At 64.6% G+C, this 57671-nt stretch carries 52 protein-coding genes (2 of these 52 cut by a window edge); 30 read left to right on the top strand and 22 right to left on the bottom strand.

What is annotated here, in order from left to right:
• The 4 genes from catC to LKE06_RS03145 all read right to left on the bottom strand — a co-directional run.
• Window positions 1-35: the 5' end (the start) of a muconolactone Delta-isomerase gene (catC, locus tag LKE06_RS03130; protein ID WP_227997055.1), read on the bottom strand. The gene continues 286 nt to the left of window position 1, outside the view; only the first 35 of its 321 coding nucleotides appear in the window; the start codon lies at window positions 33-35; its stop codon lies beyond the left edge, outside the window.
• A 17-nt stretch (window positions 36-52) separates the two neighbouring features.
• Window positions 53-1174: a muconate/chloromuconate family cycloisomerase gene (locus LKE06_RS03135; protein WP_227997057.1), complete on the bottom strand. Its 1122-nt coding sequence runs from the start codon at window positions 1172-1174 to the stop codon at window positions 53-55.
• A gap of 132 nt (window positions 1175-1306) precedes the next feature.
• The gene (gene catA, locus LKE06_RS03140) at window positions 1307-2158 is read right to left on the bottom strand and encodes a catechol 1,2-dioxygenase (protein WP_227997059.1); all 852 of its coding nucleotides are present in this window, start codon (window positions 2156-2158) and stop codon (window positions 1307-1309) included.
• Between the two features lie 260 nt (window positions 2159-2418).
• Window positions 2419-3894 carry a PAS domain-containing sensor histidine kinase gene (locus LKE06_RS03145; RefSeq protein ID WP_227999256.1) on the bottom strand — a complete coding sequence of 492 codons (1476 nt, stop codon included), beginning with the start codon at window positions 3892-3894 and terminating at the stop codon, window positions 2419-2421.
• A gap of 190 nt (window positions 3895-4084) precedes the next feature.
• Between LKE06_RS03145 and LKE06_RS03150 the strand changes: the two genes are divergently transcribed.
• From LKE06_RS03150 to LKE06_RS03175, 6 genes are all read left to right on the top strand, one after another.
• Window positions 4085-5257 (top strand): acyl-CoA dehydrogenase family protein, encoded by a 1173-nt coding sequence (locus LKE06_RS03150; RefSeq protein WP_227997061.1) that lies wholly within the window; start codon window positions 4085-4087, stop codon window positions 5255-5257.
• A gap of 49 nt (window positions 5258-5306) precedes the next feature.
• Window positions 5307-5669: a hypothetical protein gene (locus LKE06_RS03155; RefSeq protein WP_227997063.1), complete on the top strand. Its 363-nt coding sequence runs from the start codon at window positions 5307-5309 to the stop codon at window positions 5667-5669.
• Between the two features lie 77 nt (window positions 5670-5746).
• Window positions 5747-7024, top strand: a complete 1278-nt coding sequence (locus LKE06_RS03160) for an aromatic ring-hydroxylating oxygenase subunit alpha (RefSeq protein ID WP_227997065.1) — start codon at window positions 5747-5749, stop codon at window positions 7022-7024.
• Window positions 7017-7511: an aromatic-ring-hydroxylating dioxygenase subunit beta gene (locus tag LKE06_RS03165; protein ID WP_227997067.1), complete on the top strand. Its 495-nt coding sequence runs from the start codon at window positions 7017-7019 to the stop codon at window positions 7509-7511. Before LKE06_RS03160 ends, LKE06_RS03165 begins: the two co-directional genes overlap by 8 nt.
• 12 nt (window positions 7512-7523) lie before the next feature.
• A complete protein-coding gene (locus LKE06_RS03170) occupies window positions 7524-8288 on the top strand; it encodes an SDR family NAD(P)-dependent oxidoreductase (RefSeq protein ID WP_227997069.1) in 765 nt (254 codons plus the stop codon).
• Between the two features lie 33 nt (window positions 8289-8321).
• Window positions 8322-9272, top strand: a complete 951-nt coding sequence (locus tag LKE06_RS03175; RefSeq protein ID WP_227997071.1) for a PDR/VanB family oxidoreductase — start codon at window positions 8322-8324, stop codon at window positions 9270-9272.
• A 74-nt stretch (window positions 9273-9346) separates the two neighbouring features.
• Here LKE06_RS03175 and LKE06_RS03180 read toward each other — a convergent pair whose 3' ends face one another.
• The 3 genes from LKE06_RS03180 to LKE06_RS03190 all read right to left on the bottom strand — a co-directional run bounded on the left by LKE06_RS03180 (window position 9347) and on the right by LKE06_RS03190 (window position 11729).
• Window positions 9347-9997: a response regulator transcription factor gene (locus tag LKE06_RS03180; RefSeq protein ID WP_372477343.1), complete on the bottom strand. Its 651-nt coding sequence runs from the start codon at window positions 9995-9997 to the stop codon at window positions 9347-9349.
• 72 nt (window positions 9998-10069) lie between these two features.
• The gene (locus tag LKE06_RS03185) at window positions 10070-10372 is read right to left on the bottom strand and encodes a hypothetical protein (protein ID WP_227999258.1); all 303 of its coding nucleotides are present in this window, start codon (window positions 10370-10372) and stop codon (window positions 10070-10072) included.
• Between the two features lie 61 nt (window positions 10373-10433).
• The gene (locus LKE06_RS03190; protein WP_227997073.1) at window positions 10434-11729 is read right to left on the bottom strand and encodes an amidase; all 1296 of its coding nucleotides are present in this window, start codon (window positions 11727-11729) and stop codon (window positions 10434-10436) included.
• Between the two features lie 155 nt (window positions 11730-11884).
• Here LKE06_RS03190 and LKE06_RS03195 point away from each other — a divergent pair, with 155 nt between their 5' ends.
• From LKE06_RS03195 to LKE06_RS03205, 3 genes are all read left to right on the top strand, one after another.
• Window positions 11885-13336, top strand: a complete 1452-nt coding sequence (locus LKE06_RS03195; RefSeq protein WP_227997075.1) for an MFS transporter — start codon at window positions 11885-11887, stop codon at window positions 13334-13336.
• Window positions 13337-13390: 54 nt separating this feature from the next.
• Window positions 13391-14566, top strand: coding sequence for a flavin reductase family protein (locus LKE06_RS03200; RefSeq protein ID WP_227997076.1), 1176 nt, complete (start codon window positions 13391-13393; stop codon window positions 14564-14566).
• Between the two features lie 88 nt (window positions 14567-14654).
• Window positions 14655-15218 (top strand): nuclear transport factor 2 family protein, encoded by a 564-nt coding sequence (locus tag LKE06_RS03205; protein WP_227997078.1) that lies wholly within the window; start codon window positions 14655-14657, stop codon window positions 15216-15218.
• Window positions 15219-15329: 111 nt separating this feature from the next.
• Here the strand turns inward: LKE06_RS03205 and LKE06_RS03210 are convergent, their stop codons facing one another.
• Complete coding sequence (locus LKE06_RS03210) at window positions 15330-16328, bottom strand: helix-turn-helix transcriptional regulator (RefSeq protein ID WP_227997080.1); 999 nt, start codon at window positions 16326-16328, stop codon at window positions 15330-15332.
• 78 nt (window positions 16329-16406) lie between these two features.
• On the opposite strand from LKE06_RS03210, the gene LKE06_RS03215 reads away from it, so the two are divergent.
• Window positions 16407-17903 carry an MFS transporter gene (locus LKE06_RS03215; protein WP_227997082.1) on the top strand — a complete coding sequence of 499 codons (1497 nt, stop codon included), beginning with the start codon at window positions 16407-16409 and terminating at the stop codon, window positions 17901-17903.
• Window positions 17904-17939: 36 nt separating this feature from the next.
• Entirely contained in the window at window positions 17940-18344 is a 405-nt protein-coding gene (locus LKE06_RS03220; RefSeq protein WP_227997084.1) for a VOC family protein, read from the top strand.
• Window positions 18345-18407: 63 nt separating this feature from the next.
• On the opposite strand, the gene LKE06_RS03225 is transcribed toward LKE06_RS03220, so the two are convergent.
• Both LKE06_RS03225 and LKE06_RS03230 read right to left on the bottom strand, forming a co-directional pair.
• Window positions 18408-19025 carry a LuxR C-terminal-related transcriptional regulator gene (locus LKE06_RS03225; protein WP_227997086.1) on the bottom strand — a complete coding sequence of 206 codons (618 nt, stop codon included), beginning with the start codon at window positions 19023-19025 and terminating at the stop codon, window positions 18408-18410.
• Window positions 19022-20293: a sensor histidine kinase gene (locus LKE06_RS03230; protein ID WP_227997087.1), complete on the bottom strand. Its 1272-nt coding sequence runs from the start codon at window positions 20291-20293 to the stop codon at window positions 19022-19024. Before LKE06_RS03230 ends, LKE06_RS03225 begins: the two co-directional genes overlap by 4 nt.
• A gap of 130 nt (window positions 20294-20423) precedes the next feature.
• On the opposite strand from LKE06_RS03230, the gene LKE06_RS03235 reads away from it, so the two are divergent.
• Complete coding sequence (locus tag LKE06_RS03235; protein ID WP_227997089.1) at window positions 20424-21491, top strand: ABC transporter permease; 1068 nt, start codon at window positions 20424-20426, stop codon at window positions 21489-21491.
• Between the two features lie 16 nt (window positions 21492-21507).
• Window positions 21508-22242, top strand: a complete 735-nt coding sequence (locus LKE06_RS03240; protein ID WP_227999259.1) for an ABC transporter ATP-binding protein — start codon at window positions 21508-21510, stop codon at window positions 22240-22242.
• Window positions 22243-22257: 15 nt separating this feature from the next.
• On the opposite strand, the gene LKE06_RS03245 is transcribed toward LKE06_RS03240, so the two are convergent.
• Window positions 22258-23181: a LysR family transcriptional regulator gene (locus LKE06_RS03245; protein WP_227997091.1), complete on the bottom strand. Its 924-nt coding sequence runs from the start codon at window positions 23179-23181 to the stop codon at window positions 22258-22260.
• Between the two features lie 140 nt (window positions 23182-23321).
• On the opposite strand from LKE06_RS03245, the gene LKE06_RS03250 reads away from it, so the two are divergent.
• Together LKE06_RS03250 and LKE06_RS03255 are read left to right on the top strand one after the other, a co-directional pair.
• On the top strand, window positions 23322-24731 hold the full coding sequence (locus LKE06_RS03250) for an MFS transporter (protein WP_255648404.1): 1410 nt from the start codon (window positions 23322-23324) through the stop codon (window positions 24729-24731).
• Window positions 24728-25474 carry a 3-hydroxybutyrate dehydrogenase gene (locus LKE06_RS03255; protein ID WP_227997093.1) on the top strand — a complete coding sequence of 249 codons (747 nt, stop codon included), beginning with the start codon at window positions 24728-24730 and terminating at the stop codon, window positions 25472-25474. Before LKE06_RS03250 ends, LKE06_RS03255 begins: the two co-directional genes overlap by 4 nt.
• Window positions 25475-25504: 30 nt before the next feature.
• Here LKE06_RS03255 and LKE06_RS03260 read toward each other — a convergent pair whose 3' ends face one another.
• A complete protein-coding gene (locus LKE06_RS03260; protein WP_227997094.1) occupies window positions 25505-26092 on the bottom strand; it encodes an SACE_7040 family transcriptional regulator in 588 nt (195 codons plus the stop codon).
• Between the two features lie 93 nt (window positions 26093-26185).
• Here LKE06_RS03260 and LKE06_RS03265 point away from each other — a divergent pair, with 93 nt between their 5' ends.
• The 9 genes from LKE06_RS03265 (at window position 26186) to LKE06_RS03305 (ending at window position 36471) form a co-directional block, all read left to right on the top strand.
• On the top strand, window positions 26186-27784 hold the full coding sequence (locus LKE06_RS03265; RefSeq protein WP_227997096.1) for a carboxyl transferase domain-containing protein: 1599 nt from the start codon (window positions 26186-26188) through the stop codon (window positions 27782-27784).
• 5 nt (window positions 27785-27789) lie between these two features.
• Window positions 27790-29880: an acetyl/propionyl/methylcrotonyl-CoA carboxylase subunit alpha gene (locus LKE06_RS03270; protein ID WP_227997098.1), complete on the top strand. Its 2091-nt coding sequence runs from the start codon at window positions 27790-27792 to the stop codon at window positions 29878-29880.
• Window positions 29877-31037, top strand: coding sequence for an acyl-CoA dehydrogenase family protein (locus LKE06_RS03275; protein ID WP_227997100.1), 1161 nt, complete (start codon window positions 29877-29879; stop codon window positions 31035-31037). Before LKE06_RS03270 ends, LKE06_RS03275 begins: the two co-directional genes overlap by 4 nt.
• An 11-nt stretch (window positions 31038-31048) precedes the next feature.
• Window positions 31049-31540 (top strand): MaoC family dehydratase, encoded by a 492-nt coding sequence (locus LKE06_RS03280; protein ID WP_227997102.1) that lies wholly within the window; start codon window positions 31049-31051, stop codon window positions 31538-31540.
• Window positions 31537-32352, top strand: a complete 816-nt coding sequence (locus LKE06_RS03285) for an HpcH/HpaI aldolase/citrate lyase family protein (protein ID WP_227997104.1) — start codon at window positions 31537-31539, stop codon at window positions 32350-32352. The genes LKE06_RS03280 and LKE06_RS03285 overlap by 4 nt, the downstream gene beginning before the upstream one ends.
• Window positions 32353-32382: 30 nt before the next feature.
• Window positions 32383-34332 (top strand): acetoacetate--CoA ligase, encoded by a 1950-nt coding sequence (locus tag LKE06_RS03290; protein WP_227997106.1) that lies wholly within the window; start codon window positions 32383-32385, stop codon window positions 34330-34332.
• A gap of 131 nt (window positions 34333-34463) precedes the next feature.
• A complete protein-coding gene (locus tag LKE06_RS03295; protein WP_227997108.1) occupies window positions 34464-34718 on the top strand; it encodes a type II toxin-antitoxin system Phd/YefM family antitoxin in 255 nt (84 codons plus the stop codon).
• Window positions 34715-35155 (top strand): type II toxin-antitoxin system VapC family toxin, encoded by a 441-nt coding sequence (locus tag LKE06_RS03300; RefSeq protein ID WP_227997109.1) that lies wholly within the window; start codon window positions 34715-34717, stop codon window positions 35153-35155. The genes LKE06_RS03295 and LKE06_RS03300 overlap by 4 nt, the downstream gene beginning before the upstream one ends.
• A 68-nt stretch (window positions 35156-35223) precedes the next feature.
• Complete coding sequence (locus tag LKE06_RS03305; RefSeq protein WP_227997110.1) at window positions 35224-36471, top strand: TetR/AcrR family transcriptional regulator; 1248 nt, start codon at window positions 35224-35226, stop codon at window positions 36469-36471.
• A gap of 599 nt (window positions 36472-37070) precedes the next feature.
• Here the strand turns inward: LKE06_RS03305 and LKE06_RS03310 are convergent.
• On the bottom strand, window positions 37071-37256 hold the full coding sequence (locus LKE06_RS03310) for a hypothetical protein (RefSeq protein ID WP_227997112.1): 186 nt from the start codon (window positions 37254-37256) through the stop codon (window positions 37071-37073).
• Window positions 37257-37460: 204 nt separating this feature from the next.
• On the opposite strand from LKE06_RS03310, the gene LKE06_RS03315 reads away from it, so the two are divergent.
• A complete protein-coding gene (locus tag LKE06_RS03315) occupies window positions 37461-37928 on the top strand; it encodes an NUDIX hydrolase (protein ID WP_227997114.1) in 468 nt (155 codons plus the stop codon).
• Window positions 37929-37953: 25 nt separating this feature from the next.
• Entirely contained in the window at window positions 37954-38376 is a 423-nt protein-coding gene (locus tag LKE06_RS03320) for a hypothetical protein (protein WP_227997116.1), read from the top strand.
• A 27-nt stretch (window positions 38377-38403) separates the two neighbouring features.
• Here LKE06_RS03320 and LKE06_RS03325 read toward each other — a convergent pair whose 3' ends face one another.
• Entirely contained in the window at window positions 38404-39333 is a 930-nt protein-coding gene (locus LKE06_RS03325) for an IS3 family transposase (RefSeq protein WP_227997118.1), read from the bottom strand.
• Entirely contained in the window at window positions 39333-39656 is a 324-nt protein-coding gene (locus tag LKE06_RS03330) for a transposase (protein WP_227997120.1), read from the bottom strand. The genes LKE06_RS03325 and LKE06_RS03330 overlap by 1 nt, the downstream gene beginning before the upstream one ends.
• A gap of 150 nt (window positions 39657-39806) precedes the next feature.
• On the opposite strand from LKE06_RS03330, the gene LKE06_RS33065 reads away from it, so the two are divergent.
• The gene (locus tag LKE06_RS33065; RefSeq protein WP_227999261.1) at window positions 39807-40280 is read left to right on the top strand and encodes a carbohydrate kinase family protein; all 474 of its coding nucleotides are present in this window, start codon (window positions 39807-39809) and stop codon (window positions 40278-40280) included.
• A gap of 178 nt (window positions 40281-40458) precedes the next feature.
• Here LKE06_RS33065 and LKE06_RS03340 read toward each other — a convergent pair whose 3' ends face one another.
• The 3 genes from LKE06_RS03340 to LKE06_RS03350 are packed head-to-tail and all read right to left on the bottom strand — an operon-like array spanning window position 40459 to window position 42938.
• Entirely contained in the window at window positions 40459-41112 is a 654-nt protein-coding gene (locus LKE06_RS03340; RefSeq protein WP_227997122.1) for a hypothetical protein, read from the bottom strand.
• A gap of 6 nt (window positions 41113-41118) precedes the next feature.
• Entirely contained in the window at window positions 41119-42258 is a 1140-nt protein-coding gene (locus LKE06_RS03345) for a radical SAM protein (RefSeq protein ID WP_227997123.1), read from the bottom strand.
• The gene (locus LKE06_RS03350) at window positions 42255-42938 is read right to left on the bottom strand and encodes an adenylate kinase family protein (RefSeq protein WP_227997125.1); all 684 of its coding nucleotides are present in this window, start codon (window positions 42936-42938) and stop codon (window positions 42255-42257) included. The genes LKE06_RS03345 and LKE06_RS03350 overlap by 4 nt, the downstream gene beginning before the upstream one ends.
• A gap of 380 nt (window positions 42939-43318) precedes the next feature.
• On the opposite strand from LKE06_RS03350, the gene LKE06_RS03355 reads away from it, so the two are divergent.
• From LKE06_RS03355 to LKE06_RS03365, 3 genes are all read left to right on the top strand, one after another.
• Window positions 43319-44569 (top strand): helix-turn-helix domain-containing protein, encoded by a 1251-nt coding sequence (locus LKE06_RS03355; protein WP_227997127.1) that lies wholly within the window; start codon window positions 43319-43321, stop codon window positions 44567-44569.
• The gene (locus LKE06_RS03360; RefSeq protein WP_227997129.1) at window positions 44566-45465 is read left to right on the top strand and encodes a phosphotransferase family protein; all 900 of its coding nucleotides are present in this window, start codon (window positions 44566-44568) and stop codon (window positions 45463-45465) included. Before LKE06_RS03355 ends, LKE06_RS03360 begins: the two co-directional genes overlap by 4 nt.
• A gap of 641 nt (window positions 45466-46106) precedes the next feature.
• The gene (locus tag LKE06_RS03365; protein ID WP_227997131.1) at window positions 46107-46850 is read left to right on the top strand and encodes a phosphotransferase family protein; all 744 of its coding nucleotides are present in this window, start codon (window positions 46107-46109) and stop codon (window positions 46848-46850) included.
• A 681-nt stretch (window positions 46851-47531) separates the two neighbouring features.
• On the opposite strand, the gene LKE06_RS03370 is transcribed toward LKE06_RS03365, so the two are convergent.
• The 4 genes from LKE06_RS03370 to LKE06_RS03385 form a co-directional block, all read right to left on the bottom strand.
• The gene (locus LKE06_RS03370) at window positions 47532-48674 is read right to left on the bottom strand and encodes a serine hydrolase domain-containing protein (protein ID WP_227997133.1); all 1143 of its coding nucleotides are present in this window, start codon (window positions 48672-48674) and stop codon (window positions 47532-47534) included.
• Window positions 48675-49383: 709 nt separating this feature from the next.
• A complete protein-coding gene (locus tag LKE06_RS03375) occupies window positions 49384-49713 on the bottom strand; it encodes a hypothetical protein (RefSeq protein WP_227997134.1) in 330 nt (109 codons plus the stop codon).
• Between the two features lie 122 nt (window positions 49714-49835).
• Complete coding sequence (locus tag LKE06_RS03380) at window positions 49836-50054, bottom strand: MbtH family protein (protein WP_227997136.1); 219 nt, start codon at window positions 50052-50054, stop codon at window positions 49836-49838.
• A 37-nt stretch (window positions 50055-50091) separates the two neighbouring features.
• Window positions 50092-57671, bottom strand: the 3' end of a protein-coding gene (locus LKE06_RS03385) for a non-ribosomal peptide synthetase (RefSeq protein WP_227997138.1). It continues 17818 nt past the right edge of the window; the window shows 7580 of its 25398 coding nt (coding positions 17819-25398); its start codon lies beyond the right edge, outside the window; its stop codon occupies window positions 50092-50094.

Below are 57671 nucleotides of genomic sequence, written 5' to 3' on the forward strand. Positions count from 1 at the left end.
ATACGGACGTCCATGCGGACGTGGTAGAGCGCCATGGGTTGTTCGGCTCCTATCAGCTGCGGGTGAATGCCGCGACCGCGGCGGGATCGAGGTCGACACCGAGACCGGGACCGGTGGGCAAGGCGACTCCACCGTCGCCGTAGCGCAGCGGCTCGGCGAGCAGTTCCTCAGCGAAGAGCAACGGTCCGAACAGTTCGGTACCGAAGTTGATTCCGGGCTGGCTGCAGGCGAGGTGGATCGATGCGGCGGTGCCAATCGGGCCCTCGATGGAAGTGGCGCCGTGGCAGGCCAGCCCGGCCGCGTGGGCGACGGCTACTACTTCGCGGCTGCGGGCCAGCCCACCGCATTTGGTTGTCTTGACCGCGATGACGTCGGCGGCCCGCAGCCGGGCGACGGTGAACGCGTCGTGCGGGGTGCGTACGCTCTCATCGGCCATGACCGGGATCGGGAGTGCGGCGTTCAGTTCGGCGAGCACGTCGAGTTGCTCACCGGGGGTGGGCTGTTCGATCAGCTCGATGCCGCCTGCGGCGAGCTTCGGCAGGTAGCGCAGTGCGGTCAACCGATCCCAGCGCGCATTGATGTCGACCCGAACCCCGGCGCGACCGCGTAGCGCTTCGGCGACCGCGATCACGCGGTCGGTGTCCTCGGCGGGGTCCAATGCGCCCATCTTCAGTTTGAAGCTGTGGTGCAGCTTGCGGTCCAGCTTCTCCTCGGCCTCGGCGATAACAGTCTCGACCGGGGCGGAGCCCAGCGCCCAGGTGACCTCGACGCCGTCCCGGTAGGCGCCACCGAGCAGCACATGCACAGGTACTCCGAGGGCCCGCGCCCAGGCGTCGTGCAACGCGACCTCGACACCTGCCTTGGCGAACTGCGCACCGGCGACGACGCGCTCGACCTCGAGCATGATGGCGGTGATCTCGTCGACCCGGCGGCCGAGTATCACCGGAGCGAGATAGCGCTCGATGATCGCCTGCATCGTCTCCACCGCTTCTCCACCCCACCACGGCCCGCCGGGCACCACCCCTTCGCCGTAGCCGATCGCGCCGCCCGCGGTGCGGATCTCGACCAGCAGCAGCGGCTGGGCGTCCATCGACGTGGTGGCGAACTTGTGCGGCCGGACCAGTGGGATGTCGAGGATGGTCGTGGTCAGCGAATCGACGGTGAGATCGTGCACCAGGGTGCCTTTCGGATCGGTCGGAGGGGTCGAGGCCGGGCGCCGCAGTAGCTGTTCGGTTTCTCGATGAACCAGCCGTTGGGGCCGTCGGTGGTGATCGCGAACCGTCCCCTCGGCAGTGTTGCCGGACGGTCAGGCGGCGGGGTCCAGGGCGAAGCTGTAGGACACGCGGTTCTTGCCGTCGTCACCCGGTACCGGGTCGAGGACGAGTTCCGGCTTGACGGCGGTCGCGACGTCGGTGTCCACCCACTCGCCGCCCTTGAAGTAGAGCTGGGTGGTGATCGGCAGCTTCCCCGGAGCCTGGACCATCAGGTGCAGATGCGCGGGACGCCACGGGTGACCACCATAGGATTCGATGAACGATCCGGTAGGGCCGTCGTGCGGAATCTGGTACGGCGCAGGCTGGATCGTCGTGATCTCGTAGCGGCCCTGCTCGTCGCATTCGACGGTGCCGCGCAGGTTCCACTCCGGCAGGCCGGGCGCGAACTGGGAGTAGTAGCCGTCCTCGTCGGCATGCCACAGTTCGATGGTCGCGCCGGCGAGGCCGTTGCCGGCGAGATCGGTGACCTGGCCGGAGAACACCAAGGGGGTGCACGCACGGTCCTTGTCACGCATCGGCATGGTGCACGTCGCGGGCAGTTTCGGCGAGCCGGCGACGTAGTACGGCCCCTCGATGCTGCCCTTGGTTCCAGTGAGCGAGTTGCGGCTGTAGTTGACGTCCTCTATCTCATGCTCGACGAAGACGTCCAGCCACAGCGGCCACTCTCCGTACTCGCCGACATCGATCGTCCACTGTTTGAGAACGCGGTACTCGTCATAGGTGACCTCATGCTTGTGGATGATCTCCTTGAACGCGTCCAGGACGTCCCGGTAGATCGCCGCGGCACGTTCAGGGGAAGTGTCCGCCGAGACCCGCTCGGTCTTGAACTTGCCGGTGGCGGCATTGCCGGACGCATGGGCGGTCGCGGTCTCGGTGATGGTCATGGGCTCTCCTCGTTGAGGCTCGAACACAGGTCGAGAAGTCGGCTATCGGCGTGATAGTTGCGGGCTGAGGTAACCACTGCCGGTCGTCACAGAAAGAAGCCATCGGTTACAGCTGCTGGCCAGCTTCTGCAAACGAGCGATGCTCCCGGAAACTCAGGATAAATTTGCCCGGGCCCCAGGGGAATTCGAGAAACCTTTAGGAGTTGCCGTAGCACCGACGCACCCCACCGAACCCGGCCTCCGTGCGACTACAGGAACCTTTACTCGAAGTCGCGCAACGCCGCGGTGATCGGTGGTCGCTCGGCAAGCGGCAGGACCACCTTGACCGCGGTTCCTCGTGGCTCGTTCTGAAGGTATTCAATGGCGCCACCATGGCGTTCCACAATGTGTTCGGAAATTATGAGCCCGATGCCGGAGCCGTCCTGCTTCGCCGAGAACACACCCGATGCCAGGCGATCGGAAGGCACACCGGTCATCCCTCTGCCCTGGTCGCGAATGCAGATGTACGCGTTGTCGTCGATCTGGCCCGTTTCGACGGCCAACTCCTTGATCTCCGTCGTCGGTCGAACGATCTCGTCGATGGCGTTGACGCACAGATTGATGATGACCTGGCCGATGAGGACACTCTCACCGTGTATGAAGAAGCTTCTCTCAGGTATCGCGGAGTACACCCGGACCCCTTGTTCGGCGGCGCGCAATCGCACGAAGTAGAGGCTTTCCTCCACCGTTTCGTTGAGGTCCATCAGGGCGGTTGTGCTCTCGATCCGGCGAACATAACGTTTGACGGACGTCACGATGTCCACTGCCCGGCGCAGCTGCTTGTCGACCTGGTCGATGCCGTATGCGAGGCCGCGGGCATCAACGGTCTCGGCCGACAGACGTGCCTTGAGACCGCTGAGGTAGTTGGTCGACGCGGCGAGGGGCTGACCCAGCTCGTGAGCGAGGATCATCGCCATATCGCCCATTGCGTGATAGCGACTCAGATACTGCAGGTTGGCTTCCTGGTAGGCGTGCTTGCGTTCCCATTCGACCCGATCTGTGACATCTCGGACCGTCAGGACTCGCGACTGAATCCCGTCGTGAGCGACGATCTCGAGCTCCCCGGCCAGCCAGGCCGTGGTCTCGTCATCCTTGATGACCTCCTGCTGGATACTCACCGAGCCCGACGCGTTGCCAAGGCGCTCGGTGACGTGCTCACTGGTCAGGCGGGGTTCGCAACGGCCCAGATCCTCGAGGTGGACACCAGAGAGCTCGGCGGGAGTGCGCCCGAACAACTGTGCCGCCAGCGGTGAAATGTCGTCGATGTGATTGTCGTTGTCGAGCAGCACGATCCCGGCAGCAGTGTGGGTCATGATCCGCTGCAACGACTCCGAAACCCAGGAAAGCTCCTCCTGCAGTTCGACCTCTTCGGAGATGTTGCGGAACTCGACCATCACCACAGGTCCGTCTTCGCAGCGGACCAACGTGGCGCGCGCATCCGTGAGAAAGTCCGCGCCCTCCTTGGACCGGTACTTCCACTGTTTACGGCTCGAGCCGTGGACCACCGCCGACTGCAACCACGCGACGCCGACTTCGCGGCGGTACTGAACTTCCTGTGAACTCATGTGATGCGCCTTGAGCGGCTTGAGCTCCTCCAGAGTGAAGCCGAACATCCGGCAGGCGGCGGGGTTGGCCCACAGGATGTTCTTCGAACCGGCCTCGTGAATCAGAATCCCGGTACCGGTGTTGAGGATCATTTGTTCGAAATCGCGGCGCTCGGGGAACACCAGCACCACCTCGCATCTCAGAACTGCGGCATCGACGGTTATTCATACCGGAACAAGTAAGGAATTACTTAGCCGCGACGCAGGTAATCCCGATACCACCCGTGGTGGCCGCTACTTAGTCTAGCTATCGGAATGATTCTCGAATCCGAACGGAGCAGCGATGAGCATAGAGAGCATCACCGATCGAACGGCGGCCGAACCGGCCGGGCCGGCGCGCGACGCCGCGTTCGATCATGCGCTCGACGTGCTCCGCGACCGCCGAGACGAGTTCAACGCGCAGCGGTATGTCCCCCGGGACTTCATCACACTGCTGAAGAAGGCCGGACTCTACAGGGCCTCGACGCCGTCCGCATTCGGGGGTGAGCCGCTGGCGCCGTCGGCCTTCATGGCCATGGTCGAGCGGATCTCGTCGGTCGATCCGGCCACCGGATGGGTCTCGAGCTTCGGGTCCTCACTCGTCTATTTCGCGGCGCTGCCGGTCGAAACGCAGCAGAAGATCTACTCGCAAGGCCCTGACATCGCGTACGCCGGTGGGCTGTTTCCCATGCAAGAGGCGGAGAAGGTCGCTGGAGGCTACCTCTGTAGTGGAATGTGGCAGTTCGCCAGCGGCTGCCGCGGTGCCGACATCCTCGGGATCGGCCTGGCGGGTGGCCCGGAGACAGCGGGCAAGCCTCTCACCGCACTGGTCGATCCAGCAGATGTCGAGATTGTGGACAACTGGGAAGTCGCCGGTATGAAAGCCACCGGATCTCACGCGATTCGCGCCGATCGGCTCTTCGTTCCGGAGGACATGACGTTCGTTCGCGGGGGTACTCCCCGGATCGATGAGCCGCTGACACGCTATCCGGCGCTGGCTTACGCGGCCCAGGTGCTCGCGGTGGTAACGCTGGGTGCGGCCCGGGGCGCACTGGACTACGCGCTGGAGGTCGGTTCCGCCCGCACGTCGATCACCGGTGGAGCCGCCAAGGGCAATCGGCCGACCTACAAGTCCGGGCTCGCGCAGGCGGAAGCGGAACTCCGATCTGCCCGGGCGTTCTTCTACGACTCCGCCGACGAGATCTGGGACAAAGCAGTCGACGGGCGGACCATCTCGATCGATGACCTGGCGCTGCTGCGGCTCAGCGCGACACATGCGGCGCATATCGGGCGTTCGGTTGTGTTACGCGCCTTCGACCTCGCCGGTACCGGAGCGATCTACGAGACCCACCCGCTACAGCGATACCTGCGCGACGCATTGGTTCCCGCGCAGCACGCAATGCTGCAGACCAATACCTACGAAGCAGTCGGCGCCCTGCTGTTGGGACTCGACGCGGGTATTCCGAGCTTCCCCTGATCCACATCCGCCCCGCTGACCTGTCCCAGCCCCACGTGAGGAGATCCCCATGGCCACCGAGCCGCTGCGCACCTTGTTCTGTATCGGCAACAACCAGAACTTCTTCGACCTTCCGAAAGCAGATATCGGACCGGTATGGGTCGGGATCTCGACAATGCTGTCGACTCTGAAAAATATGGACGGCGTCGACATCATCGGAACCTTCGACGACGATTCGCATATGGTCGGCCCCTCCGACAGCTGGCCGTGGACCTGCTACGTCCTTGCCGATGTCCGCGATCAGCCCACGGTGAAGGAAGCCTGCAACCTCCTGCGCACCACCATGATCGGCGAGTACGCACTGTGGAAGTACTTCAAGATCGAGGCCCGGATGGGCCGTGAACTCGTCATCCGGGACGACGTCGCGCTCTGACCAGACCACTGCGTTGACCAGACCACTGCGTTCAGCGTGGAACTCCCCGGACAAGCCGACGAGACCGAAGGAAACTCATGACCACCATCGAAAGGCCGACGCGCGCCTTTGCCGATCTCGCGGAGAAGGATCGCGTCGCGGGCCAGCTGTACACCGACCCCGAGATCTTCGCCGAGGAGATGAAGAAGATCTTCTACAAGACCTGGGTCTGGGTGGCACACGAAAGTGAGATCCCGGAGTCGGGGTCGTTCAAGACCACGCAGGTCGGTGACCAGTCGGTGATCGTCACCCGTGACCGGAAGGGCAACTTCAACACGCTGCTCAACCGCTGCCGGCATCGTGGCGCGACCGTGTGCGATCAGCGGACCGGCAAAGCGAACGGATTCACCTGCCCGTACCACAATTGGTCCTACACCCTGGATGGACGCCTGCGTGGGATCCCGTACCCCGACGGCTACGAAGGTGTGATCGACAAGAACGACTACCCGCTGCAGACTCTGCGCACCGAGAGCTTCATGGGGATGATATGGGCGACCTTCAACCAGGACGCCGAGCCGCTCGAAGACTTCCTGGGTGATGCGAAGATCTGGATCGAGCGATTCCTCAAGCAGTCCAATGGTTTTCCCACCAAGGTATTGGGCTGCCACAAGTTCCGGTTCAAGGGAAATTGGAAGATCCAGCTCGAGAACACCACCGACGGCTACCACTTCCCCATGGTGCACAAATCCTGGATGGCATCCGTGGATGCCGAAACCGCCAACATGATGTCCTTCATGGACGACCCGGCCGCAGAAACCCACGCCCTCGGCAACGGACACAGCGTGGCGATCATGGCGGCAGCACATGCGGACCTCGACATCGACGACGGCTCCGAGGAAATCCAGCCACGATTCCACCATCTGGTCGACGAACTGACCGAGGCCGGGGAGAGCCCGGAACGGATCAGGCGTTACATGCGGTCGATGCACGGGTGCGGGTTCAACCTGAACATGTTTCCCAACATCGCGATGTCGTCGTCGTTCTTCCGTGTCCTGATCCCGATCAGTGTCGATGTCACCGAGGTCTGGCATATGGCCATCGGCATGGACGGTGGACCGGAAAGCATCAATCGCGAGCGTCTTCGGATTCACGAGCACTTTCAGGGACCGTTCGGTTTCGGGAGCCCCGACGATGCCGAGGGCTGGGATCGGGTACAGATCGGCGCGGGCGGCAACCCGAACATGCCGATCCTGGTGAACCGTGGCGAGAAGCGGGAGCACACCACCGAGGAGGGCTGGCCGACTTCGCATGTCACCGACGAGACCGGGATGCGCGAGTCCTACGACATGTGGAAGAAGATGATGAGCAATGACTGAGGTCCTCGCCTTCTCCGACCCGCGAGTCCTTCGTGCGATCCAGCTCGTCTGGCACGAAGCGACGCTCCTCGACGCCAAGGACTACCGGACCTGGGAGGCGCTGTACACAGACGACGCCTACTACGTCATCCCGATCGATCCGGATACCGATGACTTCGCGTCGGCACTGAACATGGTCTACGACGATAAACGGATGCGTCACCTGCGGGTCGAGCGGATGACGCAGGGGTATGCGCCCTCGGCGGTCGCCGCGGCGCGCACGGTCCGGATCATCTCGAGATTCACCGTGGGCGAGGTCACCGATACCTCGGTGACATTGCGGTCGGCGCAGATTCTCAATGCGTTCAAACGCAACAAGTTCTCCACGATCGGCGCTGAGCTGACCCATGAGATCGCGCTGCACGAGGACGGGGATCTGATCGCGCTGAAGGTCGCGCGTCTGATCGACAGCGAGGACGCGGTGAGCGCCTCGGGCTACCTACTCTGAGGAGCGGATATCGTGACTACTACCTCGACGACTATCAACTCCGGTATCGCGTTGGTGACCGGTGCCGCCGGCGGCATGGGCAGCCATATCGCTCGGAAGCTGCACGCGGCCGGCCGAAAGGTGATACTTGCCGATATCGCCATGGACCCCGTCGAATCCCTCGCAACGGAACTCTCCCCCGACGGGACCACTGCCCGAGCCATCCGGCTCGACGTGGCGCACCGGGACGGGTTCGTCACGGCACTCGAGTCCTGTCGAGAGGACTGGGGTACACCGTCGATCCTCGTGAACAACGCCGCCGTCACCCAGGCAGCAGATCTCATGACCTTGGATGAGGCCGATTTCACGCGCGTATTGACGACGAATGTCAACAGTATCTTCTTCGGTTGCCAGGTATTCGGTGCGGCGATGGCCGATCAGGGCTATGGCCGAATCGTGAACATGGCGTCACTGGCCGGCCAGAACGGCGGGACGGCGACCGGTGGGCACTACGCCACATCGAAGGGCGCGATCCTGACCGCGACCAAGATCTTTGCCCGCGAATTGGCGCCCGCGGGCGTTACGGTCAATGCGATTGCGCCGGGCCCACACGACCTGCCGGTCGTCAAAGCCACTGTGCCACCGGACAAACTGGAAAACGTAATTGCCGGTATCCCGGTCGGGCGGCTGGGCAGTGCGTCGTTCGTCGCCGATATGGTCGCCCTGCTCACTTCCGACGACGCGTATTTCGTCACCGGCGCGTGCTGGGACGTCAATGGCGGACTCTACGTTCGCTGATCTCACGAACAGTTTGTAGCCAGGAGAATCGACATGCCCCTCATCGACGTCGTGGTCTCGAAGATCGTTCAAGAGACTGCGACAGTGAAATCGCTCTATCTGTCGATGCCTGACGGAACCTCGGTCGGGCAGTATTCTCCGGGCGCCCATATCGACGTCATCGGTCCGACCTCCCTCACCCGGCAGTACTCCTTGTTCAGCAGACCGGACGGCAGGGAGTCGTTCGCTGTCGCGATCAAACGCGAAGAGAACTCGCGTGGCGGCTCCGCCGCGCTGCACGAATTGCGGGTCGGTGACAGCCTCAAGATCAGTGCGCCTCGCAACCTGTTGCAGATAGCGCCGGAAGCGTCCCATCACATCCTCGTCGCCGCGGGGATAGGCATCACGCCGATGCTCAGTATGGCCCGGTACATGGACGTTCACGCGATCAGTTTCGAACTGCACTATTTCGCACGCACGGAACAGGACGCGGCGTTCCTTCCACTGCTCGAGGCCCGATGCTCGGACAAGCTCCGCGCGCACCTGGGGGTGCTACGTGATCAGCAGACATCGGTATTGGAGGCGGCGCTCGAGGTGGCCGCGGCAGGAACGCACGTCTACATCTGCGGTCCTGCCGGATTCATGACCAAGATGGTGACCTTCGCGGAAGGCTACATCCCCTCGGCGGCAATCCATATCGAGAACTTTCACGCGGCCGAACAGCCGGGTACCGCCTCGAACTCGGCGTTCGAGGTCGAACTCGACGGTGAGACCTACCACGTTCCCGCCGACCGGAGCATCGTCGAGGTTCTCGAGGAGAACGGATGCGATGTCGACACCTCCTGCCAGGAGGGGATCTGCGGAACGTGCATCATGCAGGTACTCGATGGCGATCCCGACCACCGTGACAATGTTCTCTCCAAAGCGGAGCGGGAGTCGGGTGAGCTCATCACCGTATGCGTCTCGCGTGCGAAGGGCAGTCGAATAGTACTGGACTACTACTGACCGTCTACCCGATTGGGGACTCAGCGACTTTCCGGGATTCCTGTTCGTAATGCCATTTCCGGAATGAAGACGACTTATATGGAATCTGTGGGTACTACCACGTCGAAGCGAAGAATGTCACGAACAAGTGTGCTGATGCTGTCGGCATCGGTCTTGCTCTTGATGCGGGCGCGGTGGACATCTACTGTCTTCACGCTCATCCCGAGCTGCCGCGCGATATTCTGACTTGGCAGACCTTCGACCACCAGGGCGAGAATTTGTCGCTCCCGTGTCGTCAACATCGCCACTTTTCCCTGAATTGATTGCTTCAGCTGAAATGCCTTGAATCGTTCTCTTGATTTTTCCACGCCGGCCTGGACCGAATCGAGAAGGCGTTGCGGGTCGTACGGCTTCTCCAGGAAATCCATGGCCCCGGCCTGGAGCGTCGACACCGACATACGAATATCGCCGTGCGCGGATACGAATATGATCGCCACGTGCGGAGCGAACTCGTTGAGCTTCTCCTGAAGGCGCGTACCACTCATATGTGGCATCCGTACATCGAGAATGATGCAGGCCGGCCGGTCACCGGCATAAGCGGACAAGAACTCGTCGGCACTGTGACAGATCTCGGGGGTGATGCCGATACTGCCGAGTAGCCAATCGACCGATTCGCAGAGTTCGGGATCATCGTCGACGACGAACACGGTCGCCCGCGGGACAGCTTCGTTGAGTAGGCCCGACATATCTCCTCGCATCTGGTAGACGTTTGCCTGCCCGGCCAGATCTAGCTGCCGTCCGGTCACCAGAACGAGATCCTAATCCCGGCCGACGGCGTCACGCTGGTCAGCGGGGTCCGCCACGTGGCGGACCGGCGCCTCCTGCCAGGACGCATCGGCGGTCCAGTAGTTCATACCGACGGCGCTGACCTTGTGCGTCCAATCCGACGTCCGGAGCAACCAGGGCTCTTCCCTGCGTACGGATTCGTCTGCCGCCTCAGGGCCATCTGCCTCGACCGTCCAGTGCACCCAGTTGACCTCTCGCCCGTACTCATCGTGAACGAACAGATCCACATGGTGCCAGCCGTAATTGAATGCATCCTCGTAGCAGGTGAGAAACATGTGGTGGTGCGATGTAGGTCGCGGCTTGATCGTCAAGGTACTCACTTCCGAACGTATGGGATCAGGCTGGCAGCGCCGGGAGCGCTCGCAGCATGGGCTCCAGTAGCGTGGCCACCTCGAATAATCGGGTCTCGTGACCAGGTAGTGCCATGAGTTGCAGCCCCAGCGGGAGCCCCGCGTTCGTCCGCGCCCCGGGAACCACCACCACCGGAGCACCCAGCAACTGCCACGGTCGACTCAGGATGGGCGATCCGGTCGCATGAAGTCCCTGCGGCGCCGCACCGAGTGCGGCGGGCCCGATGACGACGGTGTTGCCGGTGAGCATTTCCGAAAAGAGCGCACGTGAACGATCCCGCCGGATGAGCGCGGACGCGTACATCCCGGTGCCGACCGCACGACCGTCTTCGAGCAGCGCCCGCAACTGTCCGCTCAGGAGGTGTCCGCTCTGGTCGAGGACCGGACCGAGGGTTCGGGCGGCCTCATAGGCCATCACCGTGAGGTGATCGTCGGCGAGAGTCCGGATGTGATCGTCCCACTCCAGCTTCTCGGGTGTGAACCCCGCCTGCTGGAGTAGTTCGGGTAGCAGGTCGAGTAGCCGGAGCATCGCGGGCTGGATGTGGTCGAGTGTGCTGCCGTCCCACAGGAGAATGGTTTCGACGCACCCATCGGTGGATCCCACCGGCCGTTCACCGGTGAAGGCACCGTAGACGTAACGGAGGTCATCGATCGTCCGGGTCAGGATTCCCAATGTGTCGAGAGAGTCACTGAGTCCAGTGACTCCGGTGAGATCCGTCGTTCCGTGCGCGAAAACGAGCCCGGCCGCTCCACAGTATGACGCCGGGCGAGTCAGCGACCCGGCAGTCTGCGTACCGAGAGCCACCGGAATCGTTCCGGCACCGACCGCCGCGGCTGAGCCGCTCGACGAACCGCCCGGGGTGTACCCCGAGGCGTGGGGATTGTGCGTCGGGCCAGGTGAGAAGTAGCCGAACTCGGTGGTGACTGTTTTGCCCTGCACGACCGCGCCCAGGTCCCGGAACCGAGCGACGCAGGCAGCGTCGCGCATCGCCGGCCGCTCCGATGTGACCGGTGATCCGGCGCGGGTAGGCAGGCCCGCGACGTCGATGAGGTCTTTGACTCCCAGCGAGACTCCCCGTAAGGGCAGGTCCGGTGTCGCGGCGCCTCGAGCGCGGGCATCATCGAGGTAGTCCGACGACAGTTCGACCCAGGCTGCCAGATCCGGCTCTCTGCGTTCGATCTCCCCACGCACCTGCATGACGAGCGATTCCGCCGAGATGGAACCGTCGCGCACAACAGTTGTCTGGTCGCGGATGGGCTGTGTCCAGTAGGCCGAGCTCACCGATCCTCCTTACTCCAATCAACCTCATCCTGCCGGGTCACGGGTGTGCGCAACAGTAAAGATTTCCCTCGTAGCGCCGTAGGCAACGTGCGAAATATGTTCGCAGTCACATCTGACGATCTGTGACGACGCGCTTCGGCGCCGGAGGAATGGTCATGCCCACCAATACACGCAGCACGGCTCTATCACCCCCGGACGCGCCTCGCGCTCGGCGGGTCGACTTCAGCCGGGTGAGTGGACGTGCCTGGCTGGTTACCGGCTTGCTCGTCTTGTTCCAGATCGTGGCCTTCGCGGATAAGGCTGTACTCGGACTGGTCTCGGCTAAAGCCATGCCGGAACTCGGCCTCACCGCGGTCGAGTTCGGATTCATCGGCAGCTCGTTCTTCTTCCTCTACGCGATCGTTTCCATCATCGCCGGATTCCTCGCATCGAAGTACTCGGTGAAGTGGATCCTGCTCGTGATGGGTGTCGCATGGGCGGTACTGCAGTTCCCCATGCTGCTCGGCGGAGGGGCCGCGATCCTTCTCCTCACCAGAGTCGTTCTCGGCGGCGCAGAGGGACCGGCAACCGCGATGTCGCTCACTTCGGCACACACCTGGTTTCCACCGGCTCGCCGAGCTCTACCGTCCAATATCGTCGCGATGGGCTCGACGCTCGGTCCGGTGATCGCGGCGCCTGCCCTGGCCTGGGTGATTGCTGCCTGGGGCTGGCGTTGGGCGTTCGGCGTACTCGGCATCGCCGGTCTCCTGTGGGTGATCGCATGGCTGATCTCGGGCGCGGACGGCCCCTACCGGAGCAAAGGCGAAGGCGCGGCGAACCGCGAATCGGAGGAAGCGGCTTCCTCCGACGAAAGCACCGACGAGACTCAGGTCGACACGACAGCGGTTGACAGCCAGAAACCCGTGGTGATCTGGCGCGCGCTGCTGAGTCTCGCGTTTATTTCCGCCGTGATCGGAGGGGCATCGAACTTCTGGGTGCAAGGATTCCTGACCACCTGGCTTCCGCAATACCTCGGGACCGTCGTGGGTCTGTCGTTGTCCGAAGTCGGCTCGGTGACGACCGTGCCATGGGTGATCGGGGCACTTGTTCTTCTCGGTCTGGGCGCACTGGGCCATCAACTGATGAAACGTGGCCACAACGCGCACCGCGCAATAGCAGTTCCTTTCGGCTGTGCGGCAGTGGTGGCCGGACTGTGCTTCATTCTCATCCAGGCCACCTCCGGACTCGTCGCGGTGGCTCTGCTCTGCATCGCCGGAGGGTGCAGCCTCGCCTTTCCGATGACGGCGTCGGCAATCGGCTACGTCGTCGGAGCGAGGCAACGCCCGATCCTCATGGCAACCCTCGGCGGGGTCGCGTCGTTCGGCGCAGTAGTCTCTCCTATTCTCGTCGGCTGGTTGATGACCCGCGCGGGCTACATTTCGCCCCCGAAGGGCGAGAAGACCACGCCCGAGATGGCCGACAACATGGCAGCGGGTGTGCATCATGCATTCACGATCACCGGGGTCGTCCTGCTCCTCGGCGGAGCCCTGTGTATCGCGTTCCTGCGGCCGGAACGCCTGGGCAAGGTTCTCCAGCAGCGGTATGTCAAGGACCCCACGACGATCTGAGCCGAGGGAGCACCGACCGATATCAACCATGTCCGATCTTGTAGGAGACAGCACATGCCCAGCACTACGTCGGCACCGGTCGACTCTCAGGTCTTCCGCGATGTCATGGGCCACTATCCGACCGGTGTGGTGGTCGTTACCGGGCGGGACCGCGACGGCGAGATACTCGCCATGGTGGTCGGCACGTTCAACTCGGTGTCCCTCGATCCGCCCCTGGTGTCCTTCATGCCGATGAAGAGCTCTCGCACGTTCGCGAAACTGCGCGAATGTTCATCGCTGTGTATCAATGTCCTCGGCGGGGAGCAGGAAGACCTCGTCCTGACGATTGCACGGCGGTGGGAGGACAAGCTCGGCGGAATCGACTGGTACCCATCACCATCGGGCGATCCGATACTCGCCGACTCGGTTGCCTGGATCGACGCGTATGTTTCGGAAACGGTCGAAGCCGGTGACCACTGGATCGCCCTGTGCGCAGTGCGTGACATGGCGGTGGCGAATCCCGTTTCACCTCTGATCTTCTTCCAAGGGGGGTACGGGAGCTTCGTCTGCACATCGCTCATGGCGCGGATGGATCACGAGATCCTTCCCGCGATCCACGCCGCACACGCGGCGCGTGCCGAGGTCGAGAATCTGGCAAACGAACTCGGTTGTGAAGTAGCGGTATTCACCGATGTCAGCAGTGACGAGATGGCGACTGTCCTGTCCGCCGCGGCGGCTGGCGCACGCCGGGAGAGCGGGCTCGCTCGCAGAATTCCCATGGTTCCGCCCATTGGCGACACCTACGTGTTCGATCAGCCGCTCGAGACTCAGGAACGCTGGATCAACAGACTTCGGGACGCCCCCGAGGAGGTCAAAGACATCCATCGCGAGAGGCTCACGTTCGTGCGCGAGAACGGCTATCTCCTTTCTTTCCTTCCTTCAGCCGGCCGATCCGCATACGACCAGATGCGCGATGCGACAAAACGCTATGAAATCGGGCGGCTGACGCCGGCAGCGGAGCGCAGCATCCGCGAGTCGATCGGTGGATCACCGGTTGACTACAAGATCCGTGACCTCGACGACTCATCGACCTATGACGTGGGTTCGCTAGTTATCCCCATCCGTGACCGCAATGGCGCGTACTCGATGACCCTCAGATTGGCGCAGCTACCCGCCGATGCCACCGCCGCACAGATCAACGAATGGGTCCGAAGGGCACGCCTGGTTGCCGCTGTGCTCGAAAAGCGATGAGCATTGGCGTATTTCGCAACGTCGCGGTAGCGGCACCGGGTGCGCGGCGTCCTCTCACCTTGGCAACCAACTCTCAATAGGAGCAGACGTGAGCAACGAAATCGAGCTACTGGCGGCGAGGGTGCGCGCCCTCGAAGCGGAAGCCGAGATCCGTCGGCTGCAGGCGCGGTACATGTTTCTCTGCGACACCCCCTGTCCTGAATTCGGCATCGAAGACGACGAGCACAGAATCGATTCCATTCTTGCCCTCTACACCGCCGACGCGATCTGGGAAGGAGTTGGCGCATACTACGACGGGCAATTCGGGCGAGCCGAAGGACATGAGGAGATTCGGAACCACTTCCGAAACTTCTGGAACCGCAAAGAAAACAGCCCCCGTCTGGTCCTCAACGCACATTATCTGACCTCGGAACAGATCCACGTACAAGGTGACGAGGCGACCGGGCAATGGATCCACATGCAGCCGTGGCTCTTCTCCGACGGAACAGGGGTGCTTCGCTCCAGTCGATTGAACAACGCGTTTCGCCAAGTGGACGGTACGTGGCTGATCACCCGAACTCGCACTGAAAATGTGTTCATCGCCGACCTGCCATACCTCTTTGCCGACAGCTACCCCGCACAATCGGTCCTGATGGACCCGAATCCACGCTGAACCGTCACACCCGTATGTCTCCGAACTCGCCGGGGGGATTCATCTTGGCCGATCAGGACTGTGTCGCCCCGGTCAACAGCGTCTTTGGCTCGCCTGTCGGTCGCCGGCGATCTATTGGGAGACATGACCCAGGGTGAACCGCTGGGCCAGGCGGTGGCAGGCGGCGCGTAGGTCGGCTGGTTCGACGTCGGTGATGTCGGTATCGAAGGTGGCCAGGATTCCGGCGATGCCGGCCCAGGACCACGCCCCGAGAGTGAGTCGGGTGTGGTCGGGGTCGATGTACTCGATGACCGAGCCTCCGGGGGCGAAGCGGGCGACGAGGTCGGCCGGCAAGGTGAGCGTCGCTTTGCCGAGACATTGCCAGGCGCCGGGGATATCGCCGCGTTCGTGACTTGTCATCACGAAACTCGCGACGCTGTGGGCGGGTAGTTCGCGGCGGGTGAATGGGATGCCGGTTGGCGTGTGCGGATGCATCCTGTCGACCCGGTAGATCGCCCAGGCCCGGGCGGCGGGGTTGTAGGCGACGAGATACCAGCGTCCGGCCCAGAGCACGAGGTGGTGGGGCTCGACGCGGAGCGGGGGCACGAAGTCGGGGTCGCGGGGCGCTGGTCGAGTGCTGTCCGGGCGGAGCACGTCGAATCGGAGGAAGTGGCCGCGGCGGACGGCGTCGCCGACGGTGTTGAGGATGTCGGGGTTGATCGGTAGTGCGGAGAACTCCCAGTAGTTGTGGATGGTGGTGACCCGGGTGGCGTCCACCTGAGCGCGCAGTGGCGCGGGCATGACCTGAGTGAGGGTGTTGAGGGCGCGGTCGGCGGCGTCGCGGAGCCCGAGGACGGTTGTGGGTGAGGTCTGTAGGGCGAGGGAGATCGCCACGGCCTGTTCGCCGTCGAGGATCAGCGGGGGAAGGGTGTTGCCCGCTCCGAGGTGGTAGGTGGAGTCGCGGCCGCCGCTGGCGTGCACGGGGTAGCCGAGATCGCGGAGGGTGTCGATGTCGCGCCGAAGGGTGCGCAGGCTTACCCCGAGCCGGGCCGCGAGCGCGGGTCCGCTCCACCGGTTGACGGTTTGCAGCAGCGACAGCAGTTCCAGCGATCGCCCGGCCGTCCGTGCCATCCGATCACGCCTCTCGTCGATCCATCGTCTTCGCGAATGGTGCCACTCGGTGGCCGGGTTCCGGGGCAGGGTGGCGGCATGACGATTTCTTCTTCGCCGACCACGACCGGCGCCTCGCCGATGGTCTCATCCCCGGCCGCGTTGATCGGGGTGATCCTGGTCGCGTCGTTCATGGATCTACTGGACGTGACGATCGTCGCGGTCGCGGCACCGGATATCCAGTCATCCCTGGGTGCCTCTCCGGCGCAGCTGCAGTGGATGGTCGCGGCCTATGCGTTGTCGTTGGGGGCGGCGCTGATCACCGGGGGCCAGATCGGTGATCAGTACGGTCGCCGGCGCGCGTTCTTGATCGGTCTTGCCGGGTTCATCGCAGCGTCGGCGGCATGCGCGCTGGCTCCGACCGCTGGCGCGCTGATCGCGTTGCGGGTCGTGCAGGGCTTGGCCTCCGGGTTGATGGTTCCGCAGGTCTTCGGCATCATCCGGGCGTCGTTGACGCCGCGGCAGATGGGTGCCGCGCTGGGCGCCTACGGCGGGGTCCAGGGGCTGGCCTCCATTGCCGGGCCGCTGCTGGGCGGCATCCTGGTCACCGCGGACCTGTTCGACCTGGGCTGGCGCACGATTTTCTGGGTGAATGTGCCGGTCGGGTTGATCGCTCTGCTCATCGGTTGGAAGGTGCTGCGCGAGTCGCGGCGCGACGACGCGGGCCGTCTCGACCTGGTCGGCGCAGCGCTGCTGGCGGGGTCGCTGCTGCTGGTGCTGCTACCGATCGTGCAGGGCCAGTCGTGGGGGTGGCCCGGCTGGGGCTGGGCGCTGCTCACGGCCGGCGTGGCGGGGCTGGCGGTCTTCGGCGGCGTCGAGCGACGCATCGCGGCCGCCGGCGGACAGCCGATCTTCGATCCGCAGCTGCTGCGCAGCCGCGCGTTCAGCAGCGGACTGGTCGCGTCACTGGCGTTTTTCGGCGGAATCGCCTCGTTCTTCCTGCTGCTGTCGATCTACCTCCAAGACGGCACCGGCCGCACCGCTTTGGCCACCGGGTTGATCACCCTTCCTTACGCGCTCGGCTCGATGATTACCTCCGGGGTAGGGGTGAAGCTGGCCGCACGGCACGGCCGACGGCTGCTGATCACCGGCAGCTTGCTGATCGCGGCGTCCCACGCCGCGATGTGGCTGGTCGTCATCGGTCTCGACAGCCCCGCGTGGTGGCAGCTCGGCGGACCACTGCTGGTGGGCGGCCTCGGCCTCGGCTTAGCAGCGCCGCCGTTGGTCAATGTGATCTTGGCCGGGGTGCCCGCCCGGGCCGCCGGATCCGCTGGCGGAGTGCTGTCCATGACCAACCAGATCGGCGGTTCCATCAGCGTCGCGGCCCTCGGCACGCTGTTCTTCACCCACCTCACCGATGCCGCCCCAACGGGCAGCGGCTCGGCATCGGGGTTCAGTGACGCGTTCGCCGCGATCTTGCCCTGGCAGATCGGGCTGTACCTGGTGGCCGCCGCGCTGATGACACTCCTGCCGGCCACCAGCCAGTCGACCGAGCCCCACCCCGCTGAGGCCGGTGCCGCGGACGCCCAGCGGTGACAACTCCCACCATTCGGAGAAATAGGAAACCCAGTCATGAGTGACTACACCGGCTCCAGCATCGACCACCTCAACATCACCGTCACTGACCTGACCGTGTCGCGCGCCTTCTATGACGCCGTCCTCCCGATCATCGGCGTCGAGAAGCTGCTCGACTTCCCGGCCAGTGGCGACCGGCCCGCGATGGTCGGCTACGGCCGGCATCCCAAGCCGTTCTTCTGGCTCGTCGACGGCGAGATCGTCGACCCGAACCTGCACCTGGCCTTCACCGTCGACAGCCGAGAAGCCGTCGACGCCTTCTACGCCGCCGCGATCGCCGCCGGAGCCACCACTCGGGACGAACCGGCGGTGCACCCGGAGTACCACCCCGACTACTACGGGGCATTCGTCAATGATCCCGACGGGACCAACCTCGAAGCTGTCTACCACGCCCACCCGTGAACCTGCCCCACTTACCCGCGACGATGGCAGCGACCAGTGGGAAGCCACCGACGAATGAATCGTCTAGATCATGCCCTGTTCGCGGGCCCGCGCGACGGCGGAAGTTCGCGAGCGGACGCCGAGTTTGGCGTAGATGTGTACGAGGTGGGATTTGACGGTGGTTTCGCTGAGGAACAGCTCCTTGGCGATCTCACGGTTGGAGCGGCCTGCCGCGACCAGCCGCAGCACCTCGATTTCGCGTTGACTCAATGTAGTGTCGGCGCGTCTGACCCTGGTCATCAGCTTGGACGCGACCGAGGGAGACAGCACGCTCTCCCCGGCCGCTGCCGAACGAACCGCGGCGAGCAGTTCCGCCGGTGGGGTGTCCTTGAGGATGTACCCGCAGGCGCCGGCTTCGATGGCGCCGAGTATGTCGGCGTCGGTGTCGTAGTTGGTGACCACCAGGACGTTGGGCGGGTTCGGGAGCGCGCGCAGCTCGGTGGTCGCGTCGACACCCGAGTTGCCGGGGCCGAAACTCAGGTCCATGAGCACGAGGTCGACCGGGGTGGTGGCACCGAAGGACACCGCTGCTTCCGCGCTGGAAACCTCTCCTACGACAGCGATTTCGTCGCCACTCTCGAGTAGCGCGCGCAATCCGGCCCGCACGATGGCATGGTCGTCGGCCAGCAACAGCCGAATCATAAGTGCTCCGATCGATCAGCCGAATTCGGCTCAGGTGAAGTGGATTCCGGAGCCGAACCGGCAGACTGTGCCGTTGTATCCGCCGAGGATACAACGGGATTCGGCTGTTCGGAGGCGGGCCCGATAGGGAAGGAGATGGTGACCGCGGTATGGCCGGGCTCCGATTCGACCGCCATGGTGCCACCCTGCTGTTCGGTTCGGGCCCGCATCGCGGCCAATCCGAATGTTCCCGAGGGGGCGCGATCGAGCACGGCGGGATCGATCCCGATGCCGTCGTCGACCACATCCAGGAACACGTCGGTGTCGGCATAGGTGAGCGTGAGTCGCATTCGCGCGGCGCCGGCATGGCGGACGACATTCGATACCGCGCCCTGCGCGATGCGCACCAGCGCCGCCTCGACCGACATCGGGAGCCGCTCCGGGGTTCCCTCGACCAGCATCTGAGTAGTAAACCCGGGGGCTTGGGCGCGGGCGCAGATCCGTTCCAGCGCCTGGGCCAGCGACTGCCCCTCCAGTGCGGCGGGCGTCAATTCGGCTATCAGTCTTCGCGTTTCGGCGAGGTTCTCGGCGGCGGTTTCCCTGGCGAGCTGAATCCGTTGCAGCGCGGGATGGTCGGGCGCGGACTGCTCGGCGGCGTGCAGCAGTAGTTGAATACTGCTGAGACCTTGCGCGACGGTGTCGTGGATCTCCTGCGCCAGCCGCTCCCGCTCGGCGAGCTTGCCCGCTGTGCGCTCTTGATCCGCGAGAGTCGCTCTGGTGCTGAGCAATTCGTCGATCAGCCGCTGCCGGGAGGCGGACTCGCGGAACAACGCCTGATATCCGAGCCCGATACCCACAGCCACCGCTGCCCCCAGAACGGGTCCGATGACACCAGCGACTGCCCATCCGCGATGCAGTCCGAAACCCAGTACCGCCACGGTCGTCGCGGCCACCACCGCGAGCAGATTCCCGGGTGAGGGCAGCAGGTGCAGGTAGAGGAAGAACAGCCCGAAGGCGAGGTACCCGGCGTCCGGTGCGAACGCGACCAAGCCGAGCCACAGCACGGTCAGCGCGGCCAACCAGAGTCGGATACCGACCGGGCTGGAACTCAGCAGCGCCCCCGCGAAGTAGGTTGCCAGGAACACGGCTGTCAACGTGATGACGGCCGCAGGATGCGGCACACCGGGCAGCAGCGCACGCACAGCGGTCACCACTGCCAGCACCGTTACCAGGACATGCAGTCCCAACCGGAGTGTGGTGAAGACAGGGGTGAGCGGCGACGAGTGCACGGTGCCAGCTTATGTGCGGCTATCTGGTCGGCATCCATCGAAAGGTGTAAAACGCGCGCCAACCTTCGATCGGCCCCGGTTCCATCCCGTGCGCGATGGCCCGGCGGCCCGAGAACGCGATAGTGGAAGCATGTTCGTCGCACTCAGGGATCTCCGGGCCGCACGCGGCCGTTTCTTGCTCATCACGCTGGTCGTCACGCTGGTGGCCCTGCTGGTGAGCTTCCTCAGTGGCCTCACCGCCGGGCTGGCGCACCAGAACATCTCAGCTGTCGAGGCCATCTCCGCCGACGCCGTCGTCTTCGCGGATACCGGTGCCGATCCGTCCTTCGACGCCTCCGCACTGACCACACAGCAGGTCGCGGCCTGGCAATCGGCCGCGGGACCCGACGGCACCGTCGACCCGATCGGCATCAGCCACGCGGGCGCGGCGGTGGCCGGGCGCGATGATGGGCAACCCGCTCAGGTCGCACTGTTCGGCGCGGCGGGATCGGCCTTCGGCGATCGCGGCGCAACCGAACAAGGCACGGTGGTACTGAGCTCAGGTGCCGCGAAGGCGCTCGATGCGCAACCCGGCGATCGGGTCACCCTCGAGTCGGGCACCTTCACCGTGGCATCGGTCGGCGGTGACGACTGGTACAGCCATACGCCCGTGGTCTGGATGACCCCCGCCGACTGGCAGACGGTGAGCCCGCGTGGCGGTGCGGCCACCGTGCTCGCGGTGTCCGGCATACCGAATATCGACGCCGTCAACGAGATTGCGCACACCACCACGACCTCCGTCTCGGGATCGCTATCCGCGTTGGGCGCCTACGAGGCCGAAAACGGTTCCCTCACACTGATGACGGTATTGCTTTTCGCGATCTCGGCGTTGGTGATCGGCGCCTTCTTCACCGTATGGACCGTGCAGCGCGGCCCCGATATCGCCACCCTCAAGGCGCTCGGCGCGACCTCGGGTTCGCTGGTTCGCGATGCGCTGGCCCAGGCTGCGATCGTGCTCGCCGCCGGCGTCACGATCGGGCTCACAATCACCGTTATCGCGGCAACATTCATGGGCGACGCCCTACCGTTCGTGCTGAGTCTCGCGACCACACTGCTACCCGCGCTCGCCTTGATCGTGCTCGGCCTACTCGGTGCCGCGTTCGCGCTGCGCTTCCTGTTCACCACCGACCCGCTTACCGCGCTCAACGCGGCACGCTGACCCCCGGAGCCTCGAAATCATGACTACCGCACTGACAGTCAACGACGTCACCCTCACCTACCCCGATGGCGCAGGCCGCCTCACCGCACTGGACCGGGTGAACCTGCGTGTCGACGGCGGCAGCATCGCCGCCATCACCGGCCCATCCGGCTCGGGCAAATCGAGTTTGCTCGCCGTCGTCTCGACGCTGATCCGTCCCGAATCCGGCCGCGTCGAACTCGAAACCGGCGACAGCACCGTGGATCTTGCCGCGCTCAACCGCAGAGATGCCACCGCCCTGCGACGTTCGTCCATCGGCATCGTGTTCCAGCAGCCGAACCTCATCCCCGCTCTCACCGCCGCCGAACAACTGGAGGCGATGACGCACCTGGGTCAGCGCCTCTTCACCGCACCGGCGCGGCGCCGCGAAACCCGTGACAAAGCAATGGAACTCCTCGATGCCGTTGGCCTCGCCGACCACAGCGACAAGCATCCGTCCAAGCTTTCCGGCGGCCAACGTCAACGCGTGAACATCGCTCGCGCCCTGATGAACGACCCCGCCCTCCTGGTAATCGACGAACCGACCAGCGCACTGGACACCGAACGCGGGGCCGCCATCATCGACCTGATACTCACCGTGGTCCGTGACCACGGCGCCGCGACACTACTGGTCACCCACGATCGCAACCACCTGCACCAGATGGACGCCGTCTACCGAATGGTCGACGGCAACCTCACCTCCGACCAATCCGCCGACGTCACTGCCGCCTGACACACTTCGACACCACTAAGACCGCAAGCCCAGCAATGCTTTTCGCTGTTCGTGCATCCGCACGCGGATCGCATCGACAACCGCAGCCACTTCCGGTCTACGGAGTGTTTCGGTTCGGGTCACCAGCCAATAGGCGAGTCGGACGGATATTTCGTCGCCGAGCACCCGTACCAGGTCGTCATGCCTGTCTGCCATGAAGCAGGGCAGCAGGCCCAGGCCCGCCGAGGCTCGTGTCGCCTCGACGTGCACGAAAACATTGGTGGATGTGACCGATTCGCGCATGGTCGGTACGAAACTGGATGCCACGTCGAGGACGTCGACCTGGAGCATGGAATCGATGAAGTACACCAGCGAATGGCCGGCCAGGTCGTCTACGTCCGTGGGGGTTCGGTGTTCGCGTAGATAGTCCCGGGAGCCATAGAGGCCGAGGCAGTAGTCGGCGAGGCGAATTGCCGTGGCCCGGTGCACCTGCGGCTCCCCCACCACCACTTCGATATCCAGGCCGGAACGCTGCTGGGACGCGCGGCGCGTCGTCGCGACGATTTCCACGGCGATCTTCGGATGCGCCCGCCGCACCTGCGCGGCGGCGGGCGCGGCGATGTAGGCGCTGAAGCCGTCGGTGGCCGAGAGCCGGACGACCCCTTCCAGCGCTCGCGTGCCATTCGCATCCGTGGCCAGCGATTTGACGGCGGATTCCACGGTCTCGGCTGCCTCGAGCGCCTCGCGCCCGAGGTCGGTCAGTTCCCAGCCGCCGGTGACGCGCGCCAGTACGCGCCCGCCGAGCGCCTGCTCCAGCGCGGTGATTCGGCGCGAGATGGTGGTGTGGTTGATGCCGAGTTCCTCGGCGGCCGTGACGAATCGACCCGATCGGCCGACGGCGAGCAATACCAGCAGGTCGTCCGCGCTTGGGCGGCGGGATCCCGAAGGCGAGACATTCATATCTGCATTCTCGCAGATCATGCCTGCGCATCTGGTCATTGCGACCACAGACATCTGCACGAATACTCGTTTTGACCATAAATTGTGGGGACCATCACATTCATCAGCAAGAATTGGTCCCGGTCATAGAGGAGAGTGCGATGAGCGTGCGAAACACGTTGCGGCCCAAGGGAAGCGATCCCGGCGGCATACCGACGGGCCTGCGGCGGGTGGTCGCCGCGTCAATGGCGGGCACGGTCGTCGAGTGGTACGAATTCTTTCTCTACGGCACCGCCGCGACGCTGGTATTCAGCAAGGTGTTCTTCGCCAAGGGCACCAGTGATCTCGACGCCATCCTCGCCGCCTTCATCACCTACGCGGTCGGCTTCGCGGCGCGCCCGCTCGGCGGCATCGTCTTCGGGTACTTCGGCGACCGCTACGGCCGCAAGAAGCTGTTGCAGTTCAGTCTGCTGCTGGTGGGCAGTGCGACCTTCCTGATGGGCTGCCTGCCGACCTTCGGTCAGGTCGGATATCTGGCACCGGCGCTACTGGTCACGCTTCGATTCATTCAGGGTTTCGCGGTCGGCGGTGAATGGGGTGGCGCGGTTCTGCTTGTCGCCGAACACAGTCCGAGCAAAAGCCGTGGCTTCTGGGCGAGTTGGCCACAGGCGGGCGTGCCGCTGGGAAACCTGCTTGCGACGGTCGCGCTGCTCGCATTGACCTCGACGCTGTCGGATGCCGCCTTCCTCGGCTGGGGCTGGCGGGTCGCGTTCTGGCTGTCGGCCATCGTGGTGCTGATCGGCTACTACATCCGCACAAAGGTCACCGACGCTCCGATTTTCGTCGAGGCGCAGCAGCAGATGGAGCAGATCAAGGCCCATTCATTCACCGTCTTCGAGGTGCTGAAGCGTTATCCGCGTGGCGTTTTCACCGCGATGGGACTGCGGTTCGGCGAGAACATCATGTATTACCTGGTTGTCACATTCACGATCACCTATCTGAAGGTGCATGTCGGCGTGGACACCAAGGTGATTCTGTGGTGGTTGCTCGTCGCGCACGCTGTGCATTTCCTCGCCATTCCAGTGGCCGGGCAACTCAGCGACCGATTCGGCAGGCGGCCGGTCTATTTCATCGGCGCGATCACCGCGGGCACATGGGGGTTCTTCGCTTTTCCCATGATGGACAGCGGGCACAACGCGATCATTATGTCGGCGATCATTATCGGCCTGATCTTCCACGCCCTCATGTACGCCGCGCAGCCCGCGATCATGGCGGAAATGTTCCCGACCCGGATGCGGTATTCCGGTGTGTCACTGGGATATCAGGTCACCTCGATCGTGGCCGGGTCGCTCGCGCCGATCATCGCCGTGCGCCTGCTCGACAAATTCGGTTCCGCGGTGCCGATCGCGTGGTACCTGGCCGGGGCCGCCGCCGTCACCGCGGTGGCGGTGTATTTCGCCAGGGAGACCAATGGCATCGCGCTGGAGAGCATCGACCTCGCCGATGCCGAAACACTGGCCACCGCGACCGAGCCAGCGATCACCGGCACCGTAGGAGCGGAGGTCAAATGACGGATCTGACAGGACGCAAAGCCCTGGTCACCGGCGGCGCGAGCGGTATCGGCGCCGCGTGCGCCCGCGAGTTCGCCGACCGTGGGGCCGAGGTCACCGTCGCCGATATCGATGAGGCCGGGGCGAAATCGCTGGCCGACGAGCTCGACGGAAAGGCGTGGGCCGTAGATCTTCTCGACGTCGGCGCTTTGGAGCACCTGAGCCTCGATGCGGACATCCTGGTGAACAATGCCGGGGTGCAACGGATCGACCCGATCGAGGAGTTCGCACCGGAGCAGTTCCGCAAGCTCATGACCCTTATGGTCGAAGCGCCATTCCTGCTCATCCGTGCGGCGCTGCCGCACATGTACCGGCAGGGATTCGGGCGGATCATCAATATCTCCTCGGTACACGGGCTGCGCGCGTCCGAATACAAAGTCGCGTATGTGACGGCGAAGCACGGACTGGAGGGACTGTCGAAGGTGACCGCGCTCGAGGGCGGCAACCGAGGGGTGACAAGCAACTGCGTCAATCCTGGCTATGTCCGAACCCCTTTGGTGGACAAGCAGATAGCCGATCAGGCCAAGGCACACGGCATCGCCGAACAAGAGGTGCTCGAGCGGGTCCTGCTCACCGAGAGCGCCATCAAACGCCTCGTCGAGCCGCACGAGGTCGCCGGACTGGCCGGGTGGCTCGCGTCCGCGAATGCCGGAATGGTCACCGGCGCGTCCTACACCATGGATGGCGGGTGGAGCGCGCGGTGACAAGGGCGGGCCCAATCGTGCATTGGGCCTTCACTCCAAGGCGGACAACGCCATTCGGCGCAATACCGGTCGGGCCCTGATGGCCGACGCCGCACTGTGCGGGGTGGAGTTGATCAGTCCGAACGCGGCGTGCGCTTGAACGCGCGCGGCGTCTTCGGGCAGATCGGGATGCAGGCGGCGCAGCACCGCGACCCAGATCTCGACGTACTGCCGCTGTGCGCGACGCAACTCACGACGCGCGCCGACCGGAACATTGTCGAGGTCACGGTCCTGAATGCGAATGAGTTCGGGCTCGCCGAGCGCGAAGTCCAGTTGGAAGTCGACCAGCCCCGCGAGAGTTTCCATCGGCGACTCGCCGCGCGCGGCGACCGCCGTTCCGCCGGCGAGCAGCCGCTGACTGACCCCGACCAGCAGTTCGATCAGCAGCGCTTCCTTGTTCGGGAAGTGGCGGTAGACGGCCGGGCCGCTGATACCCGCGGCCGCGCCGAGGTCGTCCAGGCGCATACCGAGGAACCCACGCTCGGCGATGAGCCGGGCTCCCGCGTCCAACAGTTGCGCGCGACGCTGTGCTTTCAGCTGTTCCCTTCGTGTCGGCGCGGCGGAATCGGTGCTGGTCAAGTCCGCTCCCTTCACCCGGTCTCGACATCTTGGTTAATCAAGATTAACCTGAATTCCAGTTATCGGCTACTAACTGGATGGCAGGATGGCGTGATGACGGTTACCGAGTACGCGGTCGAAGACCGCGCGGCACACCAGGCGTTGACCGACGACCTGCGCGAGCGGCTGACAACCGCGGCGCTCGGCGGTCCGGCGAAGGCACGCGAGCGACACGTCGCCCGCGGTAAATTGCTGCCCCGGCAGCGGGTGGATCAGCTGCTCGATCCGGGCAGTCCCTTCCTGGAGCTCTCGCCGCTGGCCGCGACGGGGATGTATGGCGACGAATGTCCCGGCGCGGGTGTCATCACCGGTATCGGGCGGGTGTCGGGGCGCGAATGCGTGATCGTGGCCAATGACGCCACGGTCAAGGGCGGCACCTACTACCCCCTCACGGTGAAGAAGCATCTGCGCGCGCAGGAAGTCGCGCTGCAGAATCATCTGCCCTGCCTGTATCTGGTCGACTCCGGCGGCGCGTACCTGCCGCACCAGGATGAGGTCTTCCCGGATCGGGAGCATTTCGGGCGCATCTTCTACAACCAGGCGACCATGAGCGCCAAGGCGATTCCGCAGATCGCGGCGGTGCTCGGATCCTGCACCGCGGGCGGAGCGTATGTACCGGCGATGAGCGATGAGGCGGTGATCGTGCGCAATCAGGGCACGATCTTCCTCGGCGGCCCTCCGCTGGTGAAGGCGGCGACCGGCGAGGTCGTTACGGCAGAGGAGCTCGGCGGCGGCGAATTGCATTCGCGGACTTCGGGAGTCACCGACCATCTGGCCGAGGACGATCAGGACGCACTTCGTATCGTGCGCCGCATCGTCGGCACCTTCGGACCGCGCCCGGTCGCGCCCTGGGAGGTCAAGGCCCCGGTCGAGCCGTCGGCGCCGGAGTCCGAGCTGTATGACGTGGTGCCGGTGGATCCGCGCACTCCATATGACGTCCACGAGGTGATCGACCGGATCATCGACGGTGACCCCAACGGCGAATCCGGCTTTCACGAGTTCAAGGCCGAATACGGCAAGACGCTCGTTACCGGGTTCGCGCACATCCACGGACATCCGGTGGGCATCGTGGCCAATAATGGCGTGCTGTTCGGCGAATCCGCCATGAAGGGCGCGCATTTCATCGAACTGTGCGACAAACGCAAGATTCCGCTGCTGTTCCTACAGAACATCACCGGTTTCATGGTCGGACGCGATTACGAGGCGGGCGGTATCGCCAAGCATGGCGCCAAGATGGTTACCGCGGTGGCCTGCGCACGGGTGCCGAAGCTGACCGTGGTGATCGGCGGTTCGTATGGCGCGGGCAACTATTCGATGTGCGGGCGCGCGTATTCACCGCGGTTCCTGTGGATGTGGCCGAATGCCAGGATCTCGGTGATGGGTGGCGAGCAGGCCGCGTCGGTGCTGTCGACGGTACGCAGTGACCAGCTCGACAGCAAAGGACAGCCATGGTCGGCCGAGGACGAGGAGGCGTTCAAGGCGCCGATTCGGGATCAGTACGAGCACCAGGGCAATCCGTACTACTCGACGGCCCGACTCTGGGACGATGGCGTGATCGACCCGGCCGATACGAGAACCGTGCTCGGCCTTGCCCTTTCGGTGTGCGCACAGGCGCCACTCGAACCCGTTTCCTACGGCGTCTTCCGGATGTGAGCGCGATGCTGAACAAATCTCACCCCATCGAATTCGACACCGTGCTTGTCGCCAATCGCGGCGAGATCGCGGTGCGCGTCATTCGCACCCTGCGCGCCTTGGGTATTCGTTCGGTCGCGGTCTACAGCGACGCCGATGTCGAGGCCAGGCACGTCCGCGAGGCGGATACCGCGGTGCGGCTCGGACCGGCGCCCGCCGCGCAGAGCTACCTCGCCATCGACAAGGTGGTGGCGGCCGCGGTGCGCTCGGGTGCGCGGGCGGTGCATCCCGGATACGGATTCCTCTCGGAGAACGCCGCTTTCGCCGCCGCGCTGGCGGCGGCGGGGATCGTCTTCCTCGGCCCGCCCGCGCGGGCCATCGAGATCATGGGCGACAAGATCGCCGCCAAGAACACCGTTTCCGCCTTCGGGGTGCCGGTGGTGCCCGGCATCGCCCGACCGGGCCTCGCCGACGGTGACCTGATCGCCGCGGCCACCGATATCGGCTATCCGGTGCTGGTCAAGCCGTCGGCCGGCGGTGGCGGCAAGGGCATGCGGCTCGTCGAGGCGCCAGAACAGTTGCCGGACGCGCTCGCCAGTGCCCGCCGCGAAGCGGGCGCCGCCTTCGGCGACGACACACTGTTCCTGGAGCGATTCATCACCCGGCCCCGACATATCGAGGTGCAGATCCTCGCCGACCAGTTCGGCAATGTGATCCATCTGGGCGAACGCGAATGCAGCCTGCAACGGCGGCATCAGAAGGTGGTCGAGGAAGCGCCGTCACCGCTGCTGGACGTGCAGACACGGGCCCGGATCGGTGCCGCCGCCTGCAACACCGCGCGCAGCGTGAACTATGTGGGCGCGGGCACGGTCGAATTCATCGTCTCCGCCGATCGGCCCGACGAATTCTTCTTCATGGAGATGAACACCCGGCTACAGGTGGAACATCCGGTCACCGAACTGGTAACGGGCGTGGATCTGGTGGAAAGCCAGGTCCGTATCGCGGCCGGGCAGAAGCTCATGGTGGAGCAGGACGAGATTCGCCTCGTCGGGCACGCGATCGAGGCCAGGGTGTACGCCGAGGATCCCGGCCGCGGCTTCCTGCCCACCGGCGGCACCGTACTCGAGCTGGCCGAGCCCGAAGGTCGTGGTGTGCGGGTGGATTCGGGATTGCGGACCGGCACGGTGGTCGGCAGCGATTACGACCCGATGCTGTCGAAGGTCATCGCGCACGGCACCGATCGGGACGCGGTGCTCGCGAAACTCGATCGGGCACTCGCCGATACCGTACTGCTCGGCGTCACGACCAATATCGAATTCCTGCGGTTTCTGCTCGCCGATCCGGATGTGGTCGCGGGACGGCTGGATACCGGACTGCTGGATCGTCGCGTTGCCGACTTCCGGCCCGGCGCCGTCGGCGATGCCGAATTCATCGCCGCCGCCGCGTATCACTGGCTGCGGCGCTGGCCCGCCAATCCTGGCGATCCGTGGAATGTGCCGTCCGGGTGGCGGATCGGGGTGGCGGCGCCGACGTCGATCCGGCTGGCGAGCGGCGATCGCGTCGAGCACGTGTATCTGGCCGGGGCACCGGAAGCTGCCGAGGGACGGGTCGGCGAAGGCGAATCCGTCACGCTGTCAGCGGCTTTCACACCATCGACCGCTGAACCATTCGGCGCCGCGACCGCCGGAGTACTCACCCTGACGCTGGACGGTCTGCGACGCGACTACCGGGTCGCCGAGTACGAGGGCCAACTGTGGGTCGCCGGAGCCTCCGGTGTCGCGGCATTGCGTGAGTTGGCGGAGGTGCGGGTGCGCGAGGGCGGCGAGCATGTCGGCGATGCCGAAATCCGCAGCCCCATGCCGGGTTCGGTCATCGCGGTACCGGTGCGATCCGGTGCCGACGTCGCCGCGGGCGCCGCGGTGGTGGTGGTCGAGGCGATGAAGATGGAGCACTCGCTCACCGCCCCGACCACGGGAACCGTAGAAATTCTGGTCGAGCCGGGCGCCCAGGTGCGGTTGGACCAACTGCTCGCGCGGATTACCGCCGCACCTGCTCCAGCCGAGGCGGCCGCGCCCACTGACACGAATACCGCTGAACGAGAGGCGAACCCAGCATGACCGACTATCTGTCCACCGGAACACTGCCCGAGGACTACCGCGATCTCGCCCACACGGTGCGCGATTTCGCGCAGACCGTGGTGGCGCCGGTCGCCGCCGAACACGACGCGAACCACACCTTCCCGTACAAAGTGGTCGCGGGCATGGCCGAGATGGGGCTGTTCGGCCTGCCCTTCCCCGAGGAATACGGCGGCATGGGCGGCGACTACTTCGCCCTGTGCCTGGCGCTGGAGGAGCTCGGCAAGGTCGACCAGAGCGTCGCGATAACGCTGGAGGCCGGTGTCTCGCTCGGCGCGATGCCCGTCTACCGCTTCGGCAACGACGAGCAGAAGCAGCAATGGTTGCCGCAGCTGACCAGCGGACGCGCGCTGGCCGCCTTCGGCCTCACCGAACCCGGCGCGGGCAGCGACGCGGGCGGCACCCGCACCACCGCGACCCTCGACAGCGGTGAGTGGGTGATCAACGGCAGCAAGCAGTTCATCACCAACTCCGGCACCGATATCACCCGGCTGGTGACAGCGACCGCGGTGACCGGCCAGACGGGCAGCAAGAAGGAGATCTCCACCATCCTGGTGCCCACCGACACCCCCGGTTTCGTCGCCGAACCCGCCTACAACAAGGTCGGCTGGAACGCCTCGGACACCCACCCACTGAGCTTCACCGATGTCCGGGTCCCCGAGGAGAACCTGCTCGGCGAGCGCGGTCGCGGTTACGCGAACTTCCTGCGCATTCTCGACGAGGGCCGCATCGCCATCGCGGCGCTGTCGGTCGGCGCCGCACAGGGCTGCGTCGACGAGAGCGTGCGCTACGCAAAGGATCGTGAGGCCTTCGGCAGGCCGATCGGCCGCAACCAGGCCATCGCCTTCAAGATCGCCCGAATGGAGGCGCGCGCACACGCCGCCCGCACCGCCTACTACGACGCCGCCGCGCTCATGCTCGCGGGCAAGCCGTTCAAAAAGGAAGCCTCGATCGCCAAACTGGTGTCCAGCGAGGCCGCCATGGACAACGCCCGCGACGCCACCCAGATCTTCGGCGGCTACGGGTTCATGAACGAATACGCTGTCGCCAGGCACTACCGCGACAGCAAGATCCTCGAAATCGGCGAAGGTACCACGGAGGTGCAGTTGATGCTCATCGGACGGGAGCTGGGATTGTGACGGAGTCCGCAGTGAATGCCAATGGCCCGCGCCGGGTGGTGCAGCGCGGTCTGTGGTTCGAAGAACTTGATACCGGGGTGGTGTACGAGCACCGGCCCGGGCGCACCATTACCGAAGCCGACAATGTCCTGTTCACCACGATGACGATGAACACCCAGGCATTGCATTTGGATGCGGCGTTCAGCGACAGTCAGCCGCCGTTCAATCAGCGGCTGGTGAACTCGATGTTCACCTTGTCGACGCTGGTCGGGCTGTCGGTCGCGCAACTGACCCAGGGCACGCTCGTCGGCAATCTCGGCTTCTCCGACATCGCGTTCCCCAAGCCGCTGTTCCACGGCGACACGATGTACGCCGAAACCGTGGTCACCGGCAAACGCGAATCGAAGAGCCGCCCCGGCGAGGGCATCGTGACCTTCGCCCATACCGCGCGCAACCAGCATGGCGATATCGTCGCGACCGCCGTCCGCAAGAGCCTGCTCCGCAAACAACCGAGTGACGCATGAGCTGGGAAATGCACGGCCCCGCCTGGCTGTTCTGCCCCGCGGACCGGCCCGATCGCTACAAAAAGGCGGCCACGGCAGCCGATGTCGTGATTGTCGATCTCGAGGACGCGGTGGCCGCGCACGACAAGGCCGCCGCCCGCCGGGCGCTGATCGACACCCCGCTCGATCCCGAAACCACCGTGGTGCGTATCAACGCGGCCGGCACCGAGGACTATCCGCTCGACCTGGAAGCACTCGCCAAAACCGGCTATCAGCGCATCATGTTGCCCAAATGTGAATCCGCCGAACAGATTACGGCGCTACCGGACTACCAGGTGATCGCGCTGATCGAATCGCCGCTCGGCGCGCTCGCGGTGGGCCGGGCGGTGATGGCGCGCAATGCGATCGGGGTCATGTGGGGCGCGGAGGATCTGGTCGCGGGCCTGGGCGGGAAGTCCAGCAGGCACGCCGACGGCAGCTATCGTGATGTGGCACGCCATGTTCGCTCCAGCGCGCTGCTCGCGGCGAAGGCGTACGGGAAGTTCGCCCTGGACTCGGTGTGTCTGGATATTCGTGATCTCGACAGCCTGCGCGCGGAGTCGCTCGACGCCGTTGCCATCGGATTCGACGCCAAGGTGGCTATCCATCCCAGCCAGGTGCCGGTGATCCGCGAAGCGTACGCACCATCGGCGGATGAGCTGGACTGGGCGCGCCGGGTACTCGACGAGGTCGCGAAACATCGGGGTGTGTTCAGCTTCGAAGGCCGTATGGTCGACGCACCGGTGCTACGGCACGCCGAACACATTGTGCGGCGAGGTGATAGCCACCGCTGATCACGCGGGAACAAGCCAGGAGGTACTGCGGTGCGACCACAATGGGTACCAACCGAGCGGGATATCGCCGACGCCAGGGTTACCGATTTCGCCCGGTTCGCGCAAGCGCGCACCGGCGTGGCCGTACCGGACTACCACTCGCTGTGGCAATGGTCGGTGGACGACCTGCCCGCATTCTGGCAGGCGGTCTGGGACTACTTCGAACTCGGCGACACCGGCGGAGCGGTGCTGGCGAGCACCGAAATGCCTGGTGCGCAATGGTTTCCCGGTACCCGGCTGAACTATGTGGACCAGATTGTCCGGCAGTTCCGCAGGCACCGGCCCGCGATCGTGCACGTCAGCGAGGACCGCGAGCCGCGCGAAGTGTCCTGGACCGAATTGATCGACGCCACCAAGGCATTCGCGCGCACCCTGCGTTCCCTCGGCGTGCGGCCCGGCGATCGGGTGGCGGGATATCTGCCGAATATCCCCGAAACGGTGATCGCGTTTCTGGCGACGGCGAGCATCGGCGCGGTGTGGAGCGCCTGCGGGCAGGACTATTCGCCCAAGGCCGCGCGCAATCGGCTCGGCCAGTTGGAGCCGACCGTGCTCGTCACCGCCGACGGCTATCGATTCGGCGGGAAGGCGCATGACAAGCGCGCCGATATCGCGGTGCTACAGGCCGGTCTCGGCAGCCTGCGGGCCACCGTGGCCGTCTCCCAGCTCGGCCTGGTAGTTCCGGACACACTGTCCTGGAACGAGGCGACCGCCGTTGCCGAATCTGATTCGGCCGTAATCGCCACCGAGGCAGTCGATTTCGATCATCCACTCTGGATCGTGTTCTCCTCCGGTACCACCGGGTTGCCGAAGGGCATCGTGCACGGACACGGCGGCGTACTGCTCGAACATCTCAAAGCCGTTGCCCTGCAAGCCGATATCGGCCCTGAGGACACCTTCTTCTGGTACACCAGCCCAAGCTGGATGATGTGGAACTTCCAGATCGCCGGGCTACTGGTCGGAGCCACCATCGTCTGCTACGACGGCAGCCCCACCTACCCGGCGCCGGATGCACTGTGGCACCTCGCCGCCGAAACCTCCGCCACCGTGCTCGGCACCAGCCCCGGCTATGTGCTCGCCTGCATCAAGGCGGGTGGCGTCCCACGCGCAGACCATGATCTGTCCGCGCTGCGTCAGGTCGGCATCACCGGCTCCTCCCTGCCACCGGCGTCGGCGGTTTGGCTGGGCGACAATGTCGGCGAACATGTGCAGGTCGCCTCGATCAGCGGCGGCACCGATGTCGTCTCCGCGTTCATCGGCGGCGCTCGCACCGTGCCGAGCTGGCCCGGCGAGCTGTCGGCCCCCTATCTCGGGGTCGCGCTCGACGCCTTCGACACCGAGGGAAAATCGGTCCGTGACGAGGTCGGCGAGCTCGTCGTCACCAAGCCCATGCCATCGATGCCGGTTCGCTTCTGGAACGATCCCGACGGAAACCGCTACCACGACGCCTATTTCGACATGTTCCCCGGCGTGTGGCGCCACGGCGACTGGATCACCATTACCGACCGTCACAGCGTCGTGGTGCACGGCCGCTCCGATTCCACCCTCAACCGGCACGGTATCCGCATGGGCAGCGCCGACATCTACCAGGCCGTCGAGCGCCTCCCCGAAATCGCCGAGGCCCTCGTCATCGGCGCCGAACAACCCGACGGCGGCTACTGGATGCCGCTATTCGTCACGCTGGCCCCCGGCGCCGAACTCACCGACAAGCTGAAGACCCGGATCGACACCACCATCCGCACCGAGGTCTCCCCCCGCCACGTCCCCGACGAAATCCTGCTCGCCCCCGGTATCCCCCATACCCGCACCGGCAAAAAACTCGAGGTCCCGATCAAAAAGCTCCTCCAGGGTGCGGACCCCGCCCGCATCGTGGAACGCAGCGCCGTAGATAACCCCGACCTCCTGGATTGGTATGCCGCCCAGCGTGGGCCGTCGACGGGGTGAGGAGCACTCGCCCGCAGATATGTCCGCAGATGTGACGCAGGCACCCGCCGGAGCCGCCCAGCGACCGACCGAGACCGAGGGTTTGTGGCTACTATTTGTGATGTAGATGTAGCCACATTGAAGGAGCAGCCATGGACGTCGGCATCAGGGAACTGCGCAACAGTCTCAGTCGTCATCTGGCTGAGGTGCGCACCGGACACACTGTGACCATCACCGATCATGGACGACCGATAGCCCGGATAGTCCCCGTCGAGCGACTGACAAGGCTAGAGCAACTACGCGAGGAAGGGCGCGTACAACCTGCGCGCAAGAAGAAGCAGCCGGCACCCGAGCCGATCCACGGCAAGGGCATCGTCAGCGAACTCATCGACGAGCAGCGCCGGTGATCGGTTATCTGGACACGTCCGCTTTCGTCCCGCTACTGGTCAACGAACCGAGTAGCCATGCATGCCGACGGTTCTGGGATGACGCCGACGCCGTTGTATCGAGCAGACTTATGTATGTGGAGACCGCAGCCGCGCTCGCTCAGGCACACCGGATGGCACGTCTTCATGACACGGACTACGCAGCGTGCCGTCGTCTGCTGGACCAGCTATGGCCACAGATCGACATTGTCGAAGCGGACGAGGCATTGATTCTGCGCGCGGCGGAACTCACCGACGTTTTTGCGCTGCGCGGTTACGACGCGGTCCAGTGCGCCGCCGCCGAGCAACTGAATGACACCGATTCGGTAGCCGCGTCAGGCGACAAACGTCTGCTGGACGCCTGGAAGGCATTGGGGGTGGCCACCTTCAACACGAACACGCCCGAGGACATTGCCTGACATACAGCTGGCGGCTCGGCCTGCGACCTGGGCAAATAAGGGGGCGGGCTGGTCGTTACCATGTCCGCATGAGTGTCGACAATCCCCGTACGGCGCACAAGGCAGTCAGCGGCGACTCGGCACCGCGCGAGATTCGGCGTCGGCCGAAGAATCGGCGGGCCCAGATCGCTGCGGCGTCCGCGTCCGCGTTCGGCGCGCTGGGATATCACGGCGTGAGCATGGAGGACATCGCGTCTGGGCTCGGAATCAGTTCGGCGGCACTATATCGGCATTATCCCAGTAAGTACGCGCTGTTCCGGGAGGAATTGCTACGGGTGGGCGAGGCGATGACGGAGTCGGTGACGTTGCCGCCCGAGGCGGCGCACTGGCCGGCGGATCGACGACTGCGATATCTGCTCGATTCACTGGTCGGGGTGACGATCGACAATCGCGCCACCATCACGCTCGTGCGCTGGGAGGGTCGCTACCTCGAGCCGAAGGACCAGGAGATCCTCAACGAGCAGCAGTTGACCATCGTGCGCGCGCTCGGCGACCAACTCGCGCAGCTCCGCCCGGCGGTGAGCGAGAATGATGTCCGGGTGTTGCGCGCCGCCATGCTGAGCGCGGTCACCAGCATCGCCGACCATCACGCCACCCTGCCGTCCAAATCTCTTTCCCACCTGTTGAATTCGGCGTGCCTCTCGATCGCCGACGCCGACCTGCCCGCCGAGCAGCCGGTACCGGAATCAGTGGCGGGCCTGAAGATTCCGGATTCGTTCAAACACGAACTGCTGCTACACAAGGCAGTCGAGCTCTTTTACGAGCGCGGATACCCGAATGTCAGCGTCGAGGAAATCGCCACTGCCGCAGGACTTTCCGCCGCGTCAGCGGTATACCGATTCTATCGCGGAAAAAGCGATCTGCTTGCCGCGGCGTTCCGGCGGGCCGCCGATCGAGTGTCGGGCGCGATCGGACCGGCCGTCGCCGCCGCGACGGATCCGGAGCAAGCCCTCACCGCCTTGATCGACCATTATGTCGATAGCTCGTTCGCCGAACGCGCGCTGACATTCGTGTATTACACGGAGTTCCAGCATGTTCCGGCCGAGGAGCGGACGGTGCTGCGGAATATTCAGCGGCTCAGCATCGAGGAGTGGGCGCGGCTGCTGCGCGAGGTTCGCCCGGAACTCTCCCCCGCCGAGGCGCGATTCCTGATCCATGCGGCGTTCGCCCTGGTGGTCGATCTGGGCCGATCCTTCGGCACCGAGCCGATCGCCTCACCCGCACGAGTCTGCCTGCTGATGCAGTTGGTCCTATTCGGACGCCCAGCTCGGGTGTAGTCCGGGAGGATGACGCCGATCCCGGCACCCCTGCTCATGACTGCCGCCCCACCCACGGCGGCCGTCGTATAGGTGTCCCTCGCACAGGTGGCCGTATGTCCTGTAACTGCGGCAACACCTCGGTGTCCTCATCCACACTCCGCCAACTCGCAGGCTCAGACAAGCCCAGCCGTCTCGGCAGCCACGAAGTCTCATCTTCGTCATATTCCTCCGCCTCCGGGTAGGCGTCCCCATCGTCACCGTGCCAGCCCCGCCGAAGGCTGAGTCTCCCACGAATGAACTCATGCCTGCCCAGAACATAAGTCCCTTTCCACCACACCCCTATCCGGAACCCCAGCAGCGCCGTGAAGAACACCGAACTCGGCCACGAGATCCAGACGACCGACGCCGCCACCTCAAGCACCATCCTCAACCACCAACAGATATGCCGCCGCTAAATGCACCATGCACTCATCTGGCAAGTGATGACGGTGGATTCGTCGCAGCTCTTTCGCTCTGTCGGGCGTGAGTTCAAGTAGGCGAACCTGACACATATGCTCGGATAGCTTGCCATCGGCATGCACAAATACGTTGTGGTCCAAGGGATCTAGTATCAACGATTACTCCCAAAGCTCGCCGCACGGCAGCGTCGGAAGGTCCTCGGTCACGTTGTCATCGACCGTGACCACGAAATCCGATGAACTCTGGGCAAGTTCGTCGGCGACGTTCTGAGCCTGCTCGGCCGACGCCTGGTAGTCCAGCCTCAGTTCGCCGGATTCGATCCGGATGTGGCGCGGCGTGCGCATATCCACCATCCCCGTTCCGCTGTTGTCCAAATTTGCCTGGTAATGAGGGTGAATCGGTTATCGGGACCGATCCATGCCCTGACCCGTTGGTCGGTATACGTCCGGCGTATATCGGGCAATCGGCCGAGGACATAGGCTCGGTGCGTTCCGGGGCTAACACATAAAACAACCAGTTCAACCACGATGAGAGGAGACGTTCGACCCATGAGTGAAACAGCAATCAAACCCGAACAAGAGGCAAAGCCCCAGCGGCACAAGGTGACTGGCGATGTCCACCTGTTGCTTCGCCGAGGTGACGAAGTGCTGTTCGGCCAGCGCCGAAACACCGGATTCGAAGATGGCGCTTGGCACCTGCCCAGCGGCCACCTCGAAGCGGGCGAATCAGTGGTCGCCGCCCTGATCCGTGAGGCGGAGGAAGAGATCGGGGTGACGATCGCCCCAGAGGATGTCCACTTCGGACACATCATGCACAACTCATCGTCAGGCGGTCGGATGGCGTTCTTCTTCACGGTGCGCACCTGGCAGGGGGAGCCCAGCAATCGAGAGCCCGAAAAGTGCAGCACCCTGGAATGGTTCGCCGCAGACGCCCTGCCCAATCACATGATCGACTACTGCCGGGCGGCGATGCAGGACATCCGCGATGGCACCGCCTTCTCGGTGTACGGCTGGTAGTGCCACGTCGCTCCAGTCAGGCCCGGTGGTGTGCGTCAGCTACCTGGCGCTGGCGGAGCTGTGGACGGTGCCCCAGTTTCCTCTCGCAAACCACGGGGCAGAAGTCCGAGGCATCGAATGGTCGGTCGCGGCCGATGGGCCAATGACGGCGGCGGCGCTCGCATCTCTCGGAGCGCCGACCCTGTTGCTTTCCAACGATATCGGTGACGATGAGCACGGCAGATTCGTTCGTACATGGTTGGAACAGCGCCATGTCGACTGCACTTTCGCGGCGGGGCCAGAGGTAGTCACGCCGCGGATCGTCGTGGCTGCCGACTGCTATGTCACTCGCACCTGGTTCGCGTATCTACCGGGTGTGGTTGAAAGTCTTGAACGCGTGGACCTGTCTCCGCTTGCCCGTGCCTCGTTCATCTATGTGGATGGCTACCAGCTGATCGAGGCCGCATGAGGTTCCCCCCGGATGGTGGACAGTTGGTTACGCGGCGTTTGCCGCGACTGTCGTGAGGGACTGCTCGTAGCGGACGGGGCTGATGCCGCCGATCGCGGAGTGTCTGCGGGTAGTGTTGTACCAGTCGATCCAATTATCAACTGCGACAACGAGTTCGGACTTACCCGCGAAGGTACGGCGGTAATAGAATTCGTGTTTCAGTGTAGACCACAGCGATTCGGACGGGCTGTTGTCCCAACATATGCCGGTCGCGCCCATCGACCGGAGCAGACCGTGCCGGGCGCAGGCCCGCGCGGTCAGGCCCGCGGTGAACTCCCCACCGCGATCCGAATGCAGGATCGTGCCGCGTACCCGGCCGCCGCGCACGGCCACAGCCTGCTCGATCGCGGCCTCGACCACGTCCGAGCCGATGTGGTCGGTGACAGCGTGGCCGAGTACCCGGCGGGTGTGCCCGTCGCGGATGGCGCATAAATACATGTCGCCCTCACCGCAGCTCAGGTACGTGAAGTCGGTGGTCCACACGGCATCGGGGCGGCCCTGATCGAACACGCGCGACACCAGGTCCGGCGGGAACGACGCGGCCGGATCCACCACGGTGGTGCGGACTTTGAACGTGCGCGGGCTGATGCCCTCGATCCCGATCCCGGCCATGATCTTGGCAACGGTCTTGTAGTTCACCGTCTCGCCGCGCTCGCGCAGTTCGTCGGTGATCCGCGGAGACCCGTAGGTGCCGTCCGATTCGGTGTGCACGTCCAGGATCTTCACCGTCAAATCCGCGCGGCGCTGCTGAGAGGGCGTCAAAACCATTGCCGCCCTGCGCTTCACGTACTGGTAGTAGCCCGAGGCCGATACCTCCAGCAGCCGTGCCATGCGCCGCACGCCGAACCGTTGCGCCGTGGCGGTCGTGCCGGCGGTGGCGGCGATGGTGTGTGCGTCGGGGGCGGCGTACTTCACCATCAGTTCGAACCGGGCCGGTTCTTCTGCATCGCGGCAAAGTACGCCGAAGCTTTTGAGAGGAAAGCGTTGTCCTTCTCCAGCTCGCTGACTTGCCTTCGCAGCCGCAGCAATTCGGCTCGCTCCGCGGCATCCAGAGGTTTCTCGCCGTGGACCTCGGCGGCGGTGTTCCTGCGCCGCTCGTCTTTGACCCAAGTGCTCAGCATCCCGGCGTCGATAGCCAGTTCCCGAGCGACTTCGGCGATCGTGCGACCGGAATCGATCACACGATGCGCAGCCTCGACCTTGTACTCGGTCGTATACGACCGGCGCTTGCGAGGAGGCATAGGACATCCTTACCAGCAGGACCGCAATCCTGCTAAATCGGTGTCCACTACCCAGGGGGAACCTCAGCAGCCATCCGTGTCATCGAGGCCAGCGCCTTCGTCGAGGTACCGATTTTGCTCAACCTTGGTGGCTCCGACCTGTCACCTGCGATGGCAGCCATAGTCCGCCGATGCTCAAACCTCTTGATACAGACCAACGTCGATGATGAGGCCCACGCGGAAGCGCCAGCCCTCACCAGACACCTACTGGCCGAAACTGGTGCAACCTGGGTGATCGTGACTGCGGGCGCATTCGGTGCTGTTGCTGTCAGCCAATCGGAACTGATCTCTGTCCCAGCGTTTCCGGTGGCAGTTAGGCATACACACTGTGCGGGCGCGGCATTTTCCGGAGGACTGATTTACGGCCTGCGGGCCAGGTGGTCGATGAAGCGAAGTATGTTGGTCGGGTCGGCGAGTGGGGCGCTCCGGTGTGCACGACACCAAAACGCCCCACTGCCGAGCTTGGCGGAACTGACGGCGTTCATCACTGCACCACCAATTGGTGCCGCCAGCCAGGAGATGCAAGTCATGCCGTGGCCGCATTCCTCAGTGAGCTGCGAGATACCGCAGTCACGGGCGCAGTAGAACATCCGATCCACTCGTGTTGGTTCGACAGCCGCATCGGATTCGATGGGGCTGTCGACGTAACGGACTGGTCCATCGCAATATTTGCACGCCTTCGTGCGGTTGATGCTCCTGGTCGCGGAGCGCAGGGTTCGGGGCTGACAGGACACATTCCCTTTTGAGCAGGAAGCTGTTTTCCCTAGAACAGTTGCCACTCGTCCAGTCGGCCGATCATTTCCTGAAGTCGAGCGGATGTCATCCGTTTGCGGAGCGCATCGTCTGCCGATTCTTGTTGAGCACCGTACTGCCACCAGCTCTCGCCGGTCTTCCGGTCCATCACCAGGAAGCGGTCCTTCACCGCAGGGCCGCGCACCACCAGCGACACCGTGAATGGTTCGGCCACAACGGCATGCACCATGCTGTGGTGCAAGGCGTAGCTGGTGCTGATCGGTTCTTCTCTCGCCTGCAGCACTGGCAATTTCTTTGGGTCGATTCGCTCGTCCAACTCGGCGTTGCCGAACAGGTAGTGCCGATACTGGCCACGCAGAATCCTGCTGGCGTAGGACCAGCGGTGGTTGTGCGGCCGGTCGAAGTAGCCAGGCAGGAAGACGTGCAATCGGACGCGGATGCCGGGGTCGTTGTCGCTGTGCAGCACGATCTTGTCCAGGATGTCGTAATGCTCGCACATGTTGAGTAGGTCTGGCCGGTTTGGCAGATCATCCAGCCGTTCGCGCACGATCCGAGGTTCGGCGGCAAGTTCGTTCAATGCCTCACGGCAGTTGATCTCAACATCGTCGATGTCGTTCCAGTCGATCCCGCACAGGTTCTCGGCGATGCGGTCGATGTCATCCATTAGTTCTCACTCCTCGGGCTTAGCGCTGGATTTCCAGAGTCGGCAGACGGGAACGATGTCGTCGTAGGCGTCGCACGAGGCTTTGCCCATCACCAACTCTTCGGCCGGGCAACCACCCATGCAGGCGCTGGCTTTGCAGCCGCCGCAGGAGCTTTCGGCCAATGCGCTGGTGAACAGGTCGAACTCGTTGGTGCCGTGGTTGAGTTCAACTTGGCCGTCGACCATCTGAGCGAAATACAGGTCGGTGTCGAACAGATACGAGCAGACGTAGCAGCGACCATCCGGAAAAATTGAGATCCGATCCAGCGTCCGGCCGATGCACCCCTGGTAGCCCTCGGCGGCATAGCGCGTCATCTGGTCGCGCCGTGCATACGTCGGCTGGTACCACACCCGTGTTTTATGTTCGGGCGCAACCACACTGAGGCGATCGCAGAAATTCACCCACTCCGGCGGCGTCATCGCCATCTCGACATTGCCGTGTCCGGTGCCGATGGTCGAGAAGACGTGGAACTTCACCAGGCTGACGCCCAGCTGATCTGCCAGGCTCAACAGGTTCAGCACGTCATCTTCGTTGGCCTTGTTGACCGTGCAGATGATGCGCGTATCGAAGCCCCGCGCAGTCAGCTCGGCCGTGGTTTCGAGGGCAGTGTCGAAGGTGCCTTCACCTCGGATGGCATCGTGACTCTCTACGCTGCCGCCATCCAAACTGACCTGGACATAGGCGAAATCCTCGGGCTCCAACTGTTTGAATTTCTTGAGCGCCGGTTTCTGGGCGTTTGTCGTGGTGATGACGTGCTCATACCCCAGTTTCCGGCTCATCCGGATGGCGTCGCAGTAGTACGGATGCAACGTCGGCTCGCCGCCGAGGATGGTGAGTTTGCTGCCACCCAGTTTCCGCCAGGTGGTGAGGGTGTCCACGATCTTCGGCAATGGCATCTTGAGCGCCCGATCCAGCCGTTCGCCCATATAGCAGTGTTCGCAGCGCAGCTGGCAGGCTTCGGTGATGTATAGGTAGACGTTGCGGAAGCGGCCGTAGGCCACGCGGTCGATACGTTCGGGCTCGTGAACGGTTGCACCACGCGGCATTCGGGCGTGGCCGTAATCGTCGCCTCTGAGCTTTGACATGGGCAGCGGGACAGTAGTCATAACGAAGAACTCCGTGAAATAAGCAGCGGGGCAAGCAGATTTGCTGCGCCGTCGATGGTGTTGGTGGTGTCGAGCTGAGTGACGGCAATTGCAGAGTCGGTGAAGCCGGCGCAAATGCCAGCCGCCGTCTGGTGGTATCGCTGCAGCCGGGCTTTGAACAATCGTGGTGAGTCACCACGACGTGGATGGAGCAGGCCACCGCAATGTGCGCACTGCCAGGGATCCTGGTTGCTCGGCGCTGCCGGGAGGCGCGGATCGTGGATTGGGTCACGTTCGCAGCTATGGCAGACCCTGCGGGTCTTGGCCCGTTGCTTCAGCGTCTTGGCGTCGGCCACGACCTCGATAGCCTCGATGCAGCATGGTGGCTGCAACGTCCACAACGTGGTCAGTAGCTGATCCACCTGGCTGGCTGATCCAGGAAAGTTGTCGAGCAGCACGGTATGAACATCCGAATCAGCCTGCGCTGCTTCGAAATATGAACGTAGCGCCTCCACAACAGTGAACTCGTCGATCCAGCCCAGCCGTTCACTACTGGTGGCGGTGGCGGCCAGTACCTCTTTCGGAACGTGCTCGCGAAGTCGGAAGATGCGTCGGCCCGATGCCTGGCCAAGTCGCAGAGTGAGTGTGGTTTTGCCAGCGGCCGGAGGGCCAAATATCGGGACAACTAGCGAAAGTGCCACGGCTTACCCCTTTCTGTAAGGCCCGGATGTGTCCAGGTCCCAAGGGTCGGATTCCAGCGAAATTGGCACCACGACTACGGCGTATGCGGGGTATGTATGAAATGTATATGCGCGGGGACGCACCGGTGATAACGTCGTCCCACCAGGGCAAATGGGGGTAAGGACATCTCAAGACACGGTTTCGGACGGCCAACATGACGCGCGTATCCGATATGCAGCGCTACTGTGCGCGCTGCGGGAGCAGGCTCAACCGCTACAACGTCGAAACCCTATGCAGCCCTTGCGGATCAGGTGCCTCGGATGATCTCGCGCAACCACCTCTCGTGCCACCTGCCTTCTGGCAGGTCGATCAGATACGCGATGCTCTCGCTACGTGGCATATGGGCCGTGTGATCTTCGCCTATCGGATGCACCCGTACCACGGCAAACCACTGCCGCAGGAACTGGTCGGCAATTGGCTTGGTCTGACGCAAGCCCAGCTCAGCCGGATCGAAAAAGGCCAGGCTCCCGAACAACTGTCGAAGCTCATCCGCTGGGCGCGGGCCCTCGGCATCCCAGGCGACCTGTTGTGGTTCAAGTTGCCCGCTGACTCTGGCGTTACGCTCGATGACGTGAACCGCCAGGATTTCTTGCGTGCAGCTTTTGGGGTCACAGTGACAGGGGCCGCCGCGCCGCTGATTGACTTGCTGAGCACCATCCAGCCGACGCCGATTCCCTCGCATGTCGGAGCCACCGAGATCGAACAGATCCGCACCACGGCCCGTGAATTCAGCACGTGGGACCACACCTATGGTGGCGGACTGGTTCGCGAGGCTGTCGCCGCCCAGCTCCGATACGCGGTCAACCTGCTCAACGCCCATTGTTCCGAGATGCACCGTACCGACCTTCAGAGCGCCGTCGGGTTCCTCGGACACACCGCGGGCTTCATGGCGTTCGACGCCTACGCACACGCCGATGCCCGGAGCATGTTCCGCCTGGCCTGGACGTGTGCCGAAGAGGCCGGTGACTGGCACCTTCGGGGCAAGGTCCTCTCGTCGATGGCACGCCAAGCGATTTGGTGCGCCAGTCCCGACGATGGTCTCACCTACATCGAACTGGCCATGGTGAGATCGGACCGGTTGACTGCTACCGAGCGGGCCATGCTGCATTCCGCTCGGGCGCGAGCACTCGCCAAGTTGCACCGGGTAGAAGAAGCGGTGCGAGCAGTCGGCCAAGCAGATGACGAATTTGCATATGCCTCGCCAGCCGACGACCCACCGTGGATGGCCTACTACGACGCGGCCCAGCACTCCGGCGATACGGGACACGCCCTCTTCGACATCGCGCTTACTGGCCGTTTTGCCACCGAGGCCAGTAACCGTCTGAGAGCTGCCATTGAAGGCCATACTGAGGCATTCGTTCGGTCCCGCGCTATCTCAGGCATCAAACTGGCGTCGCTGACCATGGCTACTGGCGATCCGGAGGAAGCGGCGGTACTCGGCAAAGCTGCTCTGATCGACGCCGGTCACATCCGTTCCCGCCGCGCTGCTGACGACCTTCGGGAGCTGGCGCGGTTCGGAGGGGCTCATGACAAGTCAATCGAGGTCGAAGAACTTCGGACCCGCATCGGCACGATATTGGCGGCTGTATGACGGCCGAGCTGGCTGGCGACGAAACACTGTCGGTCCTGCGTGAGGCATGCTCGCACGTCGGTATTGATGCTGCGGGCGCTGAGCTGTTGCGGCTCAGCGAGAACGCTATCTACAAACTGCCTGGCAGTGTTGTGGTGCGAATCAGTCGACCAGGGCAACAGGTTGCCGCGAGGCGTGAGGTTGATGTTGCCCGCTGGTTGGAGGCGTCCGGTGTACAGGCGGTACAGGTTACGCCTGGCGTCGAACAGCCGGTTGAGGTTGATGGTCGCTCGGTGACGTTCTGGCGGGAGTTGCCTCCTCACTACAACGGCACTCCCGTCCAGGTGGCCGCCGCGCTCAGGCAGCTTCACCGCTTGGCGACGCCGACCGACGTCAATCTGGGAGAGGTCGCGCCGTTCGTCCGGCTTAATGAGCGGATCGACGCTGCCCACACCCTCACCGCTGACGATCGCCGCTGGATGTACGACCACCTGGCGGAACTACGCCAACAGTGGGATGACCTTCCAAAAGGGTTGCCCTGGTGCGTGATCCACGGGGATGCTTGGGGCGGCAACGTGGTCTCGACAAATGACGGGCGTGTACTCCTACTCGATCTGGAGCGCACCTCGATTGGGCCGCCGGAGTGGGATCTGGTGCATACAGCAATCAAGTGGTCGTCGTTCGACTGGATCAGCATGAAACAGTACGCCGAGTTCTGCGACGTATACGGGGACGACGTCACGAACTGGGCTGGATTTGCGCTGCTGCGCGACATCCGAGAGTTCAGGATGACAACGATGGCGGCACAGAGCGCAACGAGGAATCCTGGCGATCAGACACAAGCCGCTCACCGGCTGGCATGTATTCGCGGGAAGCGTGGCATGCGACCGTGGAATGGCTGGAAACCGTTGGGCTAGAGCACGTTTCCTGGATCCAGAGCGGCCGGTATGACGAGAAGGAACCCGGCAATTCGGCCCGGAATTGGACGGACGGTTGCTCATGCGGACTGGCCCTACATCTATTCCACGCTGCATCGCTTGACGGGAGGCGCGCGCTCACATCCTCGTCGGACGACGAATTGAAGCTTCTGGACTGCGCAATGTGGAGCGGTTCGAGCAGACGGCGACGGACGTGATTCTCGGCGTCTTGCCGTTCAACCGCGTCGGGGGTTCGAATATCGCGCGACGAAGGGTTCTGGCGTCCAAGGACCGATCAACTCGCGAAGCCCGCAAAACCGTCCCTGCGTGCATCGCAAAGGACGACTCAGGCGTCTTTTTTGACGTTTGCTGTGGCAGTTTTGATGCATGATTAGCGCTGCTGAACTTCGCGCACGGCTCGCCGACCTGGCTGAGCCGCAATGGGGCTGCTCACCACCGCCCGAGCCGCGGCCGTCGACATCGGCACCAAGCAGCTGCAGCGCCTGGCCGACCACGCCGTTGCGGAGATACCAAAAGTGGTCGACCCACCGACACCGGTTTGCGCCACGGCGCCAGCACTTCCGACAACCTGCCGGTCAACCCGACCGTTTCAGCGGTGCGCAATCGTCCGGACTGGGGTCATGACAGAGCTTCCGTTGCCCGGTGGGGCGGTCAACGGGCCAGTGCGTGTCGGGGACACGGTCCGGCGGCGCGGCGGCCCGCAGAGCGAGTTCGTGCGCCGTTTACTCGATCACTTCGAACGTCAGGGCTGGTCCGGTGCGCCGAGGGGGTTGGGCGTTGATGATCAAGGGCGCGATGTCCTGACGTTCGTCGATGGCTATGTGGCCTGGCGGCGGCCAAGGCCCCGGGAAGTGGACTCCGTGGACTGTGTGGCTGCCGTGGCGCGGCTGGTTCGCCAGTTTCATGATCTGACGGCGGGCACGGGTCTGACCAGCGGTCAGGAGGTTGTCTGCCATAACGACTTGGCGCCAAACAACACGGTATATCGCCGTCGAGGCAGCGGCGTGCGGCCGGTGGCGTTCATCGACTGGGATCTGGCTGCGCCGGGAGCGCGGATCGACGATGTGGCCCACGTGTGCTGGCAGTTCCTCGATCTTGGGCCGACTGTGGTTGATCCTTTCGACGCGGGGAGACGAATGCGGACAATCTGCGAGGCATACGGGTTGGCCGACCGATCAGGTCTGGTGGAGACCGTGCTGTGGTGGCAGGACCGTTGCTGGCGCGGCATCATCGCCGGCGCGGGCAAGGGGGATGTGGCGATGGTCGGCCTGCGTGATGATGGTGCTGTCCGGTCCATTCAGGAAGCTGCCGCATGGGTGGTGAAGCACCGAGACGCGTTGGAGACAGCCCTATTTGCCGAGTGATGTGCGGAACCACCTTCATCAGATGGCTGTTCACAGCCCACTCGGGTCCGACGGGATCTGGGCTGGATTTGCGCTGCTGCGCGACATCCGAGAGTTCAGGATGACAACGATGGCGGCACAGAGCGCAACGAAGAATCCTGGCGATCAGACACAAGCCGCTCACCGGCTGGCATGTATTCGTGGGAGGCGTGGCATGCGGCCGTGGAATGGCTGGAAACCGTTGGGCTAGAGCACGTTTCCTGGATCCAGAGCGGCCGGTATGGCGAGAAGGAACGCGGGATGTAAATAGTGCCATGCTCTTTTCCGGGTTCCCTGGTGGCAGGTCCCCAATACTGAGTCCACGCGGTTTTCGAGCCACGTTGTAATCGGGTCAGTCCGGTAACCGATGTCGCGATCGATGTGCCGTTCCTGCCCGCGCACCTAGAGTTCGGGTTGACCGGCCGGCACGGTCAACCAGGCAGCCGCGTGCTGGGCAGCTACCACGATGACTCGCTTTACCCGTGACCGGCGTCGGTCACCTGCGCGGGAGCAGCCTGCTCAGCACCCAGCCAGGGTGCATTCACCTGCAACTCCAAGGGCCACTTCTCCGCCATCGGCTGAAATCCCGTCTACCGCATCACTTCACCAGGCGCGGTGTCGCCGAGACCACTCGGCGACCCGTCCCCAACAACGATCCGTTGTTCAGCTTGCGTTCGTGAAGGCGGCGTTGATGACGGCCATGACGTAGGGGCGTTCGGATGCGGTGCCGGTGGGGTTGAGGGAGTAGGCCACGCGGCGTTTCAGGTCGCGGGTGGTGAAGACGCCGTTGGCCCACCCGGGCCGGGAGCCGGTTTTGCCCCACACGGTGACGCCGTTGTCGAGGGTGACCCGCATCAGGCCGCCGACGCTGAAGCAACTCGTCTTGTTGATGCAGTTCGTGTTGGTCGGCGCGCTGTCCACATCGGGCACGGTGAACACCAACTCCTGCTGAGCGGGCGGGAGGAGTCGGCCGCCGAATAGGGCGGTCATGAACAGGTCCAGATCGGCGGCGGTGGAAATGATTCCGCCCTCGGCCCATGCCCAGGGGCTCTGCTCGGTCACCTCGTCCGTATCGATGTAGACGCGAGCGTGCGGTGCGGGGACGGACATGTCCGGTGGGGAGGGAAGGCTGGTGTCGTGCAGTCCCAGCGGCTCGATGATGCGGCGGGTGAGTTCCTCGTCGAAGGTGCGGCCGGTCACCTTCTCGACCAGCAAGCCGAGAACGAAGGTGTTGACGCCGTTGTATTGCTGGACACGGCCAGGCTCTGTCGGCTGCCCCGCTCCCTGGCTCTCGACAGCTGCGAACGCATTGTGCACCACGTCCTGCGGTGACACGCCCTCGCGCCACCACCCGGGCCCGGCGGCAGGCCCGGGTATGCCGACCGGGGCCGGCAGGCCGCTGGTGTGGTCCAGCAGCTCGCGCACGGTGACGGCGCCATACGGAGCCGGGATGAGGGCGGGCAGGTGGTCCCGGACGGGCGCGTCCAGGGCGATCCGGCGTTCGGCGACAAGCTGGAGCACGACCGTGCTGGTGAAGGTCTTCGTCACGCTGCCGATACGGAAGCGAGCATCGCCGGACACCTGCCCCGCGGTTGCGGTCCACGGCACCGTCTGGCCGTCCCCTGCCACCCTTACCAGCGCGCCTGCGACAGTGCGATCGGGCAGACGCGTGAGCAGATCCCGCATCGGCGCGGGATCGAACGACGCGGCGGCAGCCACGGGTTGCCGACCCGCGTCAGGGGCGGTCACAGCGGGGAGACACGCACCCGCTGTGACCGCGGCGAGGGCAATGCCGGCCACGGCCACGCTCCGGAGGATGGAATGGCGTAGATGCATCGGACTGCTCCCAAGGGTGCTGGCCACAAAGCCAGGAAACGGTGAACCGTCGTAAACTCTGCCCGACCCGGCATCGGATGCCATCAGGGATCACCCCGAACAATCCCCTGAGATCCGCACGACCCGGACATCGGGTTTGAGCACAAGTTCACCCTCGCCCCCACACTGAAAGAAGCTCAACACTTTTCCGACAGAATCAATCTCGACACTCGACTTGCCCAGCGGAAACAGTGCGGCTGGCAGGCTTCGGTGATGTATCGGTAGACGTTGCGGAAGCGGCCGTAGGCCACATGGTCGACGTTCAGACTCGGGAACGGTTGTGTCACTTGGCATTCGGGCGTGGCTTAGTCGTCGCCTCTGAGCTTCGGCGTGGGCAACGGAACCGTAGCCGGAGCGAAGAACTCCATGAAATAAGCAGCGGGGCAAGCAGATTCGCTGACCCGTCGATGGTGTTGGTGTGGGTCCATTGGGCAGCGCACTCGGCCGGTGTGAGGTTGCTCAGGGCCGAGTGACGGTGCCGGTGGTTGTGGTCGCCTCACCATTGCACCGGCGACGCGGTTCAGACCGTGACCCATGTCTCGAGATCAATACGCAAATGGCTGGTTACGTGGCTTCCCCGCCACGCGCAGTGCCACTGCGATAGTTCGCACGTTTTCGCCGAACGTGCCTCGGCGCGGACTTACACAGCGGTGTGCGTGCCGCGCATCACCTCGGCCAGCCACTCATCGATCTGGCGCGACGGTTTGGCGGGTGCTCGGTCGAAAAGGTCACGCGTCGCACCCACTTCGGCGACATCCGCGATATACGCCGACACCGAAGGGGCCTGGCCCGCCGCCACCGCACGCTTGGCGGCAGCCAGCAGGTCCTCGGGCAGAGTCAGGGAGATTCGGCGGGTTGTCATGCCGTCTATCATCCCACTTTCGTGGACGAGCCAGAAGAAGGACGAGGGCAGCAATTTCGCCATCGCGGGACTACCGCTACCGGCCAGCGTCTTCGTCGATGAATCCACCGGGGGATCAGCTCCCGCCCGCCCAACCGATTTCGGCGGCTCGGGCACGGCGAAATCTGGGTTTCGAAGTGGCGGGCGGGGCGGGCCGGCGGCAGGGGATGTGGCCGGTCCGCCCCGCGTATTCAGTTGGATTCGGGGTGCATGGCGGCTATTAGGGAGTTGGGGCGCATGTCCAGCCAGTGGGTTTCGACGTAGTCGAGGCAGGCGGTGCGGGTGGCGGCGCCGTAGGCGATCCTCCAGCCGCCGGGGACGGTGGCGAAGATCGGCCACATGGAGTGCTCGCCCTCGTCGTTGATCAGGACGTAGAACTGGGCGTCATCATCGTCGAAGGGGTTGTTCATGGATCGACCTTCCTTGTGGGAGTCAGGGTTTCGTGGGTTACGCCCGGTTGCCGGCCAGCACGGTGGTCAGCACGTGGCCGATGCGGGCCAGGGCGGATTCGGAGGTCATACGCTGGTGCGAGGTCGAGACGGCGTGGTTGTGCACGGTGCCGTCGACGGCGTCCGACCAGCTTGCCGCGCCGGTGGCACCGGTCGCGTCGTCGAGGGTTGCGGTGAAGTAGACGAGGTCGCCCTTGTAGGGGCGGGGGCGATATCGGTTCATCAGGGCGATCGAGCGGGTGCCCGCGTCCAATACCCGGCCGAGCCGATCGGCACCGAAGGAGGCGAAGGGTTCGGGCAGTTCGGCGATACGTCGCGCGAGCTGGGCCGCATCCAGCTCGATGTCCACGTCGTCGGCTTGTTCGCCGAGCAGACCGCCGAGTAGATCCGCGACCGGGATCGTCGCCGTCTCGTCCACGATGACACCGCGCGCGCTGTCCATCATGGCCAGCAGTGCGACATGCGCACCCTCATCCTGCAATTGGATCGCGACGGCATGCGCGAGGACACCACCGAGCGACCAGCCGAGCAGATGATATGGGCCCTCCGGCTGCACCGCGCGGATTTCCCCGACGTAGCGCCTGGCCCATTCGTCGATCGAATCCGGCAGCGCGGCATCCGAACTCAGCACCGGCGATTGGAGGCCGTAGATGGCGCGTTCGGGATCGATGTGCGCGGCCAGGCCCGCGAAGGACCAGGCCACACCACCGACGGGGTGCAGGCAGAACAGCGGCTCGCGAGAACCTCCTGGGCGCAGGGGAAGCAGTACGTCGAATGCGGCGTCGGCATCGACGCGACCGCGACCGGAGCGATGCAGGTCCAGTTGGGCGAGCAGGCCACCGGGCGTGGGTGCGGCGAACAACCAGACCATGGGGATCTGTTCGGCCAGCGCGGCGCTCAGGCGAGTGGCCAGGCGGGTGGCCAGGAGTGAGTTGCCGCCCTGTTCGAAGAAGTTGTCGTCCAAGCCGATTCGCTCGATGTCGAGGCATTCGGCGAACACCCGGCAGACCTTTTCTTCCAATTCCGTTGTCGGGGCCCGGAATTCGCGCGCCCGTAGCTGTGGTCGCGGCAATGCGGCGCGGTCCACCTTGCCGTTGGCGTTCAACGGCAAGGCGTCGAGTTGGGTGAGCACCGCGGGGACCATGTAGCTGGGTAGTGCGTCGGTCAGGGCCGAACGCAGTGATCGCGGATCCAGTGGTCTGGTCGCGGCGAAGTATCCGACCAGCATGGCGTTATCGCCGGTGCCGAAGGCCACGACGACGGCGTCCGACACCGCTGGGCGCGACCGCAATGCGCGTTCGATTTCGGCGAGCTCGATACGGTAGCCGCGCACCTTGACCTGGAAGTCGCGGCGCTGCACATAATCGAGGTTGCCCTCGACACCCCAGCGCACCATGTCGCCGGTGCGATACAGGCGAGCGCCCGGCACACCGAAGGGATTGGCCACGAAGCGTTCCGCGGTCAGTTCCGGCCTGCCGTGATAGCCAACGGCCAGCTGGGCGCCGCCGAGGTAGAGCTCGCCGGTCACGCCCGCCGGGACCGGATGCATCCGGTCGTCGAGGACATAGACCTGGTTGCCGGATTCGGGGGTACCGATGGGGACCACGGCGCACTCGGTTCTGGAATCGGTGCGGAAGCGGGTAACCGATACCGTGGCCTCGGTGGGTCCGTACAGGTTGTCGATGCGGGCGCCGGTCAGCTCGCGGACGCGAGCTACGGTCGCGGTGGGCAAGGCCTCGCCGATCACCAGCAGCCTGCGCAGCGATAGCGGCAGGCTCCGCGTGCCGGACACTTCGGCGAGCATGGCGAGCAATGCGGGCACGAGCGTCACGGTGGTCACCGAGGCGCGACGGATCAGCTCCAGTGTGGCGGCCGGATCACGTTGCGCGCCTTGCGGTGCCAATACCACCCTCGCTCCGGTGCGCAGTCCCCACCAGAATTCCCACACCGAAAGGTCGAAGGCGGCCGAGGTCATCAATAGGGCCGTGTCGTCGGTGCCGAGCCGGTATTCCGACTGCATCCAGTCCAATTGGTGTGCGACGGCGACGTGCGCGACGGCGACACCCTTCGGGGTACCGGTGGATCCGGAGGTGAAAATGACGTATGCGGTATTCGATGGCGTCAGTGTCGCGCACCGCTCGGTGTCTCGGACGGGACGGGTGTCGGATTCTATTTCGACTGTCGAAATATCCAGCACCACAGGGTTTTCAGCTAAGGACTCGGGCAGCATCGGATGATCGGATGAGGTCAATACCAGCGCCGGGTCCGCTGCGGCGAGCACGCTCGCGATGCGCTCCATCGGGTGCGCCGGATCCAGCGGCACATAGGCGCCACCCGCCGTCACTACGGCATACATTGCGACGATCAGTTCGGTGCTGCGTGGAATAGCGAGGGCCACCAATGATTCCGGTCCGATACCGCGTGCGATCAAGGTGCGAGCGAGACCGTTCACCCGGGCACTGAACTGCGCGTATGTCAGGGTGGTGTCGTCGTCGACGACAGCAACCGCGTCCGGTGTCCGTGCCACCTGAGCCTCGAATCCGGAAACCAGGGTGGCCCTGGGGAATTCGAGCTCGGACCGATTCCAGGTCTCCACCATGCGGTCCCGCTCGACGGTATCGAGCAGCGCGAGATCGCCGACCGGAAGGTGCGGCGCGGCGCAGACCTCGGCCAGCAGGCGTTTCAGGCGCCCGGCGAAACCGGCGACGGTGGACTCGTCGAACAGCGCGGTGGCGTAGGTGATGGACGCTGCCATGCCCGCCGGGTCACCGTCGGTGCCGTAGCGATCGGTCACCACCAGATGCAGGTCGAATTGCGAGACCTTGTAGTCGAAATCGGCGGCGGTGGCGGCTAATCCATCCAGTTCGAAATCAGCCTCGGCCTGATTGTGAAAGGAGAAACCGACCTGGAACAGCGGGTGCCGAGCGGTCGAACGCTCCGGATTGAGCACCTCGACCAGGCGCTCGAAGGGGACGTCCGCGTGCGAGAAGGCCGCGACGTCGGTGCTGCGCACCCGGTCGAGGAACTCGGTGAAGCCGTCGGCGGCGTTTACCCGGGTTCGCAGCACCAGCGTGTTGACGAACATGCCGACCACATCGTCGAGCGCGGCCTCGCCACGGCCCGCGATGGGGGTGCCGACGGCGATATCCGCGGTACCCGACAGTCGCGCGAGCAGCACCGCGAACGCGGCGTGCAGCACCATGAACGGTGTCGCGCCCGTGGTCCGGCCCAGTTCCACGAGGCCGTTGTGCAGCCGGGCATCGATCGCGAAATCGACATGCTTGCCCTGGGTGGAGGCGATGACGGGACGCGGCCGATCGGCGGGCAGAATCAATTGTGCGGGCAGCTCGGCGAGGGTCTGCCGCCAGAATCGCAGCTGGGCGGATATCAGCGAGTCCGGATCGTCCTCGGCGCCGAGCAGATCACGTTGCCACAGACTGTAATCCGCGTATTGCACCGGCAGCGGCGTCCATGCTGGGACGCCGCCCTGTTTCCGGGCGGCATAGGCGACCATGACGTCGCGGGCCAGCGGCACCAGCGACGAACCGTCCGCGGCGATGTGATGCACCACCACCACGAGCACATGCTCGCCCGCCGCCACGGCCGCGGCATCGACCGGGACGAACAGTCGCGCCCGCACCGGCACCGCCTCGGCGACGTCGAAACCACCGCCGATGAAGTCGGTGACCGCGCCGGTCAAATCGTCGAGCGGCACCGGGATCGCGGTCAACGTCGGTATGTCCGCCCGCTCGATCGGCACCACGACCTGCACCGGACCCGAATCACGCTGCGGGTAGACGGTGCGCAGCACCTCGTGGCGTTCCACCACGTCCCCGATGGCCGCATTGAGCGCGGCGACATCCAGATCGCCGGTGAGTCGCACCGCTAGCGGGATGTTGTAGGCATCCGACTGGCGGTCGAGACGGTTGAGCAACCACATGCGTTGCTGGGCCAGCGACAGCGGGACCGGGTCCGATCCACTGCGCGGCATCAATGCCGGACGGGTACGCGCGCTGCGGTCGGTGGCATCGAGCGCGGCGGCGAGCCCGGCCACCGTCGAATGCTCGAAGACCATGCGCACGCCGACCGCCAATTCCAGCCGACTACCGAGACGCGCAGCCAATTGTGTTGCCGTCAGCGAGTTTCCGCCGATGACGAAGAAGTCGTCATCGCGGCCGACGGGCTTCGAGTCGTCGAAGCCGAACAAGCCGGCAATGGTTTCCGCGACCGCGCGCTCGGTGGCTGTTTCCGGCGCACGGAAGGTAGCGGTCCGGAATTCGGGCTCCGGCAATGCTTTTCGATCGAGCTTGCCGACAGGCGTGCGCGGCAGGTCGGTGAGGACTGTGATGGCGGCGGGCACCATATAGGTGGCCAGTGCCCGGCCCGCGAAGACAGTGAGCTCGGCGGTGTCGATGCTGTGGCCGGACGCCGCGACCACGTAGGCGACCAGCGAGACCCTTCCCGAGGCGTCGGTGTGTCCGACGGTGACCGCGAATTCGACTGTCTCGTGGGCCGATAGGACCGCATCGATCTCGCCGAGCTCGATGCGAAGGCCACGCATCTTTACCTGATGGTCGGCGCGTCCGACATGCTGAATTGCACCGGTGGCTGTCCACCGCACGAGATCTCCGGTGCGGTACAGTCGCCCGCCCGCCGGCCCGTAGGGGTCGGCGATGAATCGGTCCGCCGTCAGTCCGGGCCGCGCGTGGTATCCCCTGGCCAGGCCGGGGCCACGAAGATACAGCTCACCGATCACCCCGGCCGGGACCGGTTGCAGCCCGCTGTCGAGAACGACCGCGGACATGCCGTGGATCGTGGTGCCGATATCGAACGGATCGCCGGGACGCATCGGTGCGCTGATGGTGGCGATGACCGTGGTTTCGGTGGGGCCGTAGGTATTGAAGAAGCGGCGATCGATTCCCCAGCGCCGCACCACGTCTGGGCCGTATGCCTCGCCGCCGACGGTCAGATGCGTGAGATCCGGTAGTTGCGCCGGGTCGAGGGTTTGCAGCACCGCCGGGGTGATGAAGGCGTGGGTCACCCGCTGGTCGCGAATGAACGCGGTCAGCTCGCCACCGCCGTAGACATCGGCCGGTGCGATCACCAGCGCCGCGCCTGCGGGCACTGCGAGCAGCAGTTCCAGCATGGACGCGTCGAAACTGGGCGATGCGACATGCAGCGTCCGTGCGGCCTCGGTAATCGCGTACCGATCGCGCTGGGCCTGCGCGATGCCGGACAGACCGCGATGGGTCGCGACTACCCCCTTGGGGACACCGGTCGAACCGGAGGTGTAGATCATCCAGGCCGGGCTATCGACGTGCACCGGGCGAACCAGCTCGTCGGCGTCGATCGGCTCGGCACCGGTGTGCCACATACTCGCCGCGACGGCGGCCGAGTCGAGAACCAGCCATTGCGCGTCATCTGGCAGCTCGGACCGGACCGCGCTGGTCGTGAGCCCGATGGTTGCCCCGGAGTCCGCAAGCATGTGCGCGATGCGCTCGGCGGGATATGCCGGGTCGACCGGTACGAAGGCCGCGCCGGTCTTGGCCACCGCCCACACCGCGAGCATGGACTCGGCCGAACGTGGGATGGCCACGGCGACAAAGTCTTCGGTGCCGACACCGCGACCGATGAGTATCCGTGCCAGGCGGGAGGAATGCTCGTCCATGGCCCGATAGGTCAGCTCGCGATCGACGGTGACTACGGCGGTGGCATCCGGATCGAATGCCACTGCCGCACCGAGCAACTCGGCGAGCGTGCGGGCGGGCACCGGACCGGCGGTCGGTAGGTCGAGGAGTGCGGCGCGTTCGGCCGGGGCCAGCAGATCGATCGTGCCGATCGGCTGTTCGGGCTGCGCGGTGAGCGCCCCGAGCACTCGACCGAATCTGCGCAGCAGTGTGTCGGCGGTGGCCGCGTCGAACAGATCCGTCGCGTAGTTGAGCTCTATCGCGAGGTGACCGTCTTCGTCGGGCGCGGAAGCGATGGTGAACTGTAGGTCGAAACGCGCTACGGGCTCGTCGAATTCGACCGGTGCCAGCTCGAGACCGGGCATTGTGAAGGCACCCGTCCCATTGTCGGCGTAGCTCAACGCGACGGTGAACAGTGGATGCCTGGACTGTGTGGGTTCGATACCGAGTTCGTCGACGACATACTCGAACGGAACAGTGGCATTGGCGAAGGCCGCCAGATCGACCGCGCGTGTCTGCTTCAGCAGGTCAGTAAAGGACCGGTCGCGTTCGGGGTGGGTGCGCAGCACGAGGGTGTTGACGAACATGCCGACCAGGTCGTCGAGCGCCGCTTCGCCGCGACCGGCTACCGGAGTGCCGATGGCGATATCGTTGGATCCTGTCAGTCGGGCCAGCAGCACCGACAGGGCGGCGTGCACCACCATGAACGGGGTCGCGTTGTGCCGCAGGGCCAGTTCACGCACCCGGGCGGCGACACCGCCGCCGATCCGGGCGGCCATATTGCCGCCGCGCTTGGAGGCGATGGCCGGTCGGGGCCGGTCGGTGGGCAGAGCGAGGTCCTCCGGTAGCCCACGCAGCGCCTCGTTCCAGTACGCGAGTTGTGGTGCGGCAACGGTATCCAGCGACGCGGTCTGCCACAGCGCGTAATCGGCGTATTGCGCGGCGAGTTCGGGCAGGGTCGGCGCGGTGTCGAGTTGCCGGGCCAGATACGCCGACAGCACATCGCGCAGTAGCGGGTTCATCGAATAGCCGTCGGCGGCAATGTGATGCAGCACCGCGACGAGCACCGCACTCGACTCGCTCTCGCGCAGCAGCACCGCGCGCAATGGCACCTCGGTGGTGACATCGAATCCGGTGCCGGTGTATTCGGCGATGCGATCGGCGACAGACCGTCCGTCCAGGTCCTCGACGGTCAACCGGACTGACGCGTCCTCGGCCGACAGGATCACCTGATGGCCCGAACCGGTCGCATCCACCGGGTAGACGGTGCGCAGAACCTCGTGCCTGGCAATGACATCCGCGAATCCGGCGGTCAGGGCGAACTCGTCGAGCGCTCCGGAAATCCGGACGGCGACGGGGATATTGTGCGCCGGAGAGTCCGGGTCGATGCGATTGAGCAACCACATGCCGCGCTGCACCGGTGCGAGCGGAATAATATCGGGACGCGGGCCCGCAATCAGCGGGACGACGTGCTCGGTCTCGTCCGCTTCGGCGACCAGTCGGGCGGCGAGGGCGCGCACGGTCGGCGCCTCGAACAGCAACCGCACCGGGATGCGATGGCCGAGGCGTTCGCCGAGCCGAGCCAGTACCCGGGTGGCCAGCAGCGAATTGCCGCCGAGATCGAAGAAGCTGTCGTCGGCGCCGACCGGTGCGGTGTCGAGCACGGCCTCGAAGGATTCCGCTACCAGGCGTTCGGCCGGGGTGACCGGGGCGCGGTATGTGGTCTGCTCGAATACCGGTTCCGGCAGGGTGTTTCGGTCCAGCTTGCCGGAGGCGTTGAGTGGGAACGCGTCCAGCACCACGATCGCCGACGGGATCATGTACGACGGCAGGGTTTCCGACGCCGCACGCAGGACTCGGTCCTCGAAATCGCCGACCGTCGTCGCGAACT

The sequence above is a fragment of the Nocardia australiensis genome (assembly GCF_020733705.1).
In the GTDB taxonomy this organism is placed as follows: Bacteria; Actinomycetota; Actinomycetes; order Mycobacteriales; family Mycobacteriaceae; genus Nocardia; species Nocardia australiensis.

Excerpts from the sequence above, each read along its gene's own strand:
- LKE06_RS03215 (WP_227997082.1), top strand. The coding sequence starts at position 16,407 with ATGACGATTTCTTCTTCGCCGACCACGACCGGCGCCTCGCCGATGGTC.
- LKE06_RS03165 (WP_227997067.1), top strand. The coding sequence starts at position 7,017 with ATGACTGAGGTCCTCGCCTTCTCCGACCCGCGAGTCCTTCGTGCGATC.
- LKE06_RS03275 (WP_227997100.1), top strand. The coding sequence starts at position 29,877 with ATGACCGACTATCTGTCCACCGGAACACTGCCCGAGGACTACCGCGAT.
- LKE06_RS03345 (WP_227997123.1), bottom strand. The coding sequence starts at position 42,258 with ATGACTACTGTCCCGCTGCCCATGTCAAAGCTCAGAGGCGACGATTAC.
- LKE06_RS03175 (WP_227997071.1), top strand. The coding sequence starts at position 8,322 with ATGCCCCTCATCGACGTCGTGGTCTCGAAGATCGTTCAAGAGACTGCG.
- LKE06_RS03380 (WP_227997136.1), bottom strand. The coding sequence starts at position 50,054 with ATGAACAACCCCTTCGACGATGATGACGCCCAGTTCTACGTCCTGATC.
- LKE06_RS03310 (WP_227997112.1), bottom strand. The coding sequence starts at position 37,256 with ATGCGCACGCCGCGCCACATCCGGATCGAATCCGGCGAACTGAGGCTG.
- LKE06_RS03250 (WP_255648404.1), top strand. The coding sequence starts at position 23,322 with ATGAGCGTGCGAAACACGTTGCGGCCCAAGGGAAGCGATCCCGGCGGC.
- LKE06_RS03155 (WP_227997063.1), top strand. The coding sequence starts at position 5,307 with ATGGCCACCGAGCCGCTGCGCACCTTGTTCTGTATCGGCAACAACCAG.
- LKE06_RS03315 (WP_227997114.1), top strand. The coding sequence starts at position 37,461 with ATGAGTGAAACAGCAATCAAACCCGAACAAGAGGCAAAGCCCCAGCGG.
- LKE06_RS33065 (WP_227999261.1), top strand. The coding sequence starts at position 39,807 with ATGGCAGCCATAGTCCGCCGATGCTCAAACCTCTTGATACAGACCAAC.
- LKE06_RS03295 (WP_227997108.1), top strand. The coding sequence starts at position 34,464 with ATGGACGTCGGCATCAGGGAACTGCGCAACAGTCTCAGTCGTCATCTG.
- LKE06_RS03330 (WP_227997120.1), bottom strand. The coding sequence starts at position 39,656 with ATGCCTCCTCGCAAGCGCCGGTCGTATACGACCGAGTACAAGGTCGAG.
- LKE06_RS03340 (WP_227997122.1), bottom strand. The coding sequence starts at position 41,112 with ATGGATGACATCGACCGCATCGCCGAGAACCTGTGCGGGATCGACTGG.
- LKE06_RS03225 (WP_227997086.1), bottom strand. The coding sequence starts at position 19,025 with ATGATTCGGCTGTTGCTGGCCGACGACCATGCCATCGTGCGGGCCGGA.
- LKE06_RS03285 (WP_227997104.1), top strand. The coding sequence starts at position 31,537 with ATGAGCTGGGAAATGCACGGCCCCGCCTGGCTGTTCTGCCCCGCGGAC.
- LKE06_RS03265 (WP_227997096.1), top strand. The coding sequence starts at position 26,186 with ATGACGGTTACCGAGTACGCGGTCGAAGACCGCGCGGCACACCAGGCG.
- LKE06_RS03210 (WP_227997080.1), bottom strand. The coding sequence starts at position 16,328 with ATGGCACGGACGGCCGGGCGATCGCTGGAACTGCTGTCGCTGCTGCAA.
- LKE06_RS03355 (WP_227997127.1), top strand. The coding sequence starts at position 43,319 with ATGGGCCGTGTGATCTTCGCCTATCGGATGCACCCGTACCACGGCAAA.
- LKE06_RS03245 (WP_227997091.1), bottom strand. The coding sequence starts at position 23,181 with ATGAATGTCTCGCCTTCGGGATCCCGCCGCCCAAGCGCGGACGACCTG.
- LKE06_RS03160 (WP_227997065.1), top strand. The coding sequence starts at position 5,747 with ATGACCACCATCGAAAGGCCGACGCGCGCCTTTGCCGATCTCGCGGAG.
- LKE06_RS03180 (WP_372477343.1), bottom strand. The coding sequence starts at position 9,997 with ATGTCGGGCCTACTCAACGAAGCTGTCCCGCGGGCGACCGTGTTCGTC.
- LKE06_RS03235 (WP_227997089.1), top strand. The coding sequence starts at position 20,424 with ATGTTCGTCGCACTCAGGGATCTCCGGGCCGCACGCGGCCGTTTCTTG.
- LKE06_RS03150 (WP_227997061.1), top strand. The coding sequence starts at position 4,085 with ATGAGCATAGAGAGCATCACCGATCGAACGGCGGCCGAACCGGCCGGG.
- LKE06_RS03305 (WP_227997110.1), top strand. The coding sequence starts at position 35,224 with ATGAGTGTCGACAATCCCCGTACGGCGCACAAGGCAGTCAGCGGCGAC.
- LKE06_RS03270 (WP_227997098.1), top strand. The coding sequence starts at position 27,790 with ATGCTGAACAAATCTCACCCCATCGAATTCGACACCGTGCTTGTCGCC.
- LKE06_RS03365 (WP_227997131.1), top strand. The coding sequence starts at position 46,107 with ATGACAGAGCTTCCGTTGCCCGGTGGGGCGGTCAACGGGCCAGTGCGT.
- LKE06_RS03195 (WP_227997075.1), top strand. The coding sequence starts at position 11,885 with ATGCCCACCAATACACGCAGCACGGCTCTATCACCCCCGGACGCGCCT.
- LKE06_RS03200 (WP_227997076.1), top strand. The coding sequence starts at position 13,391 with ATGCCCAGCACTACGTCGGCACCGGTCGACTCTCAGGTCTTCCGCGAT.
- LKE06_RS03145 (WP_227999256.1), bottom strand. The coding sequence starts at position 3,894 with ATGATCCTCAACACCGGTACCGGGATTCTGATTCACGAGGCCGGTTCG.
- LKE06_RS03360 (WP_227997129.1), top strand. The coding sequence starts at position 44,566 with ATGACGGCCGAGCTGGCTGGCGACGAAACACTGTCGGTCCTGCGTGAG.
- catA (WP_227997059.1), bottom strand. The coding sequence starts at position 2,158 with ATGACCATCACCGAGACCGCGACCGCCCATGCGTCCGGCAATGCCGCC.
- LKE06_RS03185 (WP_227999258.1), bottom strand. The coding sequence starts at position 10,372 with ATGTTTCTCACCTGCTACGAGGATGCATTCAATTACGGCTGGCACCAT.
- LKE06_RS03255 (WP_227997093.1), top strand. The coding sequence starts at position 24,728 with ATGACGGATCTGACAGGACGCAAAGCCCTGGTCACCGGCGGCGCGAGC.
- LKE06_RS03325 (WP_227997118.1), bottom strand. The coding sequence starts at position 39,333 with ATGGTGAAGTACGCCGCCCCCGACGCACACACCATCGCCGCCACCGCC.
- LKE06_RS03220 (WP_227997084.1), top strand. The coding sequence starts at position 17,940 with ATGAGTGACTACACCGGCTCCAGCATCGACCACCTCAACATCACCGTC.